General features: G+C 64.7%; 52 protein-coding genes and 3 tRNA genes. 28 read left to right on the plus strand and 27 right to left on the minus strand.

Annotated features, from left to right (window positions below; all coding sequences use genetic code 11):
* The first annotated feature begins 583 nt into the window (after window positions 1–583).
* Window positions 584–1855: a hypothetical protein gene (locus A5788_RS24155; RefSeq protein WP_064907323.1), complete on the plus strand. Its 1272-nt coding sequence runs from the start codon at window positions 584–586 to the stop codon at window positions 1853–1855.
* Window positions 1856–2506: 651 nt separating this feature from the next.
* On the opposite strand, the gene A5788_RS22190 is transcribed toward A5788_RS24155, so the two are convergent.
* Window positions 2507–2592 (minus strand) — tRNA-Leu (locus A5788_RS22190).
* Window positions 2593–3038: 446 nt separating this feature from the next.
* Between A5788_RS22190 and A5788_RS22195 the strand changes: the two genes are divergently transcribed.
* The 7 genes from A5788_RS22195 (at window position 3039) to pknB (ending at window position 12858) form a co-directional block, all read left to right on the plus strand.
* Complete coding sequence (locus tag A5788_RS22195; RefSeq protein WP_064867961.1) at window positions 3039–4328, plus strand: FhaA domain-containing protein; 1290 nt, start codon at window positions 3039–3041, stop codon at window positions 4326–4328.
* Window positions 4329–4531: 203 nt separating this feature from the next.
* Window positions 4532–4996 carry an FHA domain-containing protein FhaB/FipA gene (locus tag A5788_RS22200; RefSeq protein ID WP_064867964.1) on the plus strand — a complete coding sequence of 155 codons (465 nt, stop codon included), beginning with the start codon at window positions 4532–4534 and terminating at the stop codon, window positions 4994–4996.
* Window positions 4993–6510 carry a PP2C family protein-serine/threonine phosphatase gene (locus A5788_RS22205; RefSeq protein ID WP_064867967.1) on the plus strand — a complete coding sequence of 506 codons (1518 nt, stop codon included), beginning with the start codon at window positions 4993–4995 and terminating at the stop codon, window positions 6508–6510. Before A5788_RS22200 ends, A5788_RS22205 begins: the two co-directional genes overlap by 4 nt.
* Entirely contained in the window at window positions 6511–7950 is a 1440-nt protein-coding gene (locus A5788_RS22210; RefSeq protein WP_049699172.1) for an FtsW/RodA/SpoVE family cell cycle protein, read from the plus strand.
* The gene (locus A5788_RS22215) at window positions 7947–9449 is read left to right on the plus strand and encodes a peptidoglycan D,D-transpeptidase FtsI family protein (protein ID WP_049699173.1); all 1503 of its coding nucleotides are present in this window, start codon (window positions 7947–7949) and stop codon (window positions 9447–9449) included. The genes A5788_RS22210 and A5788_RS22215 overlap by 4 nt, the downstream gene beginning before the upstream one ends.
* On the plus strand, window positions 9446–10912 hold the full coding sequence (locus A5788_RS22220; RefSeq protein ID WP_064868180.1) for a protein kinase domain-containing protein: 1467 nt from the start codon (window positions 9446–9448) through the stop codon (window positions 10910–10912). The genes A5788_RS22215 and A5788_RS22220 overlap by 4 nt, the downstream gene beginning before the upstream one ends.
* A complete protein-coding gene (gene pknB, locus A5788_RS22225; protein WP_064867973.1) occupies window positions 10909–12858 on the plus strand; it encodes a Stk1 family PASTA domain-containing Ser/Thr kinase in 1950 nt (649 codons plus the stop codon). The genes A5788_RS22220 and pknB overlap by 4 nt, the downstream gene beginning before the upstream one ends.
* Before the next feature lie 45 nt (window positions 12859–12903).
* Here pknB and A5788_RS22230 read toward each other — a convergent pair whose 3' ends face one another.
* Window positions 12904–13587, minus strand: coding sequence for an aminodeoxychorismate/anthranilate synthase component II (locus tag A5788_RS22230; RefSeq protein ID WP_064868027.1), 684 nt, complete (start codon window positions 13585–13587; stop codon window positions 12904–12906).
* 397 nt (window positions 13588–13984) lie between these two features.
* Here A5788_RS22230 and crgA point away from each other — a divergent pair, with 397 nt between their 5' ends.
* Window positions 13985–14275, plus strand: a complete 291-nt coding sequence (gene crgA, locus A5788_RS22235; RefSeq protein ID WP_005205869.1) for a cell division protein CrgA — start codon at window positions 13985–13987, stop codon at window positions 14273–14275.
* 79 nt (window positions 14276–14354) lie between these two features.
* The gene (locus tag A5788_RS22240) at window positions 14355–14840 is read left to right on the plus strand and encodes a hypothetical protein (protein ID WP_064867976.1); all 486 of its coding nucleotides are present in this window, start codon (window positions 14355–14357) and stop codon (window positions 14838–14840) included.
* Between the two features lie 125 nt (window positions 14841–14965).
* On the opposite strand, the gene A5788_RS22245 is transcribed toward A5788_RS22240, so the two are convergent.
* The 3 genes from A5788_RS22245 to A5788_RS23970 form a co-directional block, all read right to left on the minus strand.
* Window positions 14966–15670 carry a rhomboid family intramembrane serine protease gene (locus A5788_RS22245; protein ID WP_064867979.1) on the minus strand — a complete coding sequence of 235 codons (705 nt, stop codon included), beginning with the start codon at window positions 15668–15670 and terminating at the stop codon, window positions 14966–14968.
* A gap of 197 nt (window positions 15671–15867) precedes the next feature.
* Window positions 15868–16398 (minus strand): peptidylprolyl isomerase, encoded by a 531-nt coding sequence (locus A5788_RS22250; protein WP_082937800.1) that lies wholly within the window; start codon window positions 16396–16398, stop codon window positions 15868–15870.
* 25 nt (window positions 16399–16423) lie between these two features.
* Window positions 16424–16969: a hypothetical protein gene (locus tag A5788_RS23970; RefSeq protein WP_064867982.1), complete on the minus strand. Its 546-nt coding sequence runs from the start codon at window positions 16967–16969 to the stop codon at window positions 16424–16426.
* Window positions 16970–17567: 598 nt separating this feature from the next.
* On the opposite strand from A5788_RS23970, the gene A5788_RS24410 reads away from it, so the two are divergent.
* Together A5788_RS24410 and A5788_RS22265 are read left to right on the plus strand one after the other, a co-directional pair.
* The gene (locus tag A5788_RS24410; protein WP_231894050.1) at window positions 17568–17987 is read left to right on the plus strand and encodes a DUF4190 domain-containing protein; all 420 of its coding nucleotides are present in this window, start codon (window positions 17568–17570) and stop codon (window positions 17985–17987) included.
* Between the two features lie 179 nt (window positions 17988–18166).
* On the plus strand, window positions 18167–18940 hold the full coding sequence (locus A5788_RS22265; protein ID WP_197494441.1) for a cutinase family protein: 774 nt from the start codon (window positions 18167–18169) through the stop codon (window positions 18938–18940).
* Here A5788_RS22265 and A5788_RS22270 read toward each other — a convergent pair whose 3' ends face one another.
* The 11 genes from A5788_RS22270 to dnaA all read right to left on the minus strand — a co-directional run bounded on the left by A5788_RS22270 (window position 18941) and on the right by dnaA (window position 32825).
* On the minus strand, window positions 18941–19369 hold the full coding sequence (locus A5788_RS22270; protein WP_064867985.1) for a DUF1622 domain-containing protein: 429 nt from the start codon (window positions 19367–19369) through the stop codon (window positions 18941–18943).
* A 614-nt stretch (window positions 19370–19983) separates the two neighbouring features.
* A tRNA-Ala gene (locus A5788_RS22275) sits at window positions 19984–20056 on the minus strand.
* A 62-nt stretch (window positions 20057–20118) separates the two neighbouring features.
* Window positions 20119–20192: transfer RNA gene (locus A5788_RS22280), tRNA-Ile, on the minus strand.
* Between the two features lie 340 nt (window positions 20193–20532).
* Window positions 20533–21579, minus strand: a complete 1047-nt coding sequence (locus A5788_RS22285; RefSeq protein ID WP_064868183.1) for a DUF3566 domain-containing protein — start codon at window positions 21577–21579, stop codon at window positions 20533–20535.
* Between the two features lie 143 nt (window positions 21580–21722).
* On the minus strand, window positions 21723–24209 hold the full coding sequence (gyrA, locus tag A5788_RS22290) for a DNA gyrase subunit A (RefSeq protein WP_064867992.1): 2487 nt from the start codon (window positions 24207–24209) through the stop codon (window positions 21723–21725).
* Window positions 24210–24235: 26 nt separating this feature from the next.
* Window positions 24236–26278 (minus strand): DNA topoisomerase (ATP-hydrolyzing) subunit B, encoded by a 2043-nt coding sequence (gyrB, locus tag A5788_RS22295; RefSeq protein WP_064867995.1) that lies wholly within the window; start codon window positions 26276–26278, stop codon window positions 24236–24238.
* Between the two features lie 391 nt (window positions 26279–26669).
* On the minus strand, window positions 26670–27233 hold the full coding sequence (locus tag A5788_RS22300; RefSeq protein ID WP_064867997.1) for a DUF721 family protein: 564 nt from the start codon (window positions 27231–27233) through the stop codon (window positions 26670–26672).
* Window positions 27230–28426: a DNA replication/repair protein RecF gene (recF, locus tag A5788_RS22305; protein ID WP_064868000.1), complete on the minus strand. Its 1197-nt coding sequence runs from the start codon at window positions 28424–28426 to the stop codon at window positions 27230–27232. The genes A5788_RS22300 and recF overlap by 4 nt, the downstream gene beginning before the upstream one ends.
* Window positions 28427–28438: 12 nt before the next feature.
* On the minus strand, window positions 28439–29389 hold the full coding sequence (gene gnd, locus A5788_RS22310) for a phosphogluconate dehydrogenase (NAD(+)-dependent, decarboxylating) (protein ID WP_064868003.1): 951 nt from the start codon (window positions 29387–29389) through the stop codon (window positions 28439–28441).
* 73 nt (window positions 29390–29462) lie between these two features.
* The gene (dnaN, locus tag A5788_RS22315) at window positions 29463–30629 is read right to left on the minus strand and encodes a DNA polymerase III subunit beta (protein ID WP_064868006.1); all 1167 of its coding nucleotides are present in this window, start codon (window positions 30627–30629) and stop codon (window positions 29463–29465) included.
* Between the two features lie 567 nt (window positions 30630–31196).
* Window positions 31197–32825, minus strand: coding sequence for a chromosomal replication initiator protein DnaA (gene dnaA / locus A5788_RS22320; protein ID WP_049699186.1), 1629 nt, complete (start codon window positions 32823–32825; stop codon window positions 31197–31199).
* Window positions 32826–33407: 582 nt separating this feature from the next.
* Here dnaA and rpmH point away from each other — a divergent pair.
* The 9 genes from rpmH to A5788_RS22365 all read left to right on the plus strand — a co-directional run bounded on the left by rpmH (window position 33408) and on the right by A5788_RS22365 (window position 40901).
* Window positions 33408–33551 (plus strand): 50S ribosomal protein L34, encoded by a 144-nt coding sequence (gene rpmH / locus A5788_RS23730; RefSeq protein ID WP_005205903.1) that lies wholly within the window; start codon window positions 33408–33410, stop codon window positions 33549–33551.
* A gap of 73 nt (window positions 33552–33624) precedes the next feature.
* The gene (gene rnpA, locus A5788_RS22330; RefSeq protein WP_082937803.1) at window positions 33625–34071 is read left to right on the plus strand and encodes a ribonuclease P protein component; all 447 of its coding nucleotides are present in this window, start codon (window positions 33625–33627) and stop codon (window positions 34069–34071) included.
* The gene (yidD, locus tag A5788_RS22335) at window positions 34071–34532 is read left to right on the plus strand and encodes a membrane protein insertion efficiency factor YidD (protein WP_049699188.1); all 462 of its coding nucleotides are present in this window, start codon (window positions 34071–34073) and stop codon (window positions 34530–34532) included. The genes rnpA and yidD overlap by 1 nt, the downstream gene beginning before the upstream one ends.
* A 7-nt stretch (window positions 34533–34539) precedes the next feature.
* Entirely contained in the window at window positions 34540–35748 is a 1209-nt protein-coding gene (yidC, locus tag A5788_RS22340) for a membrane protein insertase YidC (protein ID WP_049699189.1), read from the plus strand.
* Between the two features lie 152 nt (window positions 35749–35900).
* Window positions 35901–36596: a Jag family protein gene (locus tag A5788_RS22345; RefSeq protein ID WP_049699190.1), complete on the plus strand. Its 696-nt coding sequence runs from the start codon at window positions 35901–35903 to the stop codon at window positions 36594–36596.
* Between the two features lie 156 nt (window positions 36597–36752).
* Entirely contained in the window at window positions 36753–37487 is a 735-nt protein-coding gene (rsmG, locus tag A5788_RS22350; protein WP_049699449.1) for a 16S rRNA (guanine(527)-N(7))-methyltransferase RsmG, read from the plus strand.
* A 172-nt stretch (window positions 37488–37659) separates the two neighbouring features.
* On the plus strand, window positions 37660–38634 hold the full coding sequence (locus A5788_RS22355; protein ID WP_049699191.1) for a ParA family protein: 975 nt from the start codon (window positions 37660–37662) through the stop codon (window positions 38632–38634).
* Window positions 38631–39734, plus strand: a complete 1104-nt coding sequence (locus tag A5788_RS22360) for a ParB/RepB/Spo0J family partition protein (RefSeq protein WP_049699192.1) — start codon at window positions 38631–38633, stop codon at window positions 39732–39734. Before A5788_RS22355 ends, A5788_RS22360 begins: the two co-directional genes overlap by 4 nt.
* 198 nt (window positions 39735–39932) lie before the next feature.
* Window positions 39933–40901 (plus strand): hypothetical protein, encoded by a 969-nt coding sequence (locus tag A5788_RS22365; protein ID WP_049699193.1) that lies wholly within the window; start codon window positions 39933–39935, stop codon window positions 40899–40901.
* A gap of 39 nt (window positions 40902–40940) precedes the next feature.
* Here A5788_RS22365 and A5788_RS22370 read toward each other — a convergent pair whose 3' ends face one another.
* The 5 genes from A5788_RS22370 to sigM form a co-directional block, all read right to left on the minus strand.
* Window positions 40941–42176, minus strand: a complete 1236-nt coding sequence (locus tag A5788_RS22370) for an N-acetylmuramoyl-L-alanine amidase (protein ID WP_049699194.1) — start codon at window positions 42174–42176, stop codon at window positions 40941–40943.
* A gap of 285 nt (window positions 42177–42461) precedes the next feature.
* Window positions 42462–42800 carry a thioredoxin gene (trxA, locus tag A5788_RS22375; protein ID WP_005205925.1) on the minus strand — a complete coding sequence of 113 codons (339 nt, stop codon included), beginning with the start codon at window positions 42798–42800 and terminating at the stop codon, window positions 42462–42464.
* 56 nt (window positions 42801–42856) lie between these two features.
* Entirely contained in the window at window positions 42857–43855 is a 999-nt protein-coding gene (trxB, locus tag A5788_RS22380; protein ID WP_049699195.1) for a thioredoxin-disulfide reductase, read from the minus strand.
* Window positions 43856–43967: 112 nt separating this feature from the next.
* On the minus strand, window positions 43968–44744 hold the full coding sequence (locus A5788_RS22385) for an anti-sigma factor family protein (RefSeq protein WP_049699196.1): 777 nt from the start codon (window positions 44742–44744) through the stop codon (window positions 43968–43970).
* A 109-nt stretch (window positions 44745–44853) separates the two neighbouring features.
* Window positions 44854–45417, minus strand: a complete 564-nt coding sequence (sigM, locus tag A5788_RS22390; RefSeq protein ID WP_049699197.1) for an RNA polymerase sigma factor SigM — start codon at window positions 45415–45417, stop codon at window positions 44854–44856.
* Window positions 45418–45708: 291 nt separating this feature from the next.
* Here sigM and A5788_RS22395 point away from each other — a divergent pair, with 291 nt between their 5' ends.
* From A5788_RS22395 to A5788_RS22425, 6 genes are all read left to right on the plus strand, one after another.
* On the plus strand, window positions 45709–46131 hold the full coding sequence (locus A5788_RS22395; protein WP_082937806.1) for a hypothetical protein: 423 nt from the start codon (window positions 45709–45711) through the stop codon (window positions 46129–46131).
* A gap of 51 nt (window positions 46132–46182) precedes the next feature.
* Window positions 46183–47118, plus strand: a complete 936-nt coding sequence (locus A5788_RS22400) for a PA domain-containing protein (protein WP_049699199.1) — start codon at window positions 46183–46185, stop codon at window positions 47116–47118.
* 92 nt (window positions 47119–47210) lie between these two features.
* On the plus strand, window positions 47211–47999 hold the full coding sequence (locus A5788_RS22405; RefSeq protein ID WP_049699200.1) for a hypothetical protein: 789 nt from the start codon (window positions 47211–47213) through the stop codon (window positions 47997–47999).
* 111 nt (window positions 48000–48110) lie between these two features.
* Window positions 48111–49271 carry an SMI1/KNR4 family protein gene (locus tag A5788_RS22410; protein ID WP_231894048.1) on the plus strand — a complete coding sequence of 387 codons (1161 nt, stop codon included), beginning with the start codon at window positions 48111–48113 and terminating at the stop codon, window positions 49269–49271.
* A gap of 591 nt (window positions 49272–49862) precedes the next feature.
* A complete protein-coding gene (locus A5788_RS22420; protein ID WP_082937805.1) occupies window positions 49863–50273 on the plus strand; it encodes a hypothetical protein in 411 nt (136 codons plus the stop codon).
* The gene (locus tag A5788_RS22425; RefSeq protein WP_231894049.1) at window positions 50204–50938 is read left to right on the plus strand and encodes an SMI1/KNR4 family protein; all 735 of its coding nucleotides are present in this window, start codon (window positions 50204–50206) and stop codon (window positions 50936–50938) included. The genes A5788_RS22420 and A5788_RS22425 overlap by 70 nt, the downstream gene beginning before the upstream one ends.
* 42 nt (window positions 50939–50980) lie before the next feature.
* On the opposite strand, the gene A5788_RS23735 is transcribed toward A5788_RS22425, so the two are convergent.
* The 5 genes from A5788_RS23735 to A5788_RS22440 all read right to left on the minus strand — a co-directional run bounded on the left by A5788_RS23735 (window position 50981) and on the right by A5788_RS22440 (window position 54197).
* Window positions 50981–51241 (minus strand): nitroreductase/quinone reductase family protein, encoded by a 261-nt coding sequence (locus A5788_RS23735; RefSeq protein ID WP_082937807.1) that lies wholly within the window; start codon window positions 51239–51241, stop codon window positions 50981–50983.
* Window positions 51229–51393: a hypothetical protein gene (locus A5788_RS23975; protein WP_156525603.1), complete on the minus strand. Its 165-nt coding sequence runs from the start codon at window positions 51391–51393 to the stop codon at window positions 51229–51231. The genes A5788_RS23735 and A5788_RS23975 overlap by 13 nt, the downstream gene beginning before the upstream one ends.
* Window positions 51390–52529, minus strand: coding sequence for a DUF6670 family protein (locus A5788_RS22430; protein WP_049699202.1), 1140 nt, complete (start codon window positions 52527–52529; stop codon window positions 51390–51392). Before A5788_RS22430 ends, A5788_RS23975 begins: the two co-directional genes overlap by 4 nt.
* A complete protein-coding gene (locus A5788_RS22435; RefSeq protein ID WP_049699203.1) occupies window positions 52526–53044 on the minus strand; it encodes an SRPBCC family protein in 519 nt (172 codons plus the stop codon). Before A5788_RS22435 ends, A5788_RS22430 begins: the two co-directional genes overlap by 4 nt.
* A 70-nt stretch (window positions 53045–53114) precedes the next feature.
* A complete protein-coding gene (locus A5788_RS22440; RefSeq protein WP_049699204.1) occupies window positions 53115–54197 on the minus strand; it encodes a DUF6670 family protein in 1083 nt (360 codons plus the stop codon).
* A gap of 295 nt (window positions 54198–54492) precedes the next feature.
* Here A5788_RS22440 and A5788_RS22445 point away from each other — a divergent pair, with 295 nt between their 5' ends.
* Complete coding sequence (locus tag A5788_RS22445) at window positions 54493–54834, plus strand: winged helix-turn-helix transcriptional regulator (RefSeq protein WP_049699454.1); 342 nt, start codon at window positions 54493–54495, stop codon at window positions 54832–54834.
* A 414-nt stretch (window positions 54835–55248) separates the two neighbouring features.
* Here the strand turns inward: A5788_RS22445 and A5788_RS22450 are convergent, their stop codons facing one another.
* Window positions 55249–55905: a CPBP family intramembrane glutamic endopeptidase gene (locus A5788_RS22450; protein WP_049699205.1), complete on the minus strand. Its 657-nt coding sequence runs from the start codon at window positions 55903–55905 to the stop codon at window positions 55249–55251.
* Window positions 55906–56068: the final 163 nt, after the last annotated feature.

Genomic DNA, 56068 nt, shown 5'->3' on the forward strand with positions numbered 1-56068 from the left:
TTGTCGTCTAACGCCATGCTCATAGATCTTCCTCTCACTGATGAGCACTGGACTTACACAGACCATCTGACACCCCCTCGGTGGTTCCTGGCTGCGCCGCAAATTCTGGCCTGACACGTCCCGAATCTCATCCGAAGCGTATGGCGACGACCTTGCCGACGCCGTCGATCGCCACGAACGACGACTCCTCGACCAGCTCGCCGCTGGCGAAGCCACCGCGATCAACATCGACGCCCGCCTCAACAACTCCCCCGACCCGGCGGCGCTCGAAGACCTCGCAGCCGCGGTCACCGCCGCCCGATCACCCGCCCGCGCAGTCCTTCTCGGCCCGCCTGGCGCCGGGAAAACCGTCGCATCCATCTACCTTGTCCTCGGTCTACTCGAGCAGCGCGCCCAACTCCGCGGTACCGCCCGGGCACGCACCCCCATCCCGGTATGGGTCAACGCCGCCGGTTGGGACGGCACCGACCTGACGGCATGGCTGGCCTACCGGCTATCGATCGACTACGCCCAAAACGCCAAAGTCATCCGCAAACTCGTCGACGACGGACGAATACTGCCGGTCCTCGACGGCCTCGACGAAATGGACCATCACAACCCCTCAACACCCAACGCCAACGCCGCCCTCGACACACTCAACAGCCCTCCGTGGCGCAATCGGCCCGCCGTAGTCGCCGGCCGCAGCCAACACTTCAACGAACTGCAAACCCGGCGCGGAGATGGCGGCCTCCACGGATCCACCACCATCGCACTGCAGCCGCTCCCCGCTGAGGTCGTCATCGACCACCTCAGCAACTTCCGCGCCGACATCAACGCACCCGCCGGCCCCTGGGACGCGGTGATCGACCGCATCATCGACCAGCCCGACGGGCCTCTGGCTCACGCCATGTCCACACCGTGGCTGCTCACCCTCACCGCCAACGCCCTGCACAACACCCCCGACATCTCCACCCAACTTCTCACCTGCGCCTCCCAAGACAAGATCCGTGCAACCCTGTTCGACACCCTCATTCCCACCGCCGTCGCCCACATCGACCAGACCAACACGAAAACCGCGCACTACACAGCCGACACCGTCCATACTTGGCTCACCACCCTGGCCAACCACCTCAACCGCACCCCCGAAGCAACACTCACCCTCGACCAGGTCGCCGCGATCGGCGCCCACCAGAAACAACGCAACCTCATCGTTGGGCTCGCTGGCGGGCTCGCGGGCGGGCTCGCGGGCGGGCTCGCGTTCGGGCTCGTGTTCGGGCTCGCGGGCGGGCTCGCGGGCGGGCTCGTGTTCGGGCTCGCAGCCGGGTCCTTACGCGAGCCCAAACGCATAGCCTGGCGGGTACCGGGACGATCTCGCTGGCCGAGAGCGCTCGCGGTCGGGCTCGCGGTCGGGCTCGCGGTCGGACTCGCGGTCGGACTCGCGGTCGGGCTCGCGTTCGGGCTCGCGCTCGGGCTCGTGAGCTGGCTCGTGATCGGGCTGGACACGACCGACCGCGACCGCCTGCATCTTGGTCAGGACGAGACGCGGACTATCCACGACGACATTGTGTTCGGGCTCGTGATCGGGCTCACGGGCTGGCTCGTGTTCGGGTTCGCGTTCGGGCTCGCCTTCGGTCTCGCCTTCGGGCTCCCACTCGGACTCGCATCGCTTAGTACGACCTGGTATTACGCAGCAACGTGTATCGAATTCCGGGTGACAGGAGTATCTGCTGCTTGCCCCGCGGTGTTTCTGGATTGGGCGCGGCGAGCCGGGCTACTGCGAGTCAGTGGCGTCGGCTACCAGTTTCGTCACGACACCTTCCAGCAGTGGCTCCTCAACTCTGTCGAACCCGCACGTCTGCCTGACAAGGCGGCATAGCATCGATAGAAGGAATCCTGTTGCAGCGCTTCGCATTCGCCGGGTAGCGGCCCGAGCCGCGTCAGCAACGGCCGACGGTGACCGGTCGGCCGGGCCTGAATCGACCGCCGCCCAGCCGGCGGGGTCTTCTGTGGGTTAAGTCCCACTCGACATCCAGTGGAGGGAACGCACCGGATGGCTACCGTCAGTATGTTCGACCGGTTCACCGGAACCGAGGGTGGGTCACCGTCGCTTCGTCGAGTGCCGTCGGCAGTTTCGAGATGTTCTGCGCCACAAGATCGACAGCTCGGACTGCCGACCGCACAGTTCCACACTGGGCACAACCCCGCGGGCAGCGGTCAGAGGCGACTCGCGCACACGTGACGGACCGACCATGCGGAAAGTTGATGTCGAAGGGCAAGGTGTTGGCGCGGTACTGGTCGCTCATACCTATCGGACGCTTACGCGTGCACCTCGGTTCAATCCGATCGCGATCCTCTTGACGCGAATGGCCTGCGTCTGCCAGCGATCAACCTCGTGTTGGGGACTCATCAGAGCGGAGTCCCCAGATACGGTCCGTCGCAATCAAGGCGCCGTTGCCACCACAAAATCCCAGGCCACAGTCGGAACGACTGTGGCCTATAGTCTGTGGTTTTGTGTCGAACTGCTCTTTGGTGGGCGAAGGGGGACTTGAACCCCCACGTCCCGAAGGACACTGGCACCTGAAGCCAGCGCGTCTGCCATTCCGCCACTCGCCCGTGGCCGCCGGAATCGGCGGGCATGCCGCCGAACTGGGTAGCTCGACGACTGGAGAACGATAGCAACAATGCGGCGCCGATGTAAAACCCGGGCGGGCGGGTGGTCTCGACGGGCTCGACCAGCGGGGTGGGGCTCGACCAGCGTGCGAGGTGGTCTCGACAAGCTCGACCAGCGACAGTGGCGCTCGACCAGCGAGATCAAGCTCGACCAGCGCGCGTGGTGGTCTCGACAAGCTCGACCAGCGGAGCGAGGCTCGACCGGCGAGGGCGGGCTCGGGCAGCGAGTGGTCTCGACAAGCTCGACCAGCGGGTGTGGGCTCGACCCTGAAGCCATAGTTGAAGCTGCGGCGGTTGATCTGAGACGGTGTTAGCCGTAAGTATCGGTATCATCAATCAAGGTCACTTGCACGACGACACGCCACCATGGCTGCGAAGGGAGGTCGACGATGGGAATCCTGCAACGATTCGAGCGCAAGCTCGAGGGGGCCGTCGACGACGGCTTTGCGCGCGTTTTCGGTGGTCAGGTTGCTCCGCAGGAGATCGAGAACGGCCTGCAGCGCGAGGCCGAGGAGTCGTTGGAGAGCCTCGGCGACGGCACGGTGCTGGCGGCTAACAGCTACTCGTTGTTGTTCAGCCCGACCGACCACCAGCACATCGCCACTGAGTACGAGTTGAACCGCAAGACGTTCTCCAAGCACCTGGAAAACTTCATCGCCGACAACGGATGGCAGACGTATGGAAAGGTCGTCGTAGAGTTCGACCAATCGCCGTCGTTGCACACCGGTATCTTCCGTGCCCGTGGTCGGGTCGATCCGGATGCGAGCCCGCGTCCGGTCGGATCCGCTCCAGGCGCGGGTAACGATGCTTCAGAACCACCGCGGGCCGCACGTGGTCGGCCCCCGGGGCCGCAAGCCCAGCCGCCGACTTCCGGTCCGCCCCCACAACCACACGCACCACAACAAGTAGGAGTCCCAGCCATGACGCAGAATCCCGGTTACGACCAGCGGCGAGGCGCAGAACCCGCTTACGACGACGCCCGGGGCTACGGCCAGGGCCAGCAGGAACACGGCCAGGAGTACGCCCAGCAGGGCTACGACTACCAGCAGGGCGGATACGGACAGGGCTACGAGCAGGCTCCGGGCTACGGCCAGCAGGGCGGCTACTACCCGGCGCAGGGCCAGCAGCCCGGCTACGGATACGAGCAGGGCTACGAGCAGCAGGGTTACGCCCAGCAGCCCGGCTACGACCAGGGCTACGCACAGCAGCCCGGCTACGGCCAGGGCTACGCACAGCAGCCCGGCTACGGCCAGCAGGACTACGACTACGCCCAGGGCTACCCGCAGCAGGGTTACGACCAGGGCTATGGCCAGCAGGGATATGAGCAGGGTTACGCACAGCAGCCCGGCTATGGGTACGACCAGGGCTACGGACACCCCGGTGGCTATGCACCCGCCGCGATCACGCTGCTCCTCGAGGACGGCAGCAACCGCACCTTCCAGTTGCGTGAGGGCTCCAACGTCATCGGTCGCGGCCAGGACGCACAGTTCCGCCTGCCCGACACCGGCGTGTCGCGTCGCCACGTCGAGATCCGCTGGGACGGCAGCACCGCGATGCTCACCGATCTCAACTCCACCAACGGAACGACCGTCAACGACGTCCAGGTCAACAGCTGGGAGCTCGCCGACGGCGACCGCATCCGCATCGGTCATTCGGACATCACCGTCCGGTTCCAGTAAGGCCGCTGCACCTGCCAGTTAGCCGGATCGACGCCCGTGGCATCGTCTGATGACGCCGGGCGTCGATACACAACTGTCACTTTCGAATGACGGTGATCGGGACTCTGGCCCATAAGATGCAGTCGGGATCCGTTGTCGCGCGCGAGGCGTCGGCATACGGACGTACTTTGTAGTGACGGATGCGTGGGGAGGTGAGGACTTAGATGCAGGGCTTGGTTCTGCAGTTGACCCGTATCGGGTTTCTGGTCCTCCTCTGGTTGTTCGTCTACGCGGTCATCCGCACCCTGCGCGCCGATATCGCCACTGCGTCGGGCTCGCGCCTCTCCCGCTACACCGGAGCCGACCGGCGTCGTCGAAAATCTGCGACGGCCAAGGGCTCGGCGCGCTATCTGGTCGTCACGCACGGCGCTCTGGCGAATACACGCATCACGCTGGGTCAGCAGCCGGTCCTGATCGGCCGAGCCGACGATTCGACGCTGGTCCTCACCGACGACTACGCGTCGGAACGCCACGCACGGCTCTCGCGCCGCGGCGACGACTGGTACGTCGAAGACCTCGGATCGACGAACGGCACCTACCTCGACCGTTCGAAGGTGACCACAGCCGTGCGCGTCCCGTTGAGCACGCCGATCCGTATCGGTAAGACCGTGATCGAGTTGCGCCCGTGACACTGGTGTTGCGCTACATCGCGCGGAGCGATCGTGGGTTGGTCCGCGCGAACAACGAAGACTCGTTCTACGCCGGTCCCCGACTACTCGCACTCGCCGATGGCATGGGCGGACACGCGGCGGGCGAGGTGGCCAGCCAGTTGGTCATCCAGGCGCTGCGCACACTCGACGACGACGAGCCCGGCGGCGATCTGCTCGCCGCCCTCGACCGCGCAACCCACCGCGGCAACGCGGCCATCGCCGCACAGGTAGAACGCTCCCCCGACCTCGACGGCATGGGCACCACGCTGACCGCGATCCTGTTCGCGGGCAGCAGGATCGGCCTCGCACACATCGGGGACTCCCGCGGCTACCTCTTCCGCGATGGCGAGCTGACCCAGATCACACGCGACGACACATTCGTCCAGACGCTGGTCGACGAAGGTCGCATCACCGCCGAACAGGCACACACCCATCCGCAACGCTCGCTCATCATGCGCGCGTTGACCGGCACCGAGGTCGAGCCGACTCTCACGATCCGCGAGGCACGCGCTGGCGATCGGTACCTGCTGTGCAGCGACGGACTCTCCGACGTGGTGAGCGAGGAGACCATCTCCGAGACGCTCGGCTCCATCGACGACGAGAAGGAGTGCGCCGACCGCCTCATCGAACTCGCGCTGCGCGGCGGCGGCCCCGACAACGTCAGCGTCGTGCTGGCCGACGTCGTCGACACGCAGTACGGCGAGTCGCGACCCATCGTCGGCGGTGCGGCCGGCGACGACTCCGAGCAGAACTACACGCCCGACCCCAAGACCGCAGCAGGTAGAGCCGCAGCACTGCGTCCACCGGCAGCCGCACCCCAGCGCCCGACGATCCTCACCGATGACGACAACGAACCCGCGCAGCGTCGAAGTCGTTGGGGTCGTTGGATATTCGCAGGCATTGTGGCGCTGGTCATCGCCGCGCTGATCGCTGGTTTCTTCCTCACGCGCGGACTGTTGCGCAGCACGTATTACGTCGGTGAGGACAACGGCAAGGTCACCATCTTCCAGGGCTCGCCCGACAAGATCCTCTTCTTCTCGTCGAGCAAGGCGTCGGAGAAGGTCTGCGTCACCAACGTCGCGACCGACGCCCCGACCGTGAGTTTCCAGTCGGTCGACAGCAAGGACGAGTGCCGCCAGCTGAGCCTCTCCGACCTCGACTCGGCAAGCGTGAACACCGTGCGCACGTACGGGGTGAGCAAGGTCGACCTCGACGACGCCCGCAACCGGGTGCGTCGACTCACCTTCCTGCCCCTGTGCCAACCCGCGCCGAGCACCACCGAGCCCACACCGGCACCGGGCGCGACACCCGGAGCCCCGACACCCGGCACTCCGCCTCCCGCGAGCCCCGCTCCGAACACCGCACTCCCCGCGCGGTTCACACTGCCGCCGGTCGCCGAGCCGTCGAGTCCGGCGCCGTCGTCGACGCCTGCCCCCTCCGCCTCGACGCCTGCGCAGCCTCAGTTCGACGACGGACCGTGTCGGGAACCGTAGATGTCGCAGCCGTCGAATCCGCAAGCGCAGCACGCGCCGCCGCGTGAACCGGCCCGCCAGACCGGGCGCACCGTCGAGATGATCCTGTTGATCTTCGCGATCGGTGTGGTGACGATCGCCTTGATCATCGTGCAGGCCGCTCAGGGTCAATCGTTGACGTGGGATCTTCTCAAGTACGTCGCCGCCTACACGGTGCTGTTCGCGATCGCACACCTCGTCGTGCGGCGGTACGCGCCCCACGCCGATCCGGTGCTGCTGCCAATTGTGGCCGCGCTCAACGGAATCGGGCTCGTGCTGATCCATCGACTCGACCTCGGGTCAGGTCCGCGCGGCGAAGAGATCAGCCCGACCGAGCAGACCAACAACGCCGATCAGCAGCTGTTATGGGCGCTGCTCGGCATCATCGCGTTCGCAATGATCCTGATCTTCATCCGCGATCACCGGACGCTCTCGCGCTACGCGTACACACTCGGCCTCGGCGGCGTGATCTTCCTGGCGATCCCGGCGATCCTGCCGTCGTCGATGTCGGAGATCAACGGGTCGAAGAACTGGATTCGCACCCCTCTCTTCAACATTCAGCCCGGCGAGTTTTCCAAGATCCTGATCATCATCTTCACCGCGGCGTTGCTGGTCTCCAAGCGCGACCTGTTCACGACGGCGGGCAAGCACTTCCTGGGCATGGACCTACCGCGCGCACGCGACCTCGGACCACTGCTGATCGCGTGGTTGGTGACCATCGGCATCTTCGCCCTCGAGAACGACCTCGGCGGGCCGCTACTGATCTTCTCGACGATCCTCGCGATGCTCTACGTGGCCACCGGCAGAGCGGGCTGGGTGGCGATCGGTGTCACCCTTTTCGTCGCGGGGGCGGTACTCGCGTACCAGTTGTTCCCGCATCTGCAGGTGCGCGTTCAGGTGTGGCAAGACCCCTTCGCCACCTTCGACACCACCGGTTATCAAGTGGGACAGAGCCTCTTCGGGCTCGCTACCGGCGGGCTGTTCGGCACCGGACTCGGCTCCGGGCGCCCCAACATCGTTCCGTTCGCCAATACCGACTTCATCATCGCGACCATCGGTGAGGAGCTCGGCCTTGTCGGGCTCACCGCCGTGATGATGCTCTACCTGATCTTCGTGATGCGCGGTCTGCGCACGGGCGTCGCAGTCCGCGACAGCTTCGGCAAACTGCTGGCAACCGGCCTTTCATTCACGATGGCCGTGCAGATCTTCGTCGTCGTCGGTGGCGTCACCAAGCTCATCCCGCTGACCGGTCTCACGACGCCGTTCGTGTCGTACGGCGGGTCGTCGTTGCTGGCGAACTACATCCTTCTCGCGCTACTGATCCGCGTGTCCAATGCCGCGCGCGAACCCGACCCGACGAAGCGTCGGCCCACGCCGAAGCCCATCGAGTCGCTGCCGACACAGGCGGTGCGGCAACCATGAACGCTCCGATCCGCCGGGTGTCGATGGTGGTCATCGTGATGATCATCGTGTTGCTCGCCAACGCCACCTACGTTCAGGTCTTCAAGGCCGACGCCCTGAAATCCGACCCGCGCAACAACCGCGTGCTGCTCGACGAGTACTCGCGCCAGCGCGGTGCGATCACCGCAGGCGGCGAGGTCGTCGCGGTGTCGGTGCCCACGGACAGCAGGCTGAAGTTCCTGCGCAGCTACCCACCCGAGGGTGCCGAGGCGTTCGCGCCGGTGACCGGCTACTTCTCGTACCAGTACGGCAGCACCGAGGTCGAGCGCTACGAGAACTCGTTTCTCTCCGGAAGCGACGACCGGCTCTTCGGGCAGCGCTTCACCGACATGTTCTCCGGGCGGGATCCGCGTGGCGGCAACGTCGTGACGACGATCAATCCCCGTCTGCAGCGCGTGGCCTACAACCAGATGCGCAACGGCTGCAGCGGCGGTTGTCGCGGTGCGGTCGTCGCGATCGCGCCGAACACCGGCAAGATCCTCGCGATGGTGTCGACGCCCAGCTACGACCCGAACAAGCTCGCCAGCCACGACCAGTCGGTGCGCGAGACGGCCTGGTCGTCGTGGAACGACCCCAACGGTTCGGAGCCGATGCTCAACCGCGCGATCAACCAGCTCTACCCGCCGGGGTCGACGTTCAAGGTGGTCACCTCGGCGGCGGCGCTGCGGGCAGGGGTGTCGCCCGACGTGCGCCTCACCGCGGCGTCGCAGTTCCCGCTGCCCGACACCACGATCTCGCTACCCAACTACGGCGGCGAGACATGCCCGGAATCGTCCGGCGGCACTGTCTCGATGGTCACGGCGTTGAAGTACTCGTGCAATACCGCCTTCGCCGACCTCGTGACGAACAAGATGCCCAACGCGACGTCGAATTTCAAAGACACCGCTCGACGCTTCGGCCTCGACGAAGCCGGACCGGAGATTCCGATGCCGGTCGCGCAATCGACCGTCGGCGAGATCCCCGACCGCGCCGCGCTGGCGCAGTCGGCGATCGGACAGCGTGACGTGCGCCTGACCCCGCTGGAGAACGCGATGATCGCAGCGACCGTCGCCAACGGTGGGGTGCGGATGCAGCCCTATCTGGTGGATAAACTGCAATCGGCAGATCTGCGCACGCTGAGCACAACTCAGCCGACAACGATTAACGAACCGATCACCTCCGACCAGGCGGCCACGCTGACAAGCATGATGGTCGAGTCGGAACGGGCAACCGCGGGAGCGGGCGGCCCGGTGTCGATCGCGTCGAAGACCGGCACGGCCGAGCACTCCGACACGAGCGCAGGTGGCGACTCGGAGACCCCGTACTCCTGGTACATCGCGTTCGGACCGTCGTCGAATCCGCAGATCGCTGTCGCCGTGATCGTGGAGAACGGCGACTACGGTGTGAACTCGGTCGGCGGAACCGTCGCCGCACCGATTGGACGAGCTGTGATCAACTCACTGGTGGGAGGTGGACGATGAGCCTGCAGAACGGCACGATCATCGCCGACCGTTATCGCCTGATCCGGCTCATCGCGACCGGCGGCATGGGACAGGTCTGGGAGGCCGTCGACACGCGACTGAACCGTCGTGTCGCGGTCAAGGTGCTCAAGGCCGAGTATTCCGACGACCCCGAGTTCACCGCTCGCTTCCGCACCGAGGCGCAGACGACGGCCAAGCTGAACAACCCCGGCATCGCGAACGTCTTCGACTACGGCGAGACGCCCGACCGCGCAGGTGGCGGCCCTCTGGCCTATCTGGTGATGGAACTCGTCGACGGCGAGCCGCTGAACTCTGTCATCTCACGACTCGGACGGCTGTCGCTGACCAACACGCTCGACATGCTCGAGCAGACCGGTCGCGCGCTGCAGGCCGCGCACACCGCAGGCCTCGTGCACCGCGACGTCAAGCCCGGCAACATCCTCATCACGCCCGCGGGCCAGGTGAAGATCACCGACTTCGGCATCGCTAAGGCGGTCGACGCCGCACCGGTCACCCAGACCGGCATGGTGATGGGCACGGCCCAGTACATCTCGCCCGAACAGGCCACCGGTGACGAGGCGACCGCGGCGTCGGATGTCTATTCGCTCGGCGTCGTCGGATACGAGGCGCTGACGGGGCGCCGACCATTCCTTGGTGATGGCGCGATCACCGTCGCCATGAAGCACATCCGCGAGACCCCGCCGCCTCTGCCTGCGAACGTGCCTGCGTCGGTGCGCGAGCTGATCGACATCACGTTGTCGAAGGATCCCAAGCAGCGCTATGCCAACGGTGGCGAGTTCGCCGACGCCGTGGCCGCGGTGCGTGCGGGACGTCGACCTCCTACCCCTGGCGGCACCGGAGCCATCGGTGCTGCCGGAGCCGCTGCGGCGGGCGCCGCGGGTGGAGCCGCGCTCGCACGCGGCACCGGCGCGACCCGCGCGATGACGAGCGGTGTGCCGCCCACGGGGACCGCACGCAGCGCGACGCAGGGAACCGGTCGGGCCCCGACGGCGTACGGCCAGACCTCATATCCGCAGTCCTCGTACGGTCAAACCTCGTACCCGCAGACGTCGTCGACGCCTCCGTCGAACAACAACAACGGGTGGACCACCGGCCAAAAGGTGCTCGCGGGTATCGCGGGAGTCCTGCTGCTCGGCGCCATCGGACTGATCGGCTTCTGGCTGGCGAACCTGGATTCGGGATCGTCGGAGACGCCGACGCCGTCGACGACGGTCACGCAGACCACGACCGCTGTCCCGACCACTGCCGAACAGCAAGAACCTGAGACGACGACGCGCGAGCAGACCACGACGACGCGTCGTCCGACCACCACCGAGCGACCGACGACCGAAGAAGAGACGACCCAACAGGAGACCGAGGAGCCGACCACAACCGATGGCGACTCCGGTGCACCCACCGTGACCGGACAGTTCTGTCCGCCCTTCTGTCTGCCGAGCCGATGACAGCGACCCCGCACCACCTCTCCGACCGCTACGAACTGGGCGAGACGCTCGGTTTCGGAGGGATGTCGGAGGTGCACTTCGCTCGCGACCTCCTGCTCAACAGGGACGTCGCGATCAAGGTGCTGCGTGCCGACCTCGCACGTGATCCGTCGTTCTACCTCCGCTTCCGACGCGAGGCGCAGAACGCCGCGAAGCTCAATCACCCGACGATCGTCCAGGTCTTCGACACCGGCGAATCCGAGACACCCGACGGGCCGCTGCCGTTCATCGTGATGGAGTACGTCGACGGCGAGACACTGCGGGATGTGTTGCGCGCCAACGGTCCGGTGTCTCCGCGGCAGGCCATGACGTGGATGGCCGACGTCGCCGCGGCCATGGACTTCAGCCACCGCAACGGGATCGTGCACCGCGACATGAAGCCCGCCAACGTCATGATCGACAAGGCCGGCGCGGTCAAGGTGATGGACTTCGGCATCGCCAGAGCCATCAGCGACTCGACGTCGACGATGACGCAGACGTCGACCGTGATGGGCACCGCCCAGTACCTGTCGCCGGAGCAGGCGCGCGGCATCAAGGTCGATCCGCGCAGTGACATCTACTCGATGGGCTGCGTGCTGTTCGAGTTGATGACCGGCGAGCCGCCGTTCACGGGTGATTCGCCCGTCGCCGTCGCCCATCAACACGTCCACGAGGACCCGCCCTGGCCGTCGTCGATCCGACCGGAGATCCCGCGCGAGCTCGACTCCGTCGTGCTCAAGGCGATGAGCAAGAACAAGGAGAACCGGTATCAGTCGGCCGCCGAACTGCGCGCCGACCTGATCCGCGTGCTCGCGGGTGGCCGCCCGTCGGCTCCGCTGCTGCTGACCGACGAGGATCGTACGGAGTTCCTCGACACCGGTCCTCGACGCGCGGCGCGCGGCTCGGACGGTGGCGGCACCGGGGGTGGCGGCGGCGACGGCTCCGGCGGTTCGGACGGCAACGCTCCTCGACGCTCCAGTGACAACACCCCTATTCGACGCCGGTCCCGCGGACTGGTCCTGGGATCGGCCGCGCTCGTGGTGCTGCTGCTGGCAGGACTGCTGCTGTGGTGGGCTCCGTGGGCGTCGGAGAGTGCGCGGCAGATCGCGGTGCCGTCGGTGAGCGGCTTGTCGTCGCAAGACGCCGAGAGCAACCTGCTGCGTGCGGGGTTCAAGGTCAAACAGCTCCAGGAACCGAGCCTCGACGTCAAGGCCGGGACGGCCACCAGGTCGGCGCCGGGCGCGAACGTACTGGCACCCGACGGCTCCGAGGTGACGCTGTACGTGTCGTCCGGGCCTCCACGGCATCAGATGCCGTCGATGCAGGGCAAGACACCGGAGGAGGCGACCGACGCGCTGAAGGTGCTCGGATTCACCAACATCCGGACCGACGAGGTCGATTCGACGGCCGCACTCGACGGCAAGGTCGTGAGCACGACGCCCGCGTCCGGAACCAACGCCGCGGTCAACAGCCCGGTCGTGCTGCACGTCGGGTCCGGGCCTCGCCAGGTGACCGTGCGCGACGTCGTCGGTATGCGTGAGGACCAGGCCCGCACGCTGCTCGAGCAATCGAATCTGAAGATGGTCGTCGTGCAGGGTGACTCTGATCGGCCTGTCGGCGAGATCATCAGCTCGTCCCCGTCCGCCGGAACATCGGTTGACGAGGGCAGCACGGTTCAGGTGACAGTCTCGCGCGGCAACCAGTTCACGATGCCCGACCTGCGCGGTCTAACACCCGAGCAGGCACGCTCGACGCTGCAGTCGCGCGGATGGTCGGATTCGACGCTCACACAGTCGACGAAAGGCGTGCCGCTGGGCAGTCCGGACATCGGCAAGATCATCGACCAGCAGCCTGCCGCCGGCTCGCAACTGAGCCGCAACGACGCCGTCACGGTGACCGTCGGGCAGCTCAGCCTGTTGCCGAACTAGGGCTCGAGCGGTCGGTTCCTGCAGGGGTCGGCCCAGGCTCGCCCGTCAGCCCAGCGCGGCGGCCATCTCCTGTTCGAGCGCGTCGACCAGACCGGGGTCGACCTTGATGCCCGCGACGGCGAGCCAGTTGGCCAGCATCCGGTGTCCGCCCTGGGTGAGAACGCTTTCCGGGTGGAACTGGACGCCGTGGATGGGCAGGTCGCGGTGGCGCATGGCCATGACGATGCCCGTGTCGGTGCGCCCGGTCACGACGAGTTCGTCGGGGATGGTCTCGGGGAGCACGGTGAGCGAGTGATAGCGCGTCGCGGTGAACGGATCCGGCAGTCCGGCCAGGACTCCGTCGTCATCGTGGATGACCTGCGACGTCTTGCCGTGCAGGAGTTCCGGTGCGCGGTCGACCGTCGCGCCGAAAGCTGCGCCGATCGCCTGGTGTCCGAGGCAGACCCCGAGCAGCGGGATTTCGTCCGACGCCGCGAGCCGCACCAGCGGGATGGTCGCGCCCGCGCGCTGCGGGGTGCCGGGGCCTGGGCTGAGCAGCACGGCGTCGAATCCTTCGACAGCTCGACGCAGTGATTCCGTGGTGAACTCGCCGTCGGCGTCGGAGAGGACCGGGTCGTCGTTGCGCCACACCGTGACGTCGAGGCCGGCTGGGCTGCCTAGTTGACCGAGGTATTGGACCAGGTTGTAGACGAAGCTGTCGTAGTTGTCGATGACGAGCACGCGGCCCAGGGGCTGCGCGGATCCGTCGACGGCGGGCGTATTCACAGGCTCAGGTTACTCGGGGCGCCGCGGGGTGGTCTCGACAAGCTCGACCAGCGGGTGCAGCTCGGCCAGCGGGTGCAGCTCGGCCGCCGTGGTCTCGACAGGCTCGACCAGCGGATGGGCCCTTCCCGCTGATTGAGCCGGCCGCGAGCGGAGCGAGCAGCCGAGTCGAAATCACCAACGGGGTCTCGACAAGCTCGACCAGCGGGTGCAGCTCGACCAGCGGGGCAGCTCGACCAGCGGGGCAGCTCGACCAGCGGGGCAGCTCGACCAGCGGGGCAGCTCGACCAGCGAGCGGGGTCGGACGCGGCGACCAGGTGAGATACCGTGTAAGGCGAGTGATCTGCACCCAACAGAGGAAGTCATGCCGAAGTCTAAAGTCCGGAAGAAGACCGATTACACGATCAACCCGGCGTCGCGCACGCCGGTCAAGGTCAAGACCGGTCCCTCCAGCAGCATCTACGTGGGCGTCATGCTCGGTCTGATGCTCCTCGGCCTCGCATGGCTGATCGTCTACTACCTTGCTGCGAGCTCGACCACCTACGGCGGCGAGGGCCAGGTTCTCCACTGGATGGCCAACCTCGGATCGTGGAACTTCCTGATCGGCTTCGCCCTGATGGTCGTCGGCCTTCTGATGACCATGAGATGGCGCTGACCTGCGACAACAGGCTCGGACAATCATCCACAGCCGTTAATCACATGTGTGTAATTCATCCCCACTGTGAGTAACTGCTGTGGATAACCGTTCCGACTTGTCCACAGGCGAATGGTCGACGCCGCGACCTGCTGCCGCCGCACTGCTGGTCGGCGGCCTACTTCTCGTGATCCTTGGCGTGATCGCGGCGTCGGATCCCGCCGGCATGGTCCTGATGGTCGTCGCAGGCGTGCTGCTGCTGGCGTTCGGCGCGTACGCGTGGGCGATTCGACCGCGCCTCGCAGTCAGTCCCGGCCCAGTCCTCCACATCCGGACGCTATCGGGCACGCGTGACTGCACACCCGCACAGGTCGATCAGATCAAGGTGCTCAACATCCGCCGCATCGGACGTCGTAGCGGGCAGCTCGAGATCGACGTGATCCCCGACGACGCCGCCCCGACAGATCAATCGGACGGTCTAAGACTCGACACCAAGCTCTACGTCTTCGGCCGCTGGGATCTCGGCGCCGCACCCTCCGACGTCGCGGTGCAGTTGCGTCAGGCCGGGTTCGACGTCGACGGCTGACTCGTCTCGAACACCGTCGAACTACGTCGCGAGGCCGAATTACATGTGTGTAATTCATCCCCACTGTGGGTAACTCCTGTGGACAACTAACTGAGCTATCGATTGCGGGTGTCGTGGAAGCCTGCTCAGAGCAGACCCGACCTCGAGCTTCCGGCGATGATGCCGAGCGCGATCGCAACGATGAGCAGCACGATCAGCGCGATCCACCCCACTCGCGAAGCGTTGTGCTGGGTACGCGACTCGTCCGGCAGAAGCCGAGCGGGAAGGTAGATGACAGCGGCCGTCGCGGCGGCACCGAAGACAAGACCACCCATGTGGGCGGCCAGCGAGATCCCGGGCATCGTCACCGAGAAGACCAGGTTGATCACGATGATCGTGATGACTCCGGTCGGGGAAATTCTGGCCTTGAGGACGATCACGAGCATTGCGCCCATGAGTCCGTAGATCGCGCCGGAGGCCCCGGCACTGCGGACGTTGCCCGCCTCGAACAGCATCACCGCGGCGCTTCCGCCGAAAAGAGCGATGAAGTAGACCATCAGGTAGCGACTGTGTCCGAGTGCTGTCTCGAGGTCACGGCCGAGGATGTAGAGCGAAATCATGTTCAGCGCGATGTGCATCACGGTGAAGTGGAGAAAACCCGCGGTGAGAAGTCGCCAGTACTCGCCGTTGGCGACGTCGGCTCTGACGAGGTCGCCGTGCTGGAAGAGAGGCGCGAGCCCGGCGTCGAACGACTTTGCCTGGATCACGCAGAGCGCGAAGATCACGACGTTGACGGCGATCAGCGCATAGGTGCCGATCGGGGTATTGCGCGTGGCCGTCGGCGTCGAGATCTGTGCGGTTTCGACGCTCGACGCCGCGCGCCGCGACCCGTCGTCGCCGCGACATTCGACGCAGTGTTGCCCGACGGCGGCCGGGGTGAGGCACTCCGGACACGCCGAACGCCCGCACCTGCTGCAAGAGAGCAGGGTCGGGCGATCGGGGTGCCGGTAGCAGACCTGCGACGCGCGCGTCGGTTGCTGCGGTGTGTTCAGTTGATCTCGATCTTCTCGATGACGACCGGGTCGAGCGGACGGTCGGCGCGGTCGGTGGAGGTCGTCGCAATAGCGTCGACAACCTGCTGCGATGCGGGATCGGTCACCTCACCGAAAATGGTGTGGCGACGGTTGAGGTGCGGCGTCGGTCCGACGGTGATGAAGAACTGTGATCCGTTGGTTCCCGGTCCGGCGTTTGCCATCGCGAGGAGGTACGGACGGTCGAAGGAGAGCTCCGGGTGGAACTCGTCCTCGAAGCGGTATCCGGGGCCACCGCGGCCGGTGCCCGTCGGATCGCCGCCCTGGATCATGAAGCCCTCGATGACGCGGTGGAACACCGAGCCGTCGAAGAACGGTCCGGAGTTGCCTCCGGAAGCGTTGGGCTCGCTGTACTCCTTGCTGCCATCGGCGAGGCCGGTGAAGTTGGCAACGGTCTTGGGTGCGTGATTTCCGAACAGGTCGACAACGATGTCACCGCGGTTGGTGTGGATGGTCGCGGTCTGCGTTTCAATACTCACGCCCTCCATACAACCACCTCAGCGCCGGTAGGTGTCAGAAGTGGCATCCGCCCGCAGCGAACTGGCACGCTGTGCACATGCAGAAGAAGCAGGTGCTCGCCATCGCAGGGGGACTCGCGCTGGTATCGGCCGTCGCGGCAGCCGTCGTCGTCGTACTCCGTCGGAGTCGGCAGGAGCCGCCGCCGATCTCGGCAACGGTTCCTCGGATCGATGAATTGCCGACGACGATCACCGCTGGCCCCGAGGCCGGATAGCCCGTCGGGAAGGTCACGTAGTCGACGGTCCATGCGGTCTCGGGACACCGGTGCAGGTAATTTGGACCCGTGAACTCCGACGACACCCGATCCGACGACGCCGACAGCGAGTCGGGCGTGAACCGAGCATCGGGGTGGTTTCCCCTGTCGAAGGACGACGCAGCGGCTGCCGACAGGCCGTCGCAGCCGACAACAGACTCGGAATCACGACCCGCGCGTGACAGCGTGGCCCCGGCCTCCGCGCCGTGGGAGCGCGCGAACGGACCGTCATCGGGCTGGTCGGTGCGTCCGGACGCACGCGGCGGCGCGCCTTCGGGCCGCGACAACGGGCCTATTAAGCGCGACAGCGCTCCTGCCCCGCGCGAGAACGGCCCTGCACCGCGCGACAGCGGCCAAGTGCCGCGGAATGCCGGACCCGCTCCGCGGAACGTCGGGCCTGGCCCTCGCGATGTCGGCACCGGCCCTCGTGACGGGGGCCCTGCCCTGCGCAGCAACCCGCACGACCAGCACGGAACGGGTCCCGGCCCGGCCGGCGCCAACCCTACGTTTACCGGGAACAGGCCGCCGCCCCCGCGTCCAGCCACGGGGAACGGCCCGGCACCCTCACAGGGCAACAGGCCGCTTCCACCAAACACCGGTCCGCGACCGGGATGGCAGGTCGGCGCCCCGCCGCAACGCCCGCCAGCACCCGGCGCGCAGCCCGGCCCGGGAACCGGACAGTCGTCGGGAAGGCCGCCAGGACAGGGACCCGTGCCGCCGCAACGCCCAGGGGCGCCGGTGCCACCGCCGGGACGTAGGGCTCCGATCGGCGCGCCGGGCGGTCCTCCCCCGCGCGCCGGTGACCCAGTCGGAAGAACGGGCACGACGCCGCCACCAACCGAAAGTCTTTCCGGCGCAAGCGAATACGCACGGAGCGGAGAACGGGTGTTCGTCCCGCCGCGTCGCGACGTCCCCGCCAACACGCCTTCGCGCGACGCTCAACCGGTGGGCCCGGCCGAGGCGTCGGCGACGCAGGCATACTCGGCTGTGAAAGAACCGTCGAACCGAAAAGGCATCGGTTCCCGCGTCGAAGACCAGGAGGAGCCCGTGGCACCGCCTCGGACTGCAGCACCGGCATCGTCGACGACGACGATGAACCGCACGGCGATCTGGGCATTCGTGTTGTCGCTACTAGGTATCACGTCGCCGATCGGCATCTATCTCGGCTACCGCGCACGCGATGAGATCCGCTCCCGACCCCAGTACGGCATGCCGTTCGCGACGGCAGCGATCCGCCTCGGCTGGGTGTGGGTCGCAGTGGCGATCGTCGCGCTGCTGGTCTACTTGTTCATCTTCGTCTTCTGACGGGCTGCCTGTTGGCGCAGTCGGTCTCCTACCGGCGCGCAAATTGATTCCGCGGATTTGTGAATAGGTGTGAACTGAGACCCATCCGAGTGGCCACAATGGACGAATACCGTGGGTACTCTCGTCCACAGTCGGCTGTGATCGACGTCTGCCGGCGCACGACTCCGCAAAGGAACTCCATGCCGAAGCTCGCCTTTCCGCGTCCACGCTCCGGGCGTGATCGTCGCATCTCGCCTCTGAACAGTGCCGCCCGTTGGATAGCGCTCCTGGCGGGTTCGCTCGTCGTCGCTGCCGGCGGTGTCCTCGCTGCAGCACCGCACGCATCTGCGGCGTCGTGCCCCGACGTCGAGGTGGTGTTCGCTCGTGGAACGGCAGAAACCGCGCCGCCCGTCGGGCTCACGGGATTGTCCTTTGCGCAGGCACTGAGGGCGCAGCTGCCGGGCAAGTCGGTGGCGGTTTATGGCGTCGACTACCCCGCCAGCAACAACTTCAACAACCGCGTGGCGTTTGTCCGCAACGTGGTTGCAGGCATCACAGATGCGCAGGATCACATCAAGGCCACCGCGGCGCGATGCCCGAACACAGGAATCGTTCTCGGCGGCTACTCCCAGGGCGGCGCGGTTGCGGCCTACGCAGCAAACAGCGGAATCGCCGTTCCCGCGCGCTATGCCGAGTACGCGTCGCAGGCCCCCAAGGCCATGCCTGCCGAGGTGGAACCCCGCGTCAAAGCCGTCGTGCTCTTCGCTCCCCCGTCGGACCGCTGGATCCGCGACGTCGGGGCACCTGAGATGAACGTCGGACCGCGGTACAAGCCCAAGACCGTCACCTACTGCATCCCGGGCGACGTCGTGTGCGACGGCGCTCCAGTGGGTCAGCCGAACGGTCTGCACGTGCTGTACGCCGTGAACGGCATGAACGTCCAGGCCGCGCAGTACGCGGCAGCGCGGCTTTAATCAGTCGTTGTTAGTAGCGCGTGACGCGGTCTGTGCGGCCGCGTCGCGCGCTATTTCTCTGCCGGCCAGGGAAGCGCCGCTCGTCAGCAGTGCACGCTTCCACGGGACGACGCCCTCGATCTCGATCTGAATCGACATCGACAGCACAGTTCGAATCAAGACGATGATCCCGAGGATCAGCGCGTCCTCGATCGACGGCTTGGACGTGATCGTGCGGATCAAGTCCGCTGCCACGAGTACCTCGAGGCCCAGCAGGATCGCGGCACCGAGGGTGTTGCGCAGCGTCGAGTAGGCGGTTTCGCCTCCCTCACCGCGTCGGAGCGCTCGACCGGCCAGTATCAGCGACATGATGAACCCGAGCACCATCGTCAGCGCACCGATCGCCTCGAACGCCACTGCGACCCCGGAGAAGACATCCTCGATGTGCATGTGGAGAGAGTACGCAGCGCAGCGTCGCCGCGACGGCGCATCGAGGCGTGTTGTGAGGTGTAGGTCGTGAGTCGGCCTGGGGCCTGAGGGTGCGCGTTACGGTTGTTGGCCTGGGTCAGGGTGCTTCGGCGTCTTCCGGTTGTTTCTGCGCGACGCGGCGGGGCGGCTTATCGCCGTATCCGCGGCCGACGGGCAGTCCGCGAGAAACCGAAACTAGGGGAAGCGTTCATTCCGCTAGGTTCTGCGCGGCCGGCGGACTCTTCCCCCACAAATTGCGCGGCAGGTGAACTCTTCCGCGAGAAACTGTGCAGCAGGCGGACTTTTCCCCTAGTTTCTGCACGTCGCGGCGCTTCTTCCCCTAGTTTCAGCGCCTTCGCGGAACTCTTCCCCGCGCTTCTTGCCCTTCCCCCAGCAACAACTCGAGGAAAGGTACGGGACCCGAGGAAAGATTCTTTCCCCTAGCTTCTGCGCGGCAGGTGGACTCTTCCGCGAGAAACTGCGCCGAGAGACCGCATACTGCCGGACACGGCGTCGGAGCCTTACGGGGGGAATGTGGTCGACGCGCTGTGCGCGGTCCGAGTGGCGGACAAGAGCGGCCGTGAAGTACTTGCTTGTGGAGCCTAGGAGATTCGAACTCCTGACATCTGCCTTGCAAAGGCAGCGCTCTACCAACTGAGCTAAGGCCCCGTGCCGGGCGTCGAAACACGACCGACGGGTTGCGAAACGGGCTGACGAACAACCACTCGCAGTGGGCCTAGGAGGACTTGAACCTCCGACCTCTTCGTTATCAGCGAAGCGCTCTAACCGCCTGAGCTATAGGCCCGTGAACCGAGGATTGAGGTTACCCGACGAGGTCGTCAACAACCAAAACGGCTGGTCAGAGGTGGTCTCGACAAGCTCGACCAGCGGGAGTCAACTCGACCAGCGGGGGTCAACTCGACCAGCGGGTGCGGCTCGACCGGCGGGTGCGGCTCGGCTCGACCAGCGAGGGCGGCTCGCCGGAGTGGTCTCGACAAGCTCGACCAACGGCGGTGAGCTCGACCAGCGGACGGACGGCTCGACCAGCGGGGGTCAACTCGACCAACGGGTGCGGCTCGACCAGCGAGCAGAGCCTGCCACAGTGGTCTCGACAAGCTCGACCAGCGGACCGTCGGCGCGACCAGCTAGTCCAGATCGCCCAGCGTGACCTCGGCGCCGCCGACGAGGTCGGCGCAGAGGTTGTAGATGTACGCGCCGATGGTGGCGATGGCGGTCAGGAGGATCGCGTTGATCGCGCCGAGCAGCACGGCGTAGCCGAAGATCGTGCCTGCGCCGATCACGTCGCCCTCACTCGACGACCCGTCAGCGGTGACGAGCGTGCCGAACGAACTGTTGATCTGGTCCCAGACGCCCATGCCGTCGAGGACCAGGTACAGGACGGCGACGGCGATCATCCAGATGAAGAATCCGACGACGGCGAGTACAGCGGAGATCTTGAACGTCGCCCACGGATCGATCCGGCGGATCTGCACAGCGGCACGCAGCGCCGTCGCAGGACCGACCTGAGCCGGTGCCGAGCGCGGAGCCGCCACAGGGGCCACCTCAGCGGACTGGCGGACCTCTGCGGTGTGGTGGATCTGGTCGAGGTCGGGCAGTTGCTCGTCCTCGGAGGGGTCACGCACGATCGTCCGCGTAGGTGACTCGACGAATCCGGTACGCGCACCCGAGCCGCCTCCCACAGGCGTCGACGACGCGGATGAACGAGATGGACCGTCAGGGCGGGCGGGACTGTCGAGTTTGGTGACAGGCGCCTGTCCCCCGGCCGGTTCGGACGTCACCATGCCCCGCGGCGGCGGGCCGCCCTTTCCGCTGGGCGGCGGACCGCTCGTCCCATTCGGCGGCGGGCCGCTGGTCCCATTCGGCGGCGGACCGGCTTTGCCGTTCTGCTGCGGGTCGCCCTGAGGCGCCGGGCCGTTCTGGCCGTTAGGGGCCTGCGGCGGCACGCCACCGCGCTGCCACGGCGGCACGAGGCCACCCTGCTTGGGAGCCCCGACCGGGTTCGGATTCTTCTGCTGCATCGGGTGGGTCACCTGGTCTGACCCTGAAGTTTGAGCACCCGAAGGACCCGGACCGGACGACCGCGCCGGATCCCCGGAGTTACCGGAGTCGGTTGGGCCCGAGGGCCGGCCGGTCGTCGACTTCTTGTCGTCCGGGTCGTTCGGTGTGCTCACTCGTGTTCCCTCACTCCATAACGCGTGCACTCCCAGCCACAACGACGCGGGCTGGCGTTGCACACCACACTAACGGTTGAACCGCTCCCACTGGCTGAAGCGACCGCCGTGGGGTCGGGACTGTTGCGCCGAGACCCTTGGGGCTACTCGGCAGCCTCGACGTCGGGCTCGTCGGCGTTGCGTGCGATGGCGATCAGGGTGGTTCCCTCGTCGAGGTTCATCAGACGGACACCCTTGGTCTGGCGCCCCGCCTTGCGGACCTGCTTGGCGGCCGTGCGGATGACTCCGCCGCCCGAGGTGATCGCGTACAGCTCCGAATCGTCGTCGACGATGATCGCGCCGATCAGTTCGCCGCGCCTGCGGTCGTGCTGAATGGTCAGCACGCCCTTGCCGCCGCGACCCTGAACCGGGTAGTCGTCCATCGGAGTGCGCTTGGCGTAGCCGCCCGACGTCGCGACCAGGAGGTAGGTGCCCTCACGCACGACGTTGAGCGACAGCAACTCGTCGTCGCCGTTGAAGCGCATGCCCTGGACGCCGGAGGTCTGGCGTCCCATCGGGCGCAGCGTCTCGTCGTCGGCGTGGAACCGGATCGACTGGCCCTTCTGGGAGACGAGCAGCAGGTCGTCGTCGGAGCTGCACAGCTGCGCGCCGACCAGTTCGTCCTCGCCGCGAAGGTTGATCGCCGCGATTCCGCCGGACCGGTTGGAGTCGAAGTCTTCGAGCTTGGACTTCTTCACCAGGCCGTTGCGGGTGGCGAGCACCAGATACGGCGCGTCCTGATAGGTCTTCAGCTGGATGACCTGGGCGATCCGCTCCTCCGGCTGGAATGCCAGCAGGTTGGCGACGTGCTGGCCCCGCGCGGTGCGGTTGGCCTCGGGAAGCTCGTACGCCTTGGCACGGTAGACGCGGCCCTTGGTCGTGAAGAACAGGATCCAGTCGTGGGTGGAGCTCACGAAGAAGTGCTTGACGATGTCGTCCTGCTTGAGCCCGGCACCCTGCACACCCTTGCCGCCACGCCGCTGACTGCGGTAGAGGTCGGTCTTCGTGCGCTTGGCGTATCCGGTCTCGGTGATGGTGACGACGACGTCTTCGCGCGCGATGAGATCCTCGTCGGCGACGTCGCCGTCTGCCGCGATGATCTTCGTTCGACGCTCATCGCCGAACTTCTCGACGACCACCTTGAGCTCGTCACGCACAATGGCGCGCTGACGCTCAGGCTTCTCGAGGATGTCCTTGAGGTCGGCGATCTCCAGCTCGATCTCGGCCAACTCGTCGACGATCTTCTGGCGCTCGAGTGCAGACAGGCGACGCAGCTGCATCGCGAGAATGGCGTCGGCCTGGATCTCGTCGATGTCGAGGAGACCGATGAGGCCCTGTCGCGCCGCGTCGGTGTTGGCCGACGCACGGATCAACGCGATCACTTCGTCAAGTGCGTCAAGGGCTTTCACGAGACCGCGCAGAATGTGTGCGCGCTCTTCGGCCTTGCGCAACCGGTACCGCGTACGACGCACGATGACGTCGATCTGGTGGGCGACGTAGTAGCGGATCATCTGGTCGAGCCGCAGGGTGCGCGGCACGCCGTCGACGATCGAGAGCATGTTGGCGCCGAAACTGGTCTGCAACTGGCTGTGCTTGTAGAGGTTGTTCAGCACGACCTTGGCGACGGCGTCGCGGCGCAGTGTGACGACGATGCGCATGCCGTCGCGGTCGGAGGACTGGTCCTCGATTCGACTGATGCCCTTGAGTTTTCCCTCATTGACCTGTTCGGCGATCGACGCGATCAGGTTGTCGGGGTTGACCTGGTACGGCAGTTCGGTGACGACGAGGGTGGTGGTGCCCTTGTTCTCCTCGATGTCGACGACGCTGCGCATACGGATGCTGCCGCGGCCGGTCGTGTAGGCATCGCGGATACCCTGGCTGCCGACAATCAGTGCGGCCGTGGGGAAGTCGGGTCCCTTCACGAACTCCATGCACGCCGCGAGCATGGTCTCCTCGTCGGCCTCTGGATTCTCCAATGCCCAGAACACCGCGTCGGCAACCTCATTGAGATTGTGCGGCGGGATGTTGGTGGCCATACCGACGGCGATACCGCCCGACCCGTTGATCAACAGGTTGGGGATACGCGCGGGCAGCACCGTCGGCTCGTTGGTCTTGCCGTCGTAGTTGGGCGTGAAATCGACTGTCTCCTCGTCGATGTCGCGCAGCATCTCCATTGCGAGCGGCGTGAGGCGTGCCTCGGTGTAACGCATGGCGGCCGCGCCGTCGTTGCCGCGCGAACCGAAGTTGCCCTGACCGTCGATGAGCGGGTAGCGCATCGACCACGGCTGCGCGAGGCGCACCAGGGCGTCGTAGATCGCGCTGTCGCCGTGGGGATGGTAGTTACCCATCGTCTCCGCAACGGGTTTCGCGGATTTCACGTAGCCGCGGTCGGGACGGAACCCGGCGTCGTAGGACGCGTAGAGAAGTCGGCGGTGCACGGGCTTCAGTCCGTCGCGCACCTCGGGGAGGGCACGACCGACGATGACGCTCATCGCGTAGTCGATGTAGCTGTTCTGCATCTCCTGGCCGAGATCGACCGGTTCGATGCGATCGCCCGCTCCCCCGTTTGGCGGGAGTGTGGTGTCAGTCATCAGTATCCTTTTCGATTCGTGAGAGATCAGACGTCAAGGAAGCGAACGTCTTTCGCGTTGCGGGCGATGAAGCTGCGGCGTGCGGCCACATCCTCGCCCATCAACACGGAGAAGAGTTCGTCAGCCGCGGCGGCGTCGTCGAGGGTCACCTGGCGGAGCACGCGAACAGCGGGATCCATTGTGGTTTCCCAGAGTTCCTTCGCGTTCATCTCGCCGAGGCCCTTGTAGCGCTGGATGCCGTCGTCGGTGTTGATCTTCCAGCCCGCGGCCCGTCCAGCCTCGAGCAGTCCGTCGCGTTCACGGTCGGAGTATGCGAATTCGGGTTCGCGCTTCTGCCACTTGAGCTTGTAGAGCGGCGGCTGTGCCAGGTAGACGTGACCGTTCTCGATCAGCGGCTTCATGAAGCGGAACAGCAACGTCAGCAGCAGCGTCGAAATGTGTTGGCCGTCAACGTCGGCGTCGGCCATCAGCACGATCTTGTGATAGCGCAGCTTGGCGAGGTCGAACTCGTCGTGAATACCGGTGCCGAACGCGGTGATGATCGACTGGACCTCGGTGTTCTTGAGGACGCGGTCGATGCGGGCCTTCTCGACGTTGATGATCTTGCCGCGGATCGGCAGGATCGCCTGGTACATCGAGTCGCGGCCGGATTTGGCCGAGCCACCGGCGGAGTCGCCCTCCACGATGTAGACCTCACACTTGGTGGGGTCGTTGCTGCGACAGTCGGCAAGCTTGCCGGGCAGGCCACCGATATCAGTTGCGGTCTTGCGGCGCACCAACTCTCGCGCCTTGCGAGCCGCGAGGCGGGCCTGCGCGGAGTCGACGGCCTTCTTCACGATGATCTTGGCTTCAGCCGGGTTGGCCTCGAACCAGTGACCGAGATGCTCGTTGCACGTCTTCTGCACAAAGCTCTTGACCTCGGTGTTACCGAGCTTGGTCTTGGTCTGACCCTCGAACTGCGGATCGGCGACCTTGACGGAGATGACAGCTGCCAAACCCTCGCGGATATCGTCGCCGCTGAGTTTGCCGTCCTTCTCCTTGAGAAGCTTCTTGTCGAGCGCGTACTTGTTGACCGTCGAGGTCAGCGCCGCGCGGAAGCCTTCTTCGTGCGTACCGCCCTCGTGGGTGTTGATCGTGTTCGCGAAGGTGTGCACCGACTCGGAGTATCCCGAGTTCCACTGCATCGCGATCTCGACCTCGTGACCGGTGCCCTTGGCCGTGAAACCGATGACCGACTGGTGGATCGGCGTCTTGGTGCGGTTGAGGTGCTTGATGTAGTCGATCAGGCCGTCGGGGTAGTGATAGGTGCGCGTGCGCGGCTTCGTGACTGCGGGAGCCACCGCCTCTTCCTCGGCGGTCTTCGGCTTCTCGGCGGTGTCTTCGTCACCTTCGACGACGGCATCGGCCGCAGCCGTCTGCGGCCGCCGGTCGGTCAGCGTGATGGTGAGGCCCTTGTTGAGGAACGCCATCTCCTGCAGACGGCGCGCAACGGTCTCGGCGCTGTATGTGGTGGTCTCGAAGATCTCCGGGTCGGCCCAGAACCTGACCGTCGTGCCCGTCTTGCGCGTCGCCGCGCCCTGGACCAGCGGACCGGGCTTGGCGTAGTTGTACGTCTGCTCCCAGTGGTAGCCGCCGTAGTTGATCTCCAACTCGACCTTGGTCGAGAGCGCGTTGACCACAGAGATACCGACACCGTGCAGACCACCGGAGACGGCGTACGCGTCGGAATCGAACTTGCCGCCCGCGTGTAGCTGCGTCATGACAACTTCGACGGTGGGGACACCGGTCGCGTGCATGCTGGTCGGGATACCGCGACCGTCATCGACGACCTCGACGCCGCCGTCCTCGAGCAACGTCACGTCGACCTTGCTGGCGTAGCCGGCCATCGCCTCGTCGACGGAGTTGTCGACGACCTCCCAGATCAGGTGGTGCAGGCCCCGCTCACCGGTAGAACCGATGTACATACCTGGTCTCTTGCGGACCGCTTCGAGTCCTTCGAGGATGCTGATCGACTCGGCACCGTACTCACCTGGCTTTTTCCGGCTCTTCTTGTCATTCGTGTCGGCCACGGGGTGCGTCCGCTCCTCTTCTGCTCTCGACTGCGCTCGTGTTTGTGCGCGCTGCCTCGTTCACGGCTGGCACTCCAGTCGTGTCACGCTGGACAGGGGTGATGTGGTCAGCGCCGACCACGGGCACACGACGAGAAGCCGGGCTCTCGCCCGCTCGTATATGACCGTCGGTCACGGCTGCTGATCTCCCCTGCCGGGACAACTGTCTCCAGTGTACTGCCTCAATCGCTCAGGAAGCACCATCCGGGGCCGCTAACGCGCGCTCAGATCGATTTTCTGCACAACATGCGCGATCCGCGGTGGTCTGGGGATAAAAATCGGCTCAGAGCGGCGTCGGACGAGGTTTGTCGGTGTAGAGGTGTAAGGCGTCGCCTCGGGCGGCCGATGTGGCTCAGCCGTAGGTGTCGCGGGGACCCCGACCGGGCACGTGACGTTTACCCTTCTGCCACGACGGCGCCTTCGGGCCGGTGATCCGCAGCGACGTCACGATGTCGTCGCCGATGGCCGCGGCGATCTTCGCCAGGATCTGACGTTGCACGTACCGCAGCTGCGTAGCCCACGCAGTCGATTTGGCCTGTACGTGAAGTACCTTGTCCTGCAACGCTTCTGGCTTGGCATGCGCGGCGATATCGGGTCCGACGATCTGCAACCACTGCCCGAACAACGTGCCCTCGGCGATCTGTGGCTCCCACCCGCGGTCGCGCGCCAGGCCGCCAACGAGCCTGGAGAAGGGCTGCGGATCCCGCGAATCCGGGCCTGCGCCCGACCAGCGACGACGACTCGACGAGCCGCGCGGACGTCGAATCGGCGACGCCCGGCCGTGTCCCACCGACTTGCCCGCCGCACGCGCCGACGCCCGTGCCTCCTCCAAGGCGCGGCGTGCCCGCTCGTACCCGCTCGACGCGTCGCCACCAGACGAGTCGGTACGTGGCTGCTCTTCAGGGGTGTCGCTCACGAGTCCATGCTCTCAGTTGCCTCGGACATCAGTTCGGAATGCCGCGTGCCGTCGGCCTCGTCGACGACGTCCACTCCGATACGCCTACCACCGACACCCTCGGGGATGTCCTCAGCGACGGCCGCGGTGATCAGCAGCTGTTCGGCACCGGCGGTGAACTCCACGAGTTTGCGACGCCGCGCGGCGTCGAGTTCAGCGAACACGTCATCGAGCATGATGACCGGTTCGATCCCCTCGCTGCGCACGAGCTCGACCGACCCGAGTCGCAACGCCAACGCGAGCGACCACGATTCACCGTGCGAGGCGAAACCCTTGGCCACCTCGGGCCCGAGAATGATGTCGACGTCGTCGCGATGCGGACCAACAAGGCTGACGCCGCGCTCGATCTCCCTGGTACGCGTCTCGCCGAGTCGCTCGAGTAGTTGGGCCGCGATGGTGTCCGGATCCGGTTCGACGTCGCGCGGCGGCACCAGCTCCGGACCGGCCGACGGCCGGTAGCTCAACGCCGCAGGACGAGAATGCGGAGCGATCGACGAGTACGAGGCGACGAAGTGCGGTTCGAGATCGCGCACCACCTCGATCCGCGCAGCGGTCACCTGGCCACCGAGATCGGCGAGCTGACCGTCCCATACGTCGAGGGTGCTGATCACCGAGTCGGCATCGGATCCTCCTCGCCGCAGCGCGGCGCCCGCGGTCTTGAGCAAAGCGGACCGTTGCCGTAGCACCCGGTCGTAGTCGGAACGTGCTGCAGCCCAACGCGGTCCGCGCTGGGCGACAAGTTCATCGATGAAGCGTCGACGATCACCAGGGTCGCCGCGGATGAGTAGCAGGTCTTCGGGGGCGAACAGCACCGCACGCAGCACTCCGAGGATCTCGCGCGGGCGTCGACACGGAGATCCGTTGAGCCAGGCCTTATTTGACCCTTCGGCAGCAATCTGCAGGCTGACCGCGAGTTCGCGACCCGCGTTCTCGACGGTGGCTCCGACCGACGCCGACGTCGCCCCGGATCGGACCAGCGGGGCGTCGGAGCTCACCCGGTGCGAGCGAAGTGTCGCGATGTAGAAGAGCGCTTCGAGCAGATTCGTCTTGCCAAAACCGTTGCGGCCGGTGAAGATCGTCGGTTCGGGGCGAAGGGTGAGGTCTGCCGACGGCCACGATCTGTAGTCGCGCAGGTGTAGTTCACGAACAAACACGGGACGTCGAAATCAGTTGGGCGGAGCGGTATTCGACGGATTCTGCACCGGCGTTCCGGTCTCGCCGACGCTCTTGCCCGCGGTGTTCTGCATGGAGTGTCCACCAAACTGGTTACGTAGCGCCGACACCGCCTTGAGCGCGGGCGAACCGCCCTTCTCCCGCGACGCGAAGCGCGCGAACAACGCGGCTGAGATCACGTTGGCCGGCACGGCGTGACGAATCGCTTCCTCGACGGTCCATCGACCTTCGCCGGAATCCGGTGTGTAGTCGGAGATTTCGGTGAGACCCGGATCTTCCTGCAACGCCCGGACCAACAGATCGAGCAGCCACGACCGGATCACCGTGCCCTGGGTCCAGGCTTGCATCGTGCCCTCGACGTCGACGATGAGCGGCTCGGCGTTGAGCAGTGCATACCCCTCGCCGTACGCATGCATCAGGCCGTACTCGATGCCGTTGTGCACCATCTTGGCGTAGTGCCCGGCTCCGACGGGTCCGGCATGAACGAATCCGTCGGCTCGCTCACCCGGCGGCCGCAGTGCGTCGAAGATCGGCATCAGCCGCTCGACGTCGGCGTCGGATCCGCCGACCATCAGACCGTACCCGTTCTCCAAGCCCCACACACCGCCGGAGACACCGCAGTCCAGGTATCCGATTCCCTTGTCGCCCAGAGTTTTTGCGTGAGGCTCATCGTCGGTATAGCGGGAGTTACCACCGTCGACGACGACGTCGCCCGGCTCGAGCAGGCCGGCGAGCTGTGCGACGCACTGCTGGGTGGGTTCGCCCGAGGGCACCATGATCCACACCGCGCGAGGCGCGTCGAGCGCGGAAACCATGTCTGCCATCGACGCGACATCGGAGACCTCTGGACGCGGGTCGTAGCCGACGACCTTATGGCCACCGCGCTCGATACGGGTGCGCATGTTGGCACCCATCTTGCCGAGGCCGATCAGTCCGAGCTGCATGGCTTCCCCTTCGCGTGCGTGAAAGATCAGTGCTGCCTTGATGTTTCGTTACTCGGACTCAACGTATGAGCCGCTATCCGGGCAGGCGAACCGGCATCAGCAGGTAGGTGAAGACGCTGTCGGGTGCGACGAAAGCTCCGGATTCGTCGGCGATGGGTTCGTCGCCGCCCGCCGGACGCAGCACCGCGGGCCGGCTCGGCGTCGTGAATCCGAAGTCGACGGTCGCGACGCCGATCGCCGACAGTCCGTCCTGCAGGTAGGTCGGGTTGAAGGCGATGGTCAGCGGCTCGCCGTAGAACTGCACGGGCAACTCTTCTTCAGCACGGCCTGCTTCGTCGCCGCCCGCCGTGAGCAGTACGGATCCGTCGCGGAACTCCATACGCACCTGCGCGCCGCGCTCGGCAACCAGCGCCACACGCTTGATGGCCTCGATGAGCGGTGCGCTCTCGATGGTCGCGATGGCGGTGTGGCTCGCGGGCAGGAGCTGGCGGAACTTCGGGAACTCGGCGTCGAGCAGGCGGGTGGTCGTCTGCTTGGTCTCTCCGACGATGCCCAGGATCCCCTCGCCACCGAGTGCTGAACCGCTACCGAACGCCAGCTTCACGTCGCCGGAGTCCGAACTCGCGGTCCGTGCGCTCTCCGACAGCGTCTTCGCCGGGACGAGAACGGCACCCGAAGCACCGGAATCGGCTGGCTCCCACTCCAATTCACGTACCGCGAGGCGGAAGCGATCGGTGGCTGCGAGTACGACGGTCTTGCCGTCGATCTCGACGCGCACGCCGGTGAGCATCGGGAGCGTGTCATCGCGGCCGGCGGCCACGGCGACCTGGGAGATGGCCTCGGCGAACACCTGCGCCGGGATCAGTCCGGTCACGGCCGGGACGTCGGGAAGCTGTGGGTAGTCCTCGACGGGCATGGTGGGCAGCGAGAACTTCGCGCTGCCGCAGGTGATGGCGACGCGGGCGCCGTCGAGCGAGACGTCGACCGGCTTGTTCGGGAGAGCTTTGGTGATGTCGGCCAGCAGGCGCCCGGACACCAGGACCTGCCCCGGTTCTGCGACCTCGGCGCCGATCTGCTGCTGTGCCGAGACCTCGTAGTCGAAGCCGGAGACGGTCAACCCGGCGTCGTCGGCCAGGAGAACCACACAACCGAGCACGGGAACGGGCGGGCGAGACGGCAAACTGCGCGCTACCCAGGCGACGGCATCGGCGAACTCGTCACGCGCGACACGGAACTTCATGCTCGGTGGTTGCCCTTCTCTCGGTACTCGCCAGGAGTTCCCACTCTAGAGCGCGATCGCGTGACGGGGAGTCGTTGGGGTCAAGTCGCCACGCCGCGACCGACGCGTGCCCGTCTCGGGATCGGACGAGTCGACGACGACGTTCGGTCGCGGTGTGCACAACAGCTTCTTAAAAGAAGTTCTTTTAAGAGAGGGATCCATAACAGTCATAGGCACTGTGCAAACTGTGGACAACACGCCGGATCCCATGTCAGAGCACTGACGAGGTGTGGATGGCGGGTGGACGGATCCTGGGCGGGTAGGTCGGGTTGTGCACATGTTGGAATCCGTTCGAGCATCGTCCACGTTCTGTACACATCAACACCTTCGTTACTCACAGTCGATCCACAGCCATCCGGCGACCGCGAAGATATCGAGAGCGTCGTCGGGAAGAGGTGTAAATCGGCCTGAAGCCATCGCCGGAGACCCTTGGGTTGTGGTTGAGACTTGTCGTTTTGGCCCGGAACGACAAGACCCTCCACGCCCGGGCGGGAGCGGAGGGTCTCAAGGGGGATCCTGGCGGTTCTGTCAGCCGACGGCGCGCTGTTTGATGCGCGCGGTGAGTTCCTGGACGTGGTCGTAGACCTTGCGGCGCTCGGCCATCTCCTTGCGGATCTTGCGTTCGGCATACATGACGGTTGTGTGGTCACGGTCGAAGGTTTCGCCGATCTTCGGCAGTGAGAGGTCGGTGAGCTCTCGGCACAGGTACATGGAGATCTGACGCGCCTGCGCGATGGCCCTGGTCTTGCCAGGCCCCCGCAATTCGTCGACCGAGATGTCGAAGTACTCCGCGGTGATCGCGAGGATCGACGCCGCGCTGACCTCGAGCGTGCCTGAATTCGGTAGCAGCGCTTGAAGAACCACCTCGGCGAGTGATTTGTCGAGGTCGGTGTTGTTCAGGGAGGCGAACGCGGTGACGCGGATCAGGGCGCCCTCGAGCTCGCGGATGTTGCGCTCGATCTTCGACGCGATCAATTCGAGGACGTCGTCAGGAACAGCGATGCTGTCCATCTGCGCCTTCTTGCGCAGAATGGCGATGCGGGTCTCGAGGTCGGGTGGCTGAACGTCGGTGATCAGGCCCCACTCGAATCGTGTGCGAAGCCTATCTTCAAGTGTCGCAAGCTGTTTCGGCGGACGATCGGAGGAAATCACGATCTGCTTGCTCGAATTGTGCAGCGTGTTGAAGGTGTGGAAGAACTCTTCCTGGATACCTTCCTTGCCGATCAGGAATTGGATGTCGTCGACGAGCAACACGTCGACGTCGCGGTAGCGGCGCTTGAACGCGACCCGACGGTCGTCACGCAGCGAGTTGATGAAGTCGTTGGTGAATTCCTCGGTGGAGACGTACTTGACCCTCATACCCGGGAACAGTCGCTGGGCGTAGTGCCCTGCTGCGTGCAGCAGGTGCGTCTTGCCGAGACCGGACTCACCCCAGATGAACAGCGGGTTGTACGCGCGCGCCGGGGCTTCGGCGACAGCGACGGCCGACGCGTGCGCGAAGCGATTCGACGCTCCGATCACGAAAGTGTCGAAGGTGTACTTGGGGTTGAGGTTGGCGCCCGACGGAGTGGGCGCCGCGGTTGGGCGTTCGGCGAAGTACGACGGCCAGTTGGCCGGTCCACCCCGCGACTCGGTCCCATTGGCAGCAGTCGTCGACGGTCGTGGAGGCTGCTGGGCGCCGAAGGAGTCGGTGCCGAGCTGGTCGATGGCTGACTGTGTGCTGGCCGCAGCCTGGCCGGGCGCGCTGTGATCAGCGCCGAAGCCAGATCCGTTGGCACTGCTGATCTCTGCTGCGGTGACCTCTGCCGGGCCGAAACCGGCTCCGGGTGCAGAGGAGTGGGTCGGCTGCTCGGCGGGAGCGTCGATGATCGGATTCGGCGTCGCGATACGGACACCGAGGTCGACGGGTTGTCCGAGGTGACGTGAGAGCGCGCTTCGGATCGTGTCTCGGAGGGTGCGTTCGATCTGCTCCTGGACCAGCGGCGTCGGCACGGTGAGCAGCGCGAATCCCTCGGCAAGGGTGAGTGGCTGCACGAGCGAGAGCCAGGCTTTTTGCTGCCGGGTGAGAGGTTCGTGGTCGCCGCCGGCGGAGTCGTCGTTGAGCTCTGCGACGACCTGTTGCCAGACCTCGCCAAACGAGTCGCGATCAGAAGTCACGGTCAGGCCTTCCCACCCCGAGAAAATTACCAGCATCAGTCATCGGGGACTCACGATGCCGGTGCGGGAGCCGACTTGTCCACACACTTATCCACAGTTGTGTACAACCAAGTCGGGATGGGTTCGACGCCGCGATTGCGTCGTGGTGATGTGAGTGGCGTATCGGTCGCCGTCACTGGGGAATGACGCTAACAGAACGACCACGGAGCCGACAACGCAAGGCATGAATTCGCTCGGCCAGATCACAAGTCGTGCGGCAAGGACGTCGTCGAGCGTGTCGCACATGCAGGTAGCGCGGGCGGTATGGCACTCGTCACCGCTGGTCACGGCGTTGGTGAGGATCCGCTCGTTTGATTTGAGTACACCGGGTCCAGTAGTCTCGACTGGTCATCCAGGTATGCGGATTTACGTGGTGGCGTTCCCGTCATTCAAAGGGTTGACCGCGTGCGGTCCGTTCGGCGAAAACGGGGTCATCCAACCGGCACGAGTCCGGCACCGCTGCCTGGATAAGAAGACCACTCAGGAGATCGTGGGTGCGCGTGCAGTTGGCGTGCCTACGTACGAACACAAGGAGTACCAGCCGTGGCCAAGGGCAAGCGGACTTTCCAGCCGAACAACCGTCGTCGTGCACGCGTGCATGGTTTCCGGTTGCGTATGCGTACCCGCGCGGGTCGTTCGATCGTCAACACCCGTCGCAGCAAGGGCCGCGCAAAGCTCTCGGCCTGATCTGCACAACACCGCGAGTCCCGGCGGCGGCATCGTCCGTCGTCGGAACACTCCGGTGGCGATTGGGTCGGTGATGGCGTCAATCCATCGGATCTCCACACGATCCGACTTCTCCCGCACGCTCAAGAAGGGCGTGCGGGTATCGTCGCGTGATCTCCTTCTGACCTTGTCGATCCTGCCAACGCGCTGGCCCGACGACACGGGGCGTCGAGTCGACGTCGCGACGTCGGGCGGACCCTGGCTCGGGTTGATAGTGAGCAAGTCAGTCGGCAATGCCGTGACCCGACATCTCGTGGCGCGTCGAATCAGGGCGGCGTTCGCAGAGGTGATGGATGAATTTCCGACGACCGATATCTCGGTCGTCGTGCGTGCACTTCCCAGCGCCGGCGAGGCGTCGAGCGTCGAGTTGGCCGAGCAGCTTCGGAAAGCATTGCGAAACGCCAAGGTTCGACGACTCGCCGCCGAGGTGCTCGACGCTCCGCGCTCGTTCTCGACCGAATCTGCTGACGGTGCGTTGTGATGTCAGCGTCGTCGACCCAGGCATTCATCCGGTTCTGCCACCTGCTGCCACGTCGAGTGGTGATCTTCCTGATCGAGCTGTACCGCACCTGGGTGTCGCCGTTGCGTCTGCCGACCTGTCGTTTCGAACCGACCTGCTCGGGTTACGCGGTCGAGGCGCTCACACGCCACGGCTTCTTCTACGGCGGCGTGCTGTCGGTGATCCGACTGCTCAAATGCGGCCCGTGGCACAAGCCCGGCTACGACCCGGTGCCCGAGGAGTCGTTCCGGTGGCCGTGGATGCCGAAGCCCGACCCGGCTCTCGACAGTCAGCAGGCTCTCGACGATGAGCAGGCCGAGCAAGACCAAGAGTTTCCATCGACGCACGACGGATCCGCTGATGGCGGGCCGGCGGTGCGCGGACGTGTAATCACGGAGGACACCACGATCAGCGTGGGTGTCTCCGCGAAGAGTGAGGGGTAACTGTCCCGTGCTGAACTTCATCTATTGGCCGGTCTCCTGGATCATGTGGGTCTGGCACTGGGTGTTCGACCACATCACACCGAACACGCCGGGCGGCAATGGCATCGCTTGGGCGCTGTCGGTGATCTTCCTCGTCTTCACGCTGCGCGCGATCCTCTACAAGCCCTTCGTGAAGCAGATCCGCACCACGAAGAAGATGCAGGAGATCAACCCGCAGCTTCAGGCGATCCGGAAGAAGTACGCCAAGGATCGGGTCAAGATGACCGAGGAGATGCAGAAGCTGCAGAAGGAGCACGGGTTCAATCCCCTGCTCGGCTGTTTGCCCATGTTGCTGCAGATCCCGGTGTTCATCGGTCTGTTCCACGTGCTGCGTTCGTTCAACCGAATGGCCACAGGCATGGGCCAGTTGCACATGACCGCGGAGCAGACGCGTAACACCGGAAACTATGCGTTCAACCCCGAACAGGTCCAGAACTTTCTCGACGCCCGTCTCTTCGGAGTCCCGCTGTCGTCGTACATCACCGAGCCTGTCTCCGAGTTCCAGGCCTTCGTGCAGCCCGGTCAGCCGATCGACTTCACACGTCTGAACATCGCGATCGTCGTCATCCCGATGATGATCATCGCGTCGATTGCCACGCACATGAATTCGCGCGCATCGGTCGCGCGGCAGCCCGAGGCGGCACTCGAGAACCCGCAGACCCGCATGATGAACATGCTGGCGCTGTACGTCTTCCCGCTCGGCATCCTCGTCACCGGTCCGTTCTTCCCCGTCGCGATCCTCCTGTACTGGATGAGTAACAACATCTGGACATACGGGCAGCAGCACATCGTGTTCGGTCGTATCGAGAAGGAAGAAGAGGAAGCGCGCCAAGCGAAGCAGGAAAAACTCAAGGCGAATGCTCCCAAGCCCGGCGCGCGGCCCGACCGAGCGAAGAAGAACAAGAGCTCCGGTTCGGGGCAGGCTCCCCTCTCGCTCGACAAGTCCGACGACTCTCCCGAAGAGGCGGCGCTTGACGCTGCCTCAGACGGTGACAACACCAACGGCACAGACGACAGCTCCTCGACGCAGCACGTCGTCGGAAGCAAGCCGAAGCCCGGTGCGAAACCCGCGGGCGCGGCGTCGTCGAAGAGCTCGGGTAACTCGGGCTCGGGTCCGAAGAAGCAGGGAACTTCCAATCAGCGCAACAAGAGGGGCGGGAAGAAGGGTCGACGATGATCGGCCGCCGATCCGAGTGGCGGTGTTTGCGAGGCGCAGATGACGTCGCGCGGAAACACAGCCAGGAGCCGGTGCGGCACGAGTCCGTCTAGAGACTCTCCCCTCCCCCAACACAGACATCACCGATGAACACACAGCGAGGTGCAACTGATATGACAGCCGAGACTGCAACACACGCAGACGCCGAGTCGACCGAACGCGACGAGACCCTCGAGGCGGGCGCGAGCCAGGAGGCCGCCGACACGGCAACCGTCGAGTCGACGACCGATGGCAACGACGGCGACGCCACAGACACGGCCAACGACGATGATGCCGCGACGGCGGACGCCGACGACGCCGAAAACGAGGACGCCGACGCGGATGACGAAGCTGACGAGGAAGACGAAGAGGAGCGTCTCGTCGAAGAAGGCGAGATCGCGGGCGACTACCTCGAACAGCTTCTGGACGTGCTGGACTTCGACGGCGACATCGATCTGGATGTCGACGGTGACCGCGCGATCGTGAGCATCGACGGCGGGGATGATCTGACCAAGTTGGTTGGTCGTAAGGGCGAGGTGCTGGACGCACTCCAGGAACTCACCCGGCTCGCCGTGCAGCAGGCGACGGGTGATCGCAGCCGGTTGATGCTCGACATCGCGCGGTGGCGTGCGGACCGTCGCGAGCGGCTCGCACGACTGGGCCGCGAGGTCGCGGAGCGTGTACTCGAGTCGGGCGAGCGGGAGCAGCTCGATCCGATGACACCGTTCGAGCGGAAGATCGTGCACGACGCTGTCGCTGCGGTCGACGGGGTCATGAGCGAGAGTGAAGGCGCGGAACCGAAGCGTCGCGTCGTCGTCATCAAGAACTGAACAGGATCGCCCGCCGATGCGGCGGTAGATCGCGCTACGAAGTCCCGGTTCCGGCCGGGACTTCGTTGTTTCACCGGTAGGAATGACATGCGTGTAGTTCGGTGTTTCACGTGAAACATGAACGCGAGCCGCGCCAGAGGAAAGGCACTGTTTCACGTGAAACACGACGGGTCCGACGGAGACAATGGCGATCACTCGACGGCCGACGACGGTGACCTAGCGGACCGTGCCGCTGTCGCGGACTCCCCTCCCCCAGCCGCAACAGCGATCTTCGGCGACCGTCTCGAACTCGCGCAGCAGTACTGCAGGATCCTTGCGACCGACGGGATCGACCACGGCCTCATGGGTCCACGGGAGGTTCCACGTCTCTGGGATCGACACATCCTCAATTGCGCGGTGGTTCAAGAAGTCATCGATGACGGGCAGTCGATCATCGATATCGGTAGTGGCGCGGGCCTGCCGGGGATACCGCTCGCGATCGCACGCCCCGACCTCACGATCACGTTGATCGAACCACTGCTGCGGCGAAGCGATTTCCTGCAGCGGACGGTTGACGCGCTCGGACTTCCAGTCCGTGTGGTCCGCGGGCGTGCAGAAGAGAAGGCGGTCCGCGCGGAGGTGGAGCCGGCGGATGTAGTCACGTCACGCGCGCTCGCGCCCCTGGACCGACTCAGCAGATGGTCCGCTCCCCTGATTCGTGACGGAGGTCGTCTCGTTGCACTGAAGGGATCGTCGGCGCCCGACGAGATCGAACGGGATCGGAAGGTCGCGGAACGGAACGGAATCGGTGGGCTCCGCGTCGAACTAGTCGGGAAGTCTGTTGTCGAGCAGCCGACGACACTGGTGATCGGAGACAAGCGCGGTGCACCGAAACGTCGTCGAACGAGGTGAGAATGCGAGGACCTGAGTTGCTGACGTCTGCAGTTGGTTTGCGACGGCTTGAGGGAGCAAAATGGACAAGACATCGGAGTGTGGGCGAGGGATCGTGCGTGCTGCACGATAGAGGGGCGGAACAATCTTGGACGCCGACGATGCTTACGAAATATCGCAGAGGAGCCACAGCGTGACCGACCAACAGCCGGATGTTTCACGTGAAACGATTCCGACGGCCACGCCGACGCCCGAGCAATTCGACGACACTCCCATCGCCGCCGCCGCAGCCCGAGCCAGTCAAGTACTGACCCCTGGAGGCGCGGGCCAGTTACCCCGCCCCCCGCACACGCGCGTGATGACGGTGGCGAACCAGAAGGGCGGCGTCGGGAAGACGACCACGGCCGTGAACCTGGCCTCGGGGCTCGCGCTGCACGGGCTGCGCGTCCTGGTCGTCGACCTCGACCCGCAGGGCAATGCGAGTACAGCTCTGGGCATCGACCATCGCGCGCCCGATATCGCATCGGTCTACGAGCTGCTCCTCGGCGAGGTCACGCTCAAGGAGGCGGTGAAGCAGAGCCCGAGTCACGAGAACCTCTACTGCGTACCCGCGACCCTCGATCTGGCTGGCGCCGAGATCGAACTGGTCTCGCTGGTCGCTCGGGAGAACCGACTCCGCAATGCGCTGAACGATCCATCGGTCGCGGAGTTCGGCTTCGACTACATCTTCATCGACTGCCCACCGTCGCTGGGTCTGCTGACCGTCAACGCGATGGTCGCGGCTCGAGAGGTGCTCATCCCCATCCAGTGCGAGTACTACGCCCTCGAAGGTGTCGGCCAGCTCCTACGGAACATCGAACTGGTCCAAGCGCACCTGAACCCGAATCTCCACGTCTCGACGATTCTGTTGACGATGTACGACGGCCGAACCAAACTCGCGGATCAGGTCGCCGACGAGGTGCGACGCCACTTCAGCGACAAGGTGCTCGGCACCGTGATCCCCCGCAGCGTGAAGGTGTCCGAGGCACCGGGGTACGGCATGACGATCATCGAGTACGACCCGGGTTCACGTGGAGCAATGAGTTACCTCGACGCTGCGCGTGAAATCGCCATGCGTGCCAAGGACGAATTCCCCTCCACCACGGACCTCTCGAGAGGACAGCAGTGAGTCAACGAGACGCCCAACGACGCGGAGGACTCGGCCGCGGTCTGGCAGCCCTCATCCCGACCGGCCCCTCGGAGAACGAGTCGAGCGCTCCCCGACTCGGCTCGGCTGCTGCCGATGTCGTGATCGGAAAGGGAAATTCCGGGGGCAGTGCAGGCGGTAGTGACGCTCCCACCTCCCCTGCGAACGGAAGTCCGCAGAGCACCACGACGGCGCCGACCGATGCAACGCAATCGGGCACTAACGGAAACGCGTCTGCCGTGGTCACTGTCGACGAGGCCGGAGCGGTCTATCGCGAGCTGACTCCCACACTCATTCAGCCGAACCCGCACCAGCCACGCAGCGTCTTCGACGAAGAGGCGATGGCCGAACTCGTGCACTCGATCAAAGAGTTCGGGCTCATGCAGCCGATCGTCGTGCGCAAGCTCGCGACTCCGACACCCGACGGCGTGCTCTATCAGATCGTCATGGGCGAGCGACGCTGGCGAGCGAGCCAGGAAGCAGGCCTCGAGGCGATCCCCTCGATCGTGCGCGAGACACCAGACGGCGACATGCTGCGCGACGCCCTGCTGGAAAACATCCACCGCGCACAGCTCAACCCTCTGGAAGAGGCGGCCGCATATCAGCAGCTTCTCGAGGAGTTCGACGTCACCCACGAGGAACTGGCCAGCCGCCTCGGACGCTCGCGCCCGGTGATCACCAACATGATCCGTTTGCTGAAGCTCCCGATCCCAGTGCAGCGTCGAGTTGCCGCGGGCGTGCTGTCGGCCGGCCACGCACGCGCACTGCTGTCACTGGAGACCGGAAGCGATCAGCAAGAAGCGCTCGCCGCGCGGATAGTTGCTGAGGGACTGTCGGTCCGGGCCACCGAGGAAGCGGTGACTCTCGCCAATCGTGGCGACGGACCGTCGACCCCCACCCCATCCCCGAAGCGTCGGCAGATGCAGATGCCGGGTCTGCAGGATCTCGCCGAGCGGCTCTCCGACGGCCTCGACACCCGCGTGACCGTCAGTCTCGGCAAGCGCAAGGGCAAGATCGTCGTCGAGTTCGGCTCGGTCGACGACCTCGAACGTATTGTGGGGTTGATCCAACCGAAGACGTAGCAGCGATCGGCGCCTCGGGGAGATAACAGCGACCGGAGGCGCCGACACCCGCGAAAATTCGTGACCCACCGCATCCGAAAGTTTCGTCACAGTGACAGTCGAGCAGCACACCGAGCACATGAACAGTGAAACACCCTGCAGGACATCAGATTTCACGTTCGTGGACGGTCGACCGATGCGTCGGGACGAGGATTCACAATGAACTTCACGATTTCCAGCCTCGATCTCGAAGCATTCGAGTCACTGCCCCCGCACACCCGTCGTTGCGTGTTCTGGGAAGTCGATCCGACGTTCACCAACGCGGCGCCCACCCCTCCCGACGACGACCCCTCCCCCGTGCGCGGCTCCGCGTCGTCCACCGAGGTGCCGGCGGGACCGGCGAGCCTCACCAACTTCGAGAGCGAGTTCGACAAGGAGGCGTGGATCTCGTCGGTCCTCCTCGAATGGGGCACCTGCGGCCAGATCGCGATCGACTCGTCGACCGGCGTGGTCGTCGGCGCAGCCCTCTACGCTCCACCCGGACGCGTCCCCCGCTCGCGAAGTTTTCCGACGTCGCCGGTGAGCGCCGACGCGGTGCTGCTGACATCGGTGCGCACCGAGCCAGGTTTCGAGGAAGCAGCCGACCTACTCGTCGATGCCGTGGTCAGTGATCTGATTCGACGCGGTGTCCGCGCAGTCGAAGCGTTCGGTTTCGTTCGACACGGTGGGTCTCGCTACGGGGGCTCCCGACACGGTTCGTCGCGCGACGCACTCGAGCGTGAGTATGATTCTCCCGCAGCGTATTTCGGTGACGACGAATCAGCAGATGATGGAAAGAGCTCCGGCACAACAGATTTCGGCGACCTGAGTACGTGGTCGGATGAGGCCGTCGTCGAGATTGCGCGTGAAATCCTCGACGGTCCGGGTCAGGATCTGTGCGGGCAATGCATGATCGACGCCGAGGTCCTGAAGGACTCGGCGTTCGACGTCGTCGCGTCGCATGTGCGGTTCCCCCGCTTTCGACTGGAGCTCGACGAAGGACTCGGCTGGAAGGTCGGGGTCGAGAGCGCCTTGGAGAAGCTCGTCGTGATGGCCGCGATCGATCTCGTCGGCAGAGAGCGGCTCACCGTTCCGGCCGGTAGTCGTAGCGGAGCGCGAAACCGGTTTAAGCGGGCACGCGAAAGCTAACCGCGACCGAGCTCGCGGGAAGAGCTGGATACCTACCGGTCAGAATCCGGAAATACGTTCGGCCGCAAGGAGATCTGCGAACGTGTAGGTGCCTGTCGGACGGTCGTTCTCGCCGAGCAGGTACAGGCGCTTCACCGCGACGAGGATGGCCTCGGTAATCACGTTGCGATAGTGCGGATCGTCGAGCACCTTGGCGTCGTCAGGGTTGGTGATGTAGCCGACGTCGATGAGGACAACCGGCATCCTGGTGAGCCGAAGGATGTCCCAGGTGCGTTCGTGGACGCGGCAGTCGGTCAGCGGTGTGCGCGCGGCGATCTCACGCTGGATGAAGTCGGCGAGGTTGCGCCCGATGGTCGAATACGACCCGCGGTTGTTACCGAAGTAGAACGACGCGACGCCATTCGCGGCGGGTGTCTCGTGGTGTCCGCATCGCAGCGAAATCATCATGTCGGCGTCGACGAGATTGGCCACCCGAGCACGCTCGTCGTCGGATGCGTGGCCGCGACCGTCGTGCGACAGGAAGGTCTCCATTCCTGCAGCAGCCATCCTGCCTTCAAGGCGAGCGGCGAGATCCCACAGCACGCGGGATTCCAACTCGGCGACGGCTCCTGTCGAAAGTGCGTGCATCCCAGCGGTTCCCGGATCGATGACGATCCGCTTACCGGACAGTTGCGGGCCGGAGCGTCGAACATGCTCTTCTTGACGGATCGCATACGGCGACCCGCCGGTCACACGGGTACCGAGCCGGTCGAGTGCGCGCAGCGTCGACGGACCGCAAATGCCGTCGGCGGAGAGTCCGTACTCGCTCTGGTAGAGGCACACCGCGTTGTGGGTGCTCTCCCCGAAGACGCCGTCGACGAGTCCGGTGTAGTAGCCAAGGTTCTGCAGTCGGCTCTGGAGCGTGGCGACGTCGTCGCCGACCATGGGAGCCGACAGACGGTAGAGGAGCACGCGCGCGCCGAGTTGATACGACGCCTCGCGCAGCGACCGATACGTCGCCTGGCCGACGATGCCGTCGACGATCAGGCCGCGCTGCTGCTGGAACGCGCGCACGGCATGGTCGACATCGATGTCGAAGAGGGCGTCCTCGGTGCTGTGGATGACCGCACCGTTCTGGGCCGCTTCCCCGTTGGAAGGGCCGTTCGGCGTAGGTGTTCCTGCGCTCTCGGGTGCCGCGTGACGGCCCGGAGTGGAGCTGAGCAGTCCCTGTCCGGAGAGGATAGATCGAATCTCGGCTACGGCCGACCCACGATCTCCCAGTCGGAACGTTGGCATCTCATCTCCTCAATTGGACATGTCGCCGTGAGGGGACACGGACGACATTGAACCAAAGTGAATTGTCTCAGGTCGTGGCATGTGAGCAAAACTCATCCACGCGGCTGAACCGATCCACTCTGTGCCGCGTCCCCGAGGCTACCGTTCGCCGCCGACGACACGCAGCAGATAGTTCGTGATGCCAAACTAGCAGTACAGGCCACCGTCGAACGCCAGGTGAGGTGTTCGACGATGGCCTGGTCGGCTCACGAAGGTACGTGAGCGACGTCACTGCTGAGGTGTCGGTTAGGCGTTGGACCCGACGACGGAGTCGAGGTCGCGCAGGAGCGCGGCCTTGCCCTTGACGCCGACGATCGTCTTGGTCGGCTTGCCGTCCTGAAACAGGATCATGGTCGGGATCGACATGATCTTGTAGTCACGGGCAACGCCGGGGTTCTCGTCGACGTCGACCTTGGCGACGGTCAGCTTGTCGCCGTAGTCACGGGCGATCTCTTCGAGGACCGGTGCGATCATGCGGCACGGGCCGCACCAGGTCGCCCAGAAGTCGACGAGGACCGGTCCGCTGGACTCGAGTACCTGATCTTTGAAGGTGGCGTCAGTGACGGCCACGGTGTTTGCTCCCATGATGTGTCCTCCTCTGGACGTGGTGCAAGGTATCGGGTTGGGGATGAAACAGCTGGTCAGACGGTCGGTGCGACCGTTGCGACGACGTCACCCTCGATCGGCATCGGCTCGATGTCGCCCTGGTCGGCGAGCCACCGCTCGGCGTCGATCGCGGCCGCACATCCACTGCCTGCGGCGGTGATGGCCTGCCGGTAGGTGTGGTCGACGAGGTCGCCCGCAGCGAACACGCCGGGCACCGACGTGTAGGTGGTGCGGCCGGAGACCTTGACGTAGCCCTCGTCGTCGAGGTCGATCTGACCGCGGACGAGCTGACTGCGCGGGTCGTGACCGATGGCCACGAACATGCCGGTGACGTCGATGTTCTGCTTGTCGCCGGTCCGCGTGTCGGTCAGTTCGAGGCCCGTCACCGAGTTGCTGCCCAGCACGCCTGTGACGGCGGAGTTGGTGACGAACTCGATCTTGTCGTTGGCGCGAGCGCGCTCGAGCATGATCTTCGACGCCCGGAACTCATCACGGCGGTGGATCAGCTTCACGCTGCGGGCGAACTTGGTGAGGAAGGTGGCCTCCTCCATCGCCGAATCGCCGCCACCGATGACCGCGATGTCTTGGTCCTTGAAGAAGAAGCCGTCGCAGGTGGCACACGCCGAGACTCCCCTGCCCAGGAGTTCCTGCTCGCCGGTGATCTCGAGGTAGCGGGCAGCGGCACCCATCGCGAGGATGACCGCATAGGCGCGATGCGTCTCGCCGCCGGCGTCGACCTCTTTGATCGTGCCGGTCAGGCGGACTGCCTCGACGTCTTCCATGCGGAGATCGGCGCCGAACCTGATGGCCTGCTCACGCATCTCGTCCATGAGCGCGGGACCCTGGATGCCGTTCTGGAATCCGGGGTAGTTCTCGACCTCGGTGGTGGTCATGAGCGCACCGCCGAACTGCGTTCCCTCGAAGACGACCGGTGCCAATTCGGCGCGGGCTGCGTATACGGCAGCGGTGTATCCGGCCGGTCCGGACCCGATGATGATCAGGTCGTGGATCTGCTGGTTGTCTGTCTGGCTCATCCGTCCTCCGTGCTTGTGGCGACGCGCGGTACCGCTGGTTCTCCGGTGCGCGTTGTCGGCTCGTTCAACACAAGCCTAAGGGCAGATGTTCCCGCTGCTGATGCCGTGGCGCTCACCCACCCAGTCTGGTGCGCGACACCGTCGCCGGGTTGTCGGTATCGCATCCCTGCTCGACGACGAGCGCGTCGAACCGCCCGGCGACTCCGGTCCCGAGCAAAATCACCACACGCTCCGACCCTCCCACCGTGATCTCGCCGGAACCGAGGACCGGAGTTGACGCCGCTACACCGTTGGCCGCGGTGCACCGCCGCAGCGCTTCGTCGGATTCGAACGGCGCGTGGGCGGTCTTTCCGAGCACGGACAACGCCGAAGCCTTCTCGACGCCGTCGAGCTGCGTTGTATCGGGTTGCGTCGTGTTGGCCGAGGTTGATGGTTGCGCTTGCACTCCCGCGCCCGGTTCGTCCGTGGTCCTGGTGGCGATGACTGCGACGACTCCCACGAGCATCGCGATCGCAGCCGCGGCACCCACCAGCAGGGCTGCGAACCGTGCACGCGGGGCGCGGGTCGTCGAACGTCGTCGACGTTCGGAGAGATCGACGGGGGCCGTCGACGCCTGCTGCGCGTCGTGGCGCGCCCTGGAGTCGTTCTGAATGGCCGACAGTGTCGCGGCGATCCGCGAATCGACTTCTGGCGGAACGGGTTTCGATTCATCGGAGAGGTAACGCAGCGAGTCGGTGGTGCGGTCAAGGGCAGCCAGTACACGCTGGGCTGCGGGGTCGTTGGCGATCCGCGCGCGCATGTGGGCGGCGGTATCGTCGGGTAGCGCGCCGGCGTGGAGGTCGGCGAGCAGATCCTCCGAATAGGGCGGTTCGGGATACGGCGTGTTCATCGTTGCGCTGTCCTGCTCCCCCGACTGTTGTGGCCGTGATCGCGGCCTGGCTCGTCCACTGCCACATTCGACGTTGATCGACGCGGATTGGTTCCCTCGAATCTCGTCTTCATGAGTCTTCCTTGAGGTGACCGAGCAACTTCGCCAACCGGAGACGCGCCCGCGACGAACGACTCTTCACGGTTCCCTCAGCGACTCCTAATCGCTGCGCCGTTTCCGCGATGCTGAGGCCTTCGACGTCGAGCGCGACGACGACGGCTCGCTGCTCTTCCGGGAGTTGCGCGAGAGCGTCGCCAATGGTCATCGACAGATCGACCGCCGCATAGCGGTCTTCGCGCGCAGCCATTGCTGGAATCTCGAACTCAGGAAGAGAAACTGTGGGCCGCAACTTATCTCGTCGTATCCGATCGAGGCAAGCATTGACGACGATGCGATGCAGCCAGGTCGAAACTCGAGCGTCGGCCCGGTACGAGTGTGCCATTCGGTGTGCGTTGAAGAGTGCGTCTTGGAGCGCGTCGGCGGCATCGTCGGGGTTGTTGAGGGTGCGGTAGGCGACGGCCCAGAGGCGTTCTTGGTGGCGGTGGATGAGGGTGGAGAAGGCGTGGAGGTCGCCGTTGATATGGGCGGTGAGCAGGTGCTCGTCGCTGCGTGTGTCGCTGGTTCCCCCTGGCATGGGTTGAGATTAGTGCAGCGCGGTGTCGCGTATGTCGGGTTGGCGTGTCGGCTGTGGAGGGAGGTCGGGCTGGGGATCGGGTGGCGCAGAGCGCCCGCCGCGGGAAAGAGCGATGAGCATCCCCCGTACGATCGCGCCACCGGGTCTATTGCCATACCGCAACGAAAGCAGTGGACGATGCACATTCGATCTCAGCCGAGTCCTCTGAGGAGGGCGCGCGCTGTCGTCGTTGTTGCCACGACGATGAGCCTGCTTCTGATTGCAGCTTGCGGCACACATGAGGAGACTTCGATGCCGATGCCTACGTCCGCGCAAGAGTCGCAGGTACACGCCGCAGTGGATCGCTACGAGCACGCGAACTCTCACGGGTCGCGGCGCGACATCCTGGCGACGCTCACCGCGGACTCCCCCGAGCGCGAATTCCTGAGCGGATCGGACGAGGCGTTCGCCGAACGGCGAAAGCAACTAGACGCCGCCCAGTACAGCGAGAAGTACACCAACAGAAGGGATCTCACGATCACCGGTGATTCCGCCACGCTGACCACCGACTACGTCGAAACACGCAGCGACGGGTCGCCGACGGACACGCCGAGGACACTCACCGGCCAAGACATCGAGTTCACTCTGAATAGGGTCTACGGCGAATGGCTGATCTACGAGACCACGACGCCGGCATTGCGCAATAACCGCATCCTGCAGCAGGGTCCGCCGTGATCAGGCTGGCGGCCAAGCTGGGTACGGGAATGTAGACAGAAGGACGTTGTGGTGACAGTCGAAACCCATGGGCTGGCAGGACATCTGACGCGTATAGCGTCCGTCGCCGGGTCCGCGTTCTCCGACGACATCTCGTTGCTGGCTTGCTGGGTCGAGCAAGGGCTGATCTTTATTGTCTTCCGATCGAATCTGATGTGGGATGCCCGCCGAGCATTAGGAATTGTTTACGATCCGGCCAGTCTGGCAAAACCTATCGACGTCGAAGAACTCGCTTTCGAAATATATGAATACGAGATGGTGGAACCTCACCTCTATACAACCGCGTTCTCAACCGAGCACGACGCGATTCATTGGCGTGTCGTCGGGTCTTCTGAAATGCCGGCCCGCTTTGAGCGCCTGCTGACTAAGGCGGCAACTGAGGGATCCACAGAAGAGCACTTGAGACGATTAGCCGCAGCCTGCATCGCCGGTACCACCGTTCTCAGTGGACCTTCCTTCACTGGATCTGATGCTCAACCCGGCCGGAACTCGACCGAGCACGGCTCATTTTCTCCGCTGCCCGAAGCGGGGCTGAAGACGAGGTTTTCGTACGTGGCGTCTGCCGTCGATGCGTCCGTTGACGGTACGCCGGTGAGCCTGAAGCCATTTCCGTTCTCGACCGGAACCGATAGCGTTTCAGTGCCGCTAACAGTGTCCGGTGACGGATGCCAGGCAGGCCGGGCAAACACTGGCGGCAAGTTCGTCGTGGGTTACCGCGGTGGCTGTAGCTTTGAGCAGAAGTACGACGTTGCTCGACGAGAGGGGGCAGCCGGGCTTGTCATCATTTCCGATGAGCGTCTGACGGACGCGCGCTGGCAGAGTCCACGAATTGATCTGACCGAGATTCCGGTGCTTGTCTGCGACGAACCGGAATCCATCCGGCTGCTTGTTAATGGCCGTGCCCTCAGTGTTTCCTTTCATGGGCAGGTGAACTCATCGCCAATCTAGCTAACTGCGTTTTGCCACGGTAAGAGGTAGAGAAGTTAAGTGCGATCGCGCAACTAGTACCGTCATAAATGCTCAGGTGAGGGAGGGTTCGTGTGAACGCCGATGAGATTCGAGCGTCCTTCTATGGCACGTGGCACGCAACATATCTGGAAGCGGACGGTTTGACGCCGGAGGAGTCGCGTGGCCTGCCTCAAGTCTGGCGTGACCTCCTCGCCGCGGGCGAGTGTGCTGCGGAAAGTGTTGCGGCGCTGTGGCGCGAGGCATGCCCGCGACTACCCCGGGTGGCGGACTACCTGGAGGACAACGTGATTCAGGTAGGTCTGTCACGAATGACGACTCCGCACCACGCAGTTCGCGATCTTCGACGCGAAAACCATGCCGATGATGACACCACTGAGATCGCACTGGTCTACATCACGCGGGATCTCGACCACGTCGCACCCTTTAACGCCTGGATCGGGCGACAGCCGTTCCGACAGGAGTTGCCTCCGTGGTGGGGGTCGGTTCGGTCCGTGCTGGGCGACCTGGCGACTACGCTGCACGATGGCTTGATGCTTGATTCCTGGGACCAGGGACTTCTGGCGGTTCGGGACATGCCCACGATGTCTGAGCTGTGGATCGACTACGTCGACCCAGATGCGGAAATGATCTACGTGCACCGCGAGGGTGACTACCAAGCCGCTGTGCCGCGGGATCAGTGGCCCGACTTTTCGCAGCTGCGGGTGATCGCCGAAGGCACATCGAACCGGGCGTGGGCAGTGGATCAGCGCCAGGCCGATAACACTGGTTGGGGTGACGGTGCGGACACGCTGGAGCCGATCAGCGACCTCGCGCTTGCGATCGAGGACATGCTCTGCGAACTCATGACCGCCAAAACGTAGGCACTGGACGGCCACTCACGCTCCTCTGGTTCTGGCAGACAGTCCACTCGATACCCCAGCGAGTTCTTCGCAGCGGCCGAGGCGCGGTGGCACCGTATCTATGCTCAACCCGTGGGAGAAACGACGATCGGCGACGCGGCGGATTCAGATAGCTGGGACAGCTTGGTGATTCGGTGTGCCGAGGTGTCTCATCAACTCGTCGAGCAGGGTCTTGAGGTCCCGTTGCCGGGCGCCGAGCCGTCCGGGCCACGACCGCCGGCCACGCCCGCGCAAATCGACGCGGCTGAAGCTCGAATTGGGGCACGTCTGGATTCCGACGCTCGTGCGCTGCTCAGCAGGGCCAACGGTTGGGTGGGGCTCGCCGGACGTTTCACGCTGTTGTCGTGTGAGGACATCGGCGGTCCCGACTGGGCCGAGCTGATCGAATTGCGCGACATCTTCTTTGCGTCGTGCCCGCCAGACTCGTGGCCTGACAGCGTCGTGGATCCCCAGGTCCTCATTCCGATCATTGTCGTGCCGTACTCACCGGAGACCATCTATGTCTTTCCCAGCGAGTCGAACGACGGCCGTGCGCGGTCGGCATTGAATACAGGTCTCGATCCGATTCCCGAGATCACGTTGAAGCAAGGCATCGAGGTGTCTCTCCAATCAGCGGTCGCCGATCTAGCAGCTCTCGCTGGAGATGAAAGAATGTTGGGTTCGGCGCGCGATACTCGTAGCGACGCTGTTCGCGGTCGCCAGCGGTGTTTCAGCGTGTTCGACCACCGAACCAGAAGACCAGAAGAAGAGCACACCACTTCGATCACGGAGACGCACGTGGCCTACGCCATCGAAAAAATCCAGTGCCCGTCGCCCGACGATCTGAGTAAGTCCCTCAACATAACCTCGCCACCTCTCGTCACCCGCCAACAAGGAGCGACGCAGGTCTCGTGCCTGGTTGTGATTCCGCACGGCTACATGTTTTCGATGCTGTCGTTGAAGAACAAGGGTCGATTGAGTGACAGCGTCCTCCCGGTGCTCGAGGAGCAGGCACAGAAGCCTAGCGATCGGACCGACGGCAGGACAACGTCGTCGACCATTCGGCCGATCAACGATCTCGGGGATGAAGCGTACGAGATGACCACGCGCTTCGACGACACCAACGAGGTCTTCGAAGTCGCCGTGTGGAGTCGCACGGGTCCATACAGGGTGCGGGTTTCGGGCGCTTTCCCCGACCAGGACACTGCGCTGAGAATCGCGCGGCTCTGGGTGCGGACGCAGCCAACTCAATAGGTGACACAAACGTCGTGGATCCCTGTATTGAACACCGGTCTGGATCCGATCCCGGAGTCTCACGTAATGAACCAGAAGGTCACACCGAAACCATCACGGAGGCACACATGGCCTACGACGTCGAGGACATCCAGTGTCCCTCACCTGACGAACTACGCAGCCTTGTGGGCGCCGAGTCGTGGCCCCTCGTCATACGTCAACAAGGGGCCACGGAGGTGTCGTGCCTGGTCGAGTTTCCCCATAGCTACGCATTCTCGCTCTTGTCGTTCAAGAACAACGGTCAGCTCCGCGATAGTGTTCTCCCTATCCTCGAGGAGCAGTCACAAACGCCCAGTACCCGGTTCGACGGCAGGACGACGTCGTCGACGGTTCGGCCGGTCGACAATCTCGGCGACGAAGGGTACGAATTGGTCACTCGATTCGACGACACCAATGAGATCCACGAAATCGTTGTATGGAGTCGCACCGGGCCGTACCGAGTGCGAGTCTCAGGTCGATTTCCCGACCAGGGTGTCGCACGGTCTGTCGCGCGACTGTGGGTGAAAACCCAACCGGCCCAATGAATCACAGAGAGAGGGTTCTTGAAACTCGATGTCATCGCAAGAGTCACAGATATACGCGGCGGTGGATCGCTACGAGCACGCGAAGTCTCACGGTTCGCGTCGCGACATCTTGGCGACGCTTACTCTGGACGCCCCCGAGCGCTTCTACTACGGCGGATCGGACGAGGCGTTCGCCGGACGGCGCAAGCAACTCGACGCAGTGCACTTCAATGCGCAGTACACCAACAGACGGGATCTCACGATCACCGGTGATACTGCCACGCTGACCACTGACTACGCCGAAACGCGCACCGACGGGACATCGACGGGCACGCCCTCACCAAGCTTCGGTAGCGACATCGAGTTCACGCTGAAAAAGGTCGACGGCGAATGGCTGATCTACGAGATCACGACGCCAGCGATGCGCGAGGACCGCATCCTGCAGCAGGGTCCGCCGTGATCTGGCTGGCGGCGCTACGACCGGCGGACATGCCCGAGCGCGGAACGCTGGCAGAGGCGATGGCGCACGCGACGTCGACGGTCAGTGGGGATGATTTCACCGACGTCGTCACACGAGGACGGGCAGGCGTCGAGCCGGGAATCTGTTGCGACATCTACCATCTACCGCCGAACGAGCTCGTCGCGCCCGACGCACTCGGCGATACAGGCGTGGGTGCGGCATCGGTGTACGCGGTTCGCCGGTTCACCTACCGCCCGGGCAGTTCGCTTGACGAGGTGCGCTCAGCCGAGGAAGCGCTTGGTGTTCGGCTTCCGCAGCGTTGGGTCGAATATCTCACCGGCGCGAGTGTCCTCGATAAGGCCGAGGGCCCAGAGTATTTCGAACTCTTCACACCCGCCGATATTGCCGACGTGACGAACGCGTTCTATGAGTGGTCACCGCGCATCGGCGCTGCGATGATCGGCAACGACGGTGGATCGAGCCGACTGCAGTTGGACACTCGTGTCGGCGACGCAAGCCCTGTCGTCATGATGTTCCCGGGCCATCGTGATTGGGAGGACACCATCGTTCAGGCCGATAGCATCGACGACTTCATCGAGTCCGCGGAGGCGGGAACCTTCGAAGTGGTCTTCGAAGACACGCACAAGTATCGTCCGCGCAGGTGACGATCACTGCTTGGCCCTCGACGTCGATGATCGGTGGGCGGGTCACGTCGCAATTGCCTTGGGCCAGATGGCGGTTCGCTCCGATTCCGTCAGGCGCTGGACGTGTACCGACTTTGTCTGGCGACCTATGGTGATGGTGGCGCTTGGTGTTGCTTCGAGGTTGTATGACCATGCGGGCCGGCGGTTTTGGCCGAAATTTGATGCGACGACGACGTAGTCGTTGCCGTCCTCTATGTAGATGAGAGGCGTCGTTCGTGGCTGGCCGCTTCGACGTCCCGTCGTGGTGAGGATCAGCTGGGGCAGAAGTGCGCGGGGTACGAGATGGAGCCGTCCGCCGGTGAGTCGGCGATCGAACGATCAAGCGGAACCGAGCGCCGCATGACCTGCGACACAGCCTTGTTGGTGCCCATCCGCTGGAGCAGGCTCGTAGCCGTCAATGCTCTCGTCGCGGTCATCGCAGTGCTCCTGCCCGTCGGTCCGAGTATTCGAGGTATCCCTGCCCCGTACGCGTTCGTCCTTCGATCTCGCCATGCCACTGGTATCCGGCGATATAGCCCATGCCCGCGTAGAGCCAATGAGTATCGACAGTTCCGTCGATGTAGGAGGTCGTGCCGTCGTCATGGGTGAAACGCCAGGTGAACGCGGTCGGCAGTACCATCTCGGCGCGGCCGTCGTAACTGGTTGGTACGGAGGCGAACTCGGTCACGGTGAACTCTGCCTCGACTCCGATCCGTCGTACGCCCGTGCCCACCTGCCTGATATCTGCGCCCATGAGGGCGGTATGGCGGCCGAAGGCGCCAAGCGCGCACGCAACGATCTGCTCTCCGGGCCCGAGATCGAGGACGTGGTAGGTGAAGAAATCGGCGGGGATCTTCAGCGGCGTGGGAAGCATCCGCGGCAGGTCCATGAACGGCGCGTAGCCGATGCCGTACTCGAAGGTGCAGGTTCCGCTGACCTGTTGCGCGGCAGAGTCTTTGGATGCGATCGTGCCCTCGTACTGACACAGGAGACTGTAGTGGCGGTAGATTTCGCTATCGGCGACCCAGCTGATGTCGTCTGTGCAGTGCAGATCGAGTGCGACATTCAGGTCGTCGAGGGTGCTGCGTAGGTGCACCGAGGGGTAGTCGACGCTCAAAGTGTGATTCTGTCCGAAGCGGAGAACACTCCCGTCGTCGGCCAGTTCCGTTCCGTCGACGCCGAAGACGTGGAAGGAGCGGGTCGGATCGGATTGCGCTGTGCCCCAGCCAAGTTGCGTGACCCCGCGCGGCCGACCGGGGATGGCGCCGTTGTCGTCCCAGGCGCGGAATCCGGTGCCGCCGATCACGATCATGTGGGCAAGGAATCGATGCGGCTCCGGTAGGTCGGGGATCATGATGCCGTAGTGCGCGGCACCTTTGGTCAGCACGCGCGTCGAACTCGGGGGGAACGTCAGATCTTTGGGGAGGTCGTCACGGACGGCAGAGTTGTGGTTCGAGGTACGCATCACTCGAGCGACCGCTGAGATCCCGAGACGCTTGAGGCCGCCGGACCGATCGGTGCTGGTGTAGTGAACCGGACGTGCGGATGGCCTTGCACACTGCGCGGAACTCATAGCACTCCTCCTCGGGCCGGGTACTGGGTATCGAAGTGGCGCTGGGTATCCCCGATGATCGATGCGAACAGGCGGCGATTGAGAGGGACACCTGCGGCGACGATGGGGCCGAAGCCGCGGTGGGCGTCGAACGCGAAACGCCATGTGAACCTACTCCCCGATCCCAACGCTGTGACGTGGTAGTCCTCCGCGAAGGATCGGAACAGCGGAACACTCGCCTCGGTGGCATAGAAACTGTGCCGGTGAATGGTGTTGTCCCACAGAAAGAAATGCTCACGCAAGGTCATCACGCCCCGAAGCACGGCTACTTCGCGGCGACTGCCGACGCCGAGGGGCTCGGGACTCAGGTAGTGCCCGCGCAGCGCGCGCACCCACGGTAACGGCTGCGGCGCAACGATATCTGCCCAGACGGTGTCGGGATCAGCGCCCGGAACGTCGACGTCGTAGCTGAAGCTGTGCTGTGCGGTGTCGAAGTAGCTGAGGTCGACGGGGTCAAGGGTGGTCCAGATGGCCATGGGCGCTCCTTTGGTTGATAGTCGATCAGTGCTGGGTGTCGTCTGTGCTGAGTGCAGTCCGCCGGTCTGCTTACGACCGACTCTGCTTGCGGCGCAGATCAATCCATTCGATGTATCCGGTGTCGGCGATGGACGCTGCGCGAAAGGTGCCCGTGTAGTGATAAGCGCCGACGTAGCCACGGCCGTGGCCGAACCGCCACGGCGCATCGACCTCGCCGTCGATTACGAGGACCTCGTGACCTTGGCTGTCGCGAACCAGCCACCGAAGTCTTTGCGGCACAGGCATACCGCGTCCCCACGGATCGACCTGGTCGCGACCCCACTCGATCACCTCGAATTCGATGTCGTCGAAGACCTGTCGATCACCGTAGGCGGTCCGTAGATGCGCCATCAGGCACGCCGATTGGCCGCGTGCCTGCACCTCAGTGAGAAGCACCTGGGTGACGTCATCGAGTTGGAGAATCTGGTAGGTGAAATAGTCCGACGGCAGTTTGAGTCGTGGTGGCAACGGGGACGCGGAGAAGTTCTGCGGCGTCATCGCGCGGCAGTATTCAAAGGTCCCCAGCCCCTCCACGGAGGTCGCGCCGGCATCGTCTGTGATCGTGCCCGTGTACGGTGCCAGCAGACTCAGATGGTCATAGACCGGGGACTTGGTGAAGTAGGCGACATTGTCGGTGACCTCCAGATTCAGATCGACAGAAAACGTCGAATACCGCCCTCGCACCGCCACTTTCGGCAGTGCGACCTCGATCTCGAGGTCCTGACCCCACGCCAGCTTCGAGCCGTCTGCGGCCAAGTCACAATCGCGGCGCGCGTCGTAGCGCTGGTAGTGGTACTGATCTCCGTGTGCTGTCGACGACAAGACTGTCGTCGTGCGTCGGGCATCGGGCTCGACGACGAACCCGTCATTGTCGAACAACTCGGTTCCGGTCGCACCGATCAGGGTCATCGTATTCAGGTATCGATGCGGGTCCGGCAACCGTGGCACGAAGACTCCGAAATGCGTGAAGCCCCACCGCCGCGATGCCTCGTGCGGGATCAGTTCCGGGCTGCCCGCATAGGGCTTCTGCGATGCGTCGATTCGCCGGTCGGCCAATGGGAGTGCGACCTGCACGATGGCTGCGGCCGCGGCGGTCGATATGCGGTCGTTCACGCGGGCTGCCCTGGTCGACGATCTGGTTCGCGAAGTCTCTGTTGATACACGGTGTAATCCAATCTATGAACCACTTCGGGTTGCTCGGATGCATCGATCATCTAGCTGTCGCTCCGCCGGGCGACTGCTGTCAACGACAGTTTGCCAGTACAGACGGGTTTCGGGGCCGTTCCCCGCGCGGGCTAGCCATAAAACTATGCCGACTGACATACCGATCGATAGTCCACTAATTGGACCAAAGATGCAAGGGTGTGGCAGCGCTCAGGGGCTGAAGTCGCCCGGTATTCTCGAAACCATGTCCGACGACGAGTCAGCTCCCATCCCTGGGAACGCTGTCCGCGGCTCGGAGACTGGTCGGCCGATCATGGCCGCATTCGACCTCTTGGGCCGTCGATGGATGTTGCGGATACTCTGGGAACTCCGCTTCGGAGCGGTGCGATTCTCCGACCTTCGTCGCCGAATTCCCGAGGCGTCTCCGACAACGATGTCTCAGCGGCTCGACGAGCTGGTCGACGCGAAGATCGTCACCAAAGGGCGCTCGGGCTACCGGTTGACGACGCACGGCGCAGCGCTTCTGGTCAGCCTGGGGCCACTCGAGTTATGGGCGAAGTCGTGGAAATTGGCGCACCGTGATTGACCCTCGTTTCACCGACAGGTCGCGTAAAGGGAGAGTGCGGGCGGCATGTGCTCTATACCGCTTGGGAGTTCCGGCGTCGGCCTAGATATCGAAGATCGGGATCGCAATCGTGGCTTTCATTACTGCTTTCCCGGCCGAGCGACGCGGCTCTAAGGTGCCTTGTCGAACTCTTCCTCGAGTCCCTGACCGTTCCCCAAGAAACAACTCACGGAAACGTACACAAGCCGGGAAAAGAATACTTCCCCTAGTTTCTGCACGGCTGGATGCCGCGCGGACCCTTCCCCTGCTTTCCGCGCCGGCGGACACGGGCCCCAGCCATCGCGCCGAATTCGGCCGGACCTCGTCTGTGCCGCGCGAACCGGGGTTGTCGGATCGTCGCGTGTACTGTCCGGTTCGAGCGCCTATTCGGACCGCCTATCCCCCGAACCGCCAAGCCAGCGCGGCGCCGACGGCACCGATGCCATTGGCGGCCCAGTGCAAGGCTATGGGAGCGAGCAGACTGTCGCTGCGCACGCGGAGCCATCCGAGAAGCACACCTGCTGCTGCCGTGACGGCGACAGCCACCACGACACCGATGAACTGTGCGAACACGGTCTGTCCGAAGAGGTCTGACAGGCCCGCGTTGCCCGCGGTGAGTCCGAGTGACGTGACCACATGCCAACAGCCGAAGAGCACGGCTTGGATCAGCAGGGCGCGGGTGGGCGTCGTGAGTCGACGCAGCGAGCCGAACAGCACACCACGGAAGAACAACTCCTCGGGCAGCACCGTCTGGAACGGAATCACGACGAACGCAGCCAGTAGCGCGTGTCCGAGGTCGCGATAGGCGTCGTTCTGAAACAGCTCGCGTGTCGGCGGAATGGCGACGCCGACAACGACCACAACAACGACCGCAAGGACGATGACCAACGCGTATCGTCCGCCGCTGCGCAGGCCCGCACCGCCGAGGCCCAGGTCCTCGTGAGTGAGCCCCGCGGCGAGCGCGATGGACACTGCAACCACCGCGGCGACCGTCACCAACCATTCGACGCCCGGAAAGTGCAGAAAATGAGCGCACATCTGCGCGGTCAGCATTAACGCGGCACCAACAATTGGCACCAACCACAGTCGACGACGCTTTCGAGAATCGGGCAAGCGTGAGCTCGCGGATGAGACATTGTGGCTCTTCGAAGTTGAGCGGGCAATGCCTGGTCAGGGCCGCGGCGTGTCGTTGAGGTGAGACGCCCCTGGTCTCCGG

It is taken from the genome of Gordonia sp. 852002-50816_SCH5313054-c, from assembly GCF_001665925.1.
Classification (GTDB): Bacteria; Actinomycetota; Actinomycetes; order Mycobacteriales; family Mycobacteriaceae; genus Gordonia; species Gordonia jacobaea.

Excerpts from the sequence above, each read along its gene's own strand:
- gyrA (WP_064867992.1), bottom strand. The coding sequence starts at position 24,209 with ATGACTGACACCACACTCCCGCCAAACGGGGGAGCGGGCGATCGCATC.
- A5788_RS22200 (WP_064867964.1), top strand. The coding sequence starts at position 4,532 with ATGCAGGGCTTGGTTCTGCAGTTGACCCGTATCGGGTTTCTGGTCCTC.
- A5788_RS22370 (WP_049699194.1), bottom strand. The coding sequence starts at position 42,176 with ATGCCAACGTTCCGACTGGGAGATCGTGGGTCGGCCGTAGCCGAGATT.
- rnpA (WP_082937803.1), top strand. The coding sequence starts at position 33,625 with ATGGCGTCAATCCATCGGATCTCCACACGATCCGACTTCTCCCGCACG.
- trxB (WP_049699195.1), bottom strand. The coding sequence starts at position 43,855 with ATGAGCCAGACAGACAACCAGCAGATCCACGACCTGATCATCATCGGG.
- yidD (WP_049699188.1), top strand. The coding sequence starts at position 34,071 with ATGTCAGCGTCGTCGACCCAGGCATTCATCCGGTTCTGCCACCTGCTG.
- A5788_RS24155 (WP_064907323.1), top strand. The coding sequence starts at position 584 with ATGGACCATCACAACCCCTCAACACCCAACGCCAACGCCGCCCTCGAC.
- A5788_RS22425 (WP_231894049.1), top strand. The coding sequence starts at position 50,204 with ATGGCTGATCTACGAGATCACGACGCCAGCGATGCGCGAGGACCGCAT.
- A5788_RS22195 (WP_064867961.1), top strand. The coding sequence starts at position 3,039 with ATGGGAATCCTGCAACGATTCGAGCGCAAGCTCGAGGGGGCCGTCGAC.
- A5788_RS22220 (WP_064868180.1), top strand. The coding sequence starts at position 9,446 with ATGAGCCTGCAGAACGGCACGATCATCGCCGACCGTTATCGCCTGATC.
- gnd (WP_064868003.1), bottom strand. The coding sequence starts at position 29,389 with ATGCAGCTCGGACTGATCGGCCTCGGCAAGATGGGTGCCAACATGCGC.
- A5788_RS22450 (WP_049699205.1), bottom strand. The coding sequence starts at position 55,905 with ATGCTGACCGCGCAGATGTGCGCTCATTTTCTGCACTTTCCGGGCGTC.
- A5788_RS22435 (WP_049699203.1), bottom strand. The coding sequence starts at position 53,044 with ATGGCCATCTGGACCACCCTTGACCCCGTCGACCTCAGCTACTTCGAC.
- A5788_RS23975 (WP_156525603.1), bottom strand. The coding sequence starts at position 51,393 with ATGACCGCGACGAGAGCATTGACGGCTACGAGCCTGCTCCAGCGGATG.
- trxA (WP_005205925.1), bottom strand. The coding sequence starts at position 42,800 with ATGGGAGCAAACACCGTGGCCGTCACTGACGCCACCTTCAAAGATCAG.
- sigM (WP_049699197.1), bottom strand. The coding sequence starts at position 45,417 with ATGCCAGGGGGAACCAGCGACACACGCAGCGACGAGCACCTGCTCACC.
- A5788_RS22210 (WP_049699172.1), top strand. The coding sequence starts at position 6,511 with ATGTCGCAGCCGTCGAATCCGCAAGCGCAGCACGCGCCGCCGCGTGAA.
- dnaN (WP_064868006.1), bottom strand. The coding sequence starts at position 30,629 with ATGAAGTTCCGTGTCGCGCGTGACGAGTTCGCCGATGCCGTCGCCTGG.
- A5788_RS22430 (WP_049699202.1), bottom strand. The coding sequence starts at position 52,529 with ATGAGTTCCGCGCAGTGTGCAAGGCCATCCGCACGTCCGGTTCACTAC.
- A5788_RS22395 (WP_082937806.1), top strand. The coding sequence starts at position 45,709 with ATGCCGATGCCTACGTCCGCGCAAGAGTCGCAGGTACACGCCGCAGTG.
- A5788_RS22345 (WP_049699190.1), top strand. The coding sequence starts at position 35,901 with ATGACAGCCGAGACTGCAACACACGCAGACGCCGAGTCGACCGAACGC.
- A5788_RS22420 (WP_082937805.1), top strand. The coding sequence starts at position 49,863 with ATGTCATCGCAAGAGTCACAGATATACGCGGCGGTGGATCGCTACGAG.
- pknB (WP_064867973.1), top strand. The coding sequence starts at position 10,909 with ATGACAGCGACCCCGCACCACCTCTCCGACCGCTACGAACTGGGCGAG.
- A5788_RS22385 (WP_049699196.1), bottom strand. The coding sequence starts at position 44,744 with ATGAACACGCCGTATCCCGAACCGCCCTATTCGGAGGATCTGCTCGCC.
- A5788_RS22215 (WP_049699173.1), top strand. The coding sequence starts at position 7,947 with ATGAACGCTCCGATCCGCCGGGTGTCGATGGTGGTCATCGTGATGATC.
- A5788_RS22365 (WP_049699193.1), top strand. The coding sequence starts at position 39,933 with ATGAACTTCACGATTTCCAGCCTCGATCTCGAAGCATTCGAGTCACTG.
- A5788_RS22265 (WP_197494441.1), top strand. The coding sequence starts at position 18,167 with ATGCCGAAGCTCGCCTTTCCGCGTCCACGCTCCGGGCGTGATCGTCGC.
- A5788_RS22250 (WP_082937800.1), bottom strand. The coding sequence starts at position 16,398 with ATGGAGGGCGTGAGTATTGAAACGCAGACCGCGACCATCCACACCAAC.
- A5788_RS22270 (WP_064867985.1), bottom strand. The coding sequence starts at position 19,369 with ATGCACATCGAGGATGTCTTCTCCGGGGTCGCAGTGGCGTTCGAGGCG.
- A5788_RS22445 (WP_049699454.1), top strand. The coding sequence starts at position 54,493 with ATGTCCGACGACGAGTCAGCTCCCATCCCTGGGAACGCTGTCCGCGGC.
- crgA (WP_005205869.1), top strand. The coding sequence starts at position 13,985 with ATGCCGAAGTCTAAAGTCCGGAAGAAGACCGATTACACGATCAACCCG.